Origin of the sequence: Kitasatospora sp. NPDC057595 (assembly GCF_042800875.1) — a bacterium.
Classification (GTDB): domain Bacteria; phylum Actinomycetota; class Actinomycetes; order Streptomycetales; family Streptomycetaceae; genus Kitasatospora.
Window position 1 is genome coordinate 61,249 of sequence record NZ_JBHVGL010000003.1, and the last position, 56,672, is coordinate 117,920.

Annotated in this window: 49 protein-coding genes; 22 read left to right on the forward strand and 27 right to left on the reverse strand. The window is 75.5% G+C overall.

The annotated features are described in order from the left end of the window. Positions 1 to 99 precede the first annotated feature (99 nt). Positions 100 to 276: a hypothetical protein gene (locus ACFU9E_RS06525; RefSeq protein WP_380687651.1), complete on the forward strand. Its 177-nt coding sequence runs from the start codon at positions 100 to 102 to the stop codon at positions 274 to 276. Between the two features lie 203 nt (positions 277 to 479). Here ACFU9E_RS06525 and ACFU9E_RS06530 read toward each other — a convergent pair whose 3' ends face one another. Both ACFU9E_RS06530 and ACFU9E_RS06535 read right to left on the reverse strand, forming a co-directional pair. Next, entirely contained in the window at positions 480 to 1,316 is an 837-nt protein-coding gene (locus ACFU9E_RS06530; RefSeq protein ID WP_380687653.1) for a class I SAM-dependent methyltransferase, read from the reverse strand. Positions 1,317 to 1,439: 123 nt separating this feature from the next. Then, positions 1,440 to 2,333: a spermidine synthase gene (locus tag ACFU9E_RS06535; RefSeq protein WP_380687655.1), complete on the reverse strand. Its 894-nt coding sequence runs from the start codon at positions 2,331 to 2,333 to the stop codon at positions 1,440 to 1,442. A 106-nt stretch (positions 2,334 to 2,439) separates the two neighbouring features. Between ACFU9E_RS06535 and ACFU9E_RS06540 the strand changes: the two genes are divergently transcribed. Together ACFU9E_RS06540 and ACFU9E_RS06545 are read left to right on the forward strand one after the other, a co-directional pair. Next, positions 2,440 to 3,399: an alpha/beta hydrolase gene (locus ACFU9E_RS06540; RefSeq protein ID WP_380687658.1), complete on the forward strand. Its 960-nt coding sequence runs from the start codon at positions 2,440 to 2,442 to the stop codon at positions 3,397 to 3,399. A 150-nt stretch (positions 3,400 to 3,549) separates the two neighbouring features. Beyond that, positions 3,550 to 4,983 (forward strand): selenium-binding protein SBP56-related protein, encoded by a 1,434-nt coding sequence (locus tag ACFU9E_RS06545; protein ID WP_380687660.1) that lies wholly within the window; start codon positions 3,550 to 3,552, stop codon positions 4,981 to 4,983. Between the two features lie 48 nt (positions 4,984 to 5,031). On the opposite strand, the gene ACFU9E_RS06550 is transcribed toward ACFU9E_RS06545, so the two are convergent. From ACFU9E_RS06550 to ACFU9E_RS06565, 4 genes are all read right to left on the reverse strand, one after another. Beyond that, positions 5,032 to 6,345, reverse strand: a complete 1,314-nt coding sequence (locus tag ACFU9E_RS06550) for a globin domain-containing protein (RefSeq protein ID WP_380687662.1) — start codon at positions 6,343 to 6,345, stop codon at positions 5,032 to 5,034. A 364-nt stretch (positions 6,346 to 6,709) separates the two neighbouring features. Then, the gene (locus tag ACFU9E_RS06555; protein ID WP_380689608.1) at positions 6,710 to 7,264 is read right to left on the reverse strand and encodes a DUF6114 domain-containing protein; all 555 of its coding nucleotides are present in this window, start codon (positions 7,262 to 7,264) and stop codon (positions 6,710 to 6,712) included. A 2-nt stretch (positions 7,265 to 7,266) separates the two neighbouring features. Then, complete coding sequence (locus ACFU9E_RS06560) at positions 7,267 to 7,920, reverse strand: DUF6230 family protein (RefSeq protein WP_380689610.1); 654 nt, start codon at positions 7,918 to 7,920, stop codon at positions 7,267 to 7,269. 232 nt (positions 7,921 to 8,152) lie between these two features. Continuing rightward, the gene (locus ACFU9E_RS06565; RefSeq protein WP_380689612.1) at positions 8,153 to 8,863 is read right to left on the reverse strand and encodes a TetR/AcrR family transcriptional regulator; all 711 of its coding nucleotides are present in this window, start codon (positions 8,861 to 8,863) and stop codon (positions 8,153 to 8,155) included. A 476-nt stretch (positions 8,864 to 9,339) separates the two neighbouring features. On the opposite strand from ACFU9E_RS06565, the gene ACFU9E_RS06570 reads away from it, so the two are divergent. From ACFU9E_RS06570 to ACFU9E_RS06590, 5 genes are all read left to right on the forward strand, one after another. Then, positions 9,340 to 10,032: a Tat pathway signal sequence domain protein gene (locus ACFU9E_RS06570; protein WP_380689614.1), complete on the forward strand. Its 693-nt coding sequence runs from the start codon at positions 9,340 to 9,342 to the stop codon at positions 10,030 to 10,032. Between the two features lie 164 nt (positions 10,033 to 10,196). Continuing rightward, positions 10,197 to 11,069, forward strand: a complete 873-nt coding sequence (locus ACFU9E_RS06575; RefSeq protein ID WP_380683737.1) for an AAA family ATPase — start codon at positions 10,197 to 10,199, stop codon at positions 11,067 to 11,069. Further along, complete coding sequence (locus tag ACFU9E_RS06580) at positions 11,066 to 12,634, forward strand: VWA domain-containing protein (protein WP_380683736.1); 1,569 nt, start codon at positions 11,066 to 11,068, stop codon at positions 12,632 to 12,634. The genes ACFU9E_RS06575 and ACFU9E_RS06580 overlap by 4 nt, the downstream gene beginning before the upstream one ends. Positions 12,635 to 12,702: 68 nt before the next feature. After that, on the forward strand, positions 12,703 to 13,185 hold the full coding sequence (locus tag ACFU9E_RS06585; RefSeq protein ID WP_380683735.1) for a hypothetical protein: 483 nt from the start codon (positions 12,703 to 12,705) through the stop codon (positions 13,183 to 13,185). Positions 13,186 to 13,402: 217 nt separating this feature from the next. After that, entirely contained in the window at positions 13,403 to 14,302 is a 900-nt protein-coding gene (locus tag ACFU9E_RS06590) for an aminoglycoside phosphotransferase family protein (RefSeq protein WP_380683734.1), read from the forward strand. A 33-nt stretch (positions 14,303 to 14,335) separates the two neighbouring features. On the opposite strand, the gene ACFU9E_RS06595 is transcribed toward ACFU9E_RS06590, so the two are convergent. The 3 genes from ACFU9E_RS06595 to ACFU9E_RS06605 all read right to left on the reverse strand — a co-directional run bounded on the left by ACFU9E_RS06595 (position 14,336) and on the right by ACFU9E_RS06605 (position 16,960). Next, on the reverse strand, positions 14,336 to 15,331 hold the full coding sequence (locus ACFU9E_RS06595; RefSeq protein WP_380683733.1) for an alpha/beta fold hydrolase: 996 nt from the start codon (positions 15,329 to 15,331) through the stop codon (positions 14,336 to 14,338). Between the two features lie 95 nt (positions 15,332 to 15,426). Next, complete coding sequence (locus tag ACFU9E_RS06600) at positions 15,427 to 15,645, reverse strand: hypothetical protein (protein WP_380683732.1); 219 nt, start codon at positions 15,643 to 15,645, stop codon at positions 15,427 to 15,429. Between the two features lie 10 nt (positions 15,646 to 15,655). Next, positions 15,656 to 16,960 carry an MFS transporter gene (locus ACFU9E_RS06605; RefSeq protein ID WP_380683731.1) on the reverse strand — a complete coding sequence of 435 codons (1,305 nt, stop codon included), beginning with the start codon at positions 16,958 to 16,960 and terminating at the stop codon, positions 15,656 to 15,658. Positions 16,961 to 17,225: 265 nt separating this feature from the next. On the opposite strand from ACFU9E_RS06605, the gene ACFU9E_RS06610 reads away from it, so the two are divergent. The 8 genes from ACFU9E_RS06610 to ACFU9E_RS06645 all read left to right on the forward strand — a co-directional run bounded on the left by ACFU9E_RS06610 (position 17,226) and on the right by ACFU9E_RS06645 (position 28,188). Then, positions 17,226 to 18,710, forward strand: coding sequence for a D-alanyl-D-alanine carboxypeptidase family protein (locus tag ACFU9E_RS06610; protein WP_380683730.1), 1,485 nt, complete (start codon positions 17,226 to 17,228; stop codon positions 18,708 to 18,710). Positions 18,711 to 18,743: 33 nt separating this feature from the next. Then, positions 18,744 to 19,187 carry a PPOX class F420-dependent oxidoreductase gene (locus tag ACFU9E_RS06615; protein ID WP_380683729.1) on the forward strand — a complete coding sequence of 148 codons (444 nt, stop codon included), beginning with the start codon at positions 18,744 to 18,746 and terminating at the stop codon, positions 19,185 to 19,187. Between the two features lie 316 nt (positions 19,188 to 19,503). Beyond that, complete coding sequence (locus ACFU9E_RS06620; RefSeq protein WP_380683728.1) at positions 19,504 to 21,801, forward strand: lamin tail domain-containing protein; 2,298 nt, start codon at positions 19,504 to 19,506, stop codon at positions 21,799 to 21,801. Between the two features lie 201 nt (positions 21,802 to 22,002). Further along, positions 22,003 to 24,087, forward strand: coding sequence for a TerD family protein (locus ACFU9E_RS06625; protein ID WP_380683738.1), 2,085 nt, complete (start codon positions 22,003 to 22,005; stop codon positions 24,085 to 24,087). A gap of 174 nt (positions 24,088 to 24,261) precedes the next feature. Continuing rightward, a complete protein-coding gene (locus ACFU9E_RS06630; RefSeq protein ID WP_380683727.1) occupies positions 24,262 to 24,444 on the forward strand; it encodes a hypothetical protein in 183 nt (60 codons plus the stop codon). After that, positions 24,441 to 26,825: a heavy metal translocating P-type ATPase gene (locus tag ACFU9E_RS06635; protein WP_380714818.1), complete on the forward strand. Its 2,385-nt coding sequence runs from the start codon at positions 24,441 to 24,443 to the stop codon at positions 26,823 to 26,825. The genes ACFU9E_RS06630 and ACFU9E_RS06635 overlap by 4 nt, the downstream gene beginning before the upstream one ends. Beyond that, on the forward strand, positions 26,822 to 27,373 hold the full coding sequence (locus ACFU9E_RS06640) for a copper chaperone PCu(A)C (RefSeq protein WP_380690342.1): 552 nt from the start codon (positions 26,822 to 26,824) through the stop codon (positions 27,371 to 27,373). Before ACFU9E_RS06635 ends, ACFU9E_RS06640 begins: the two co-directional genes overlap by 4 nt. Before the next feature lie 374 nt (positions 27,374 to 27,747). Beyond that, positions 27,748 to 28,188, forward strand: coding sequence for a hypothetical protein (locus ACFU9E_RS06645; RefSeq protein WP_380714820.1), 441 nt, complete (start codon positions 27,748 to 27,750; stop codon positions 28,186 to 28,188). A 115-nt stretch (positions 28,189 to 28,303) separates the two neighbouring features. Here the strand turns inward: ACFU9E_RS06645 and ACFU9E_RS06650 are convergent, their stop codons facing one another. From ACFU9E_RS06650 to ACFU9E_RS06660, 3 genes are all read right to left on the reverse strand, one after another. Further along, complete coding sequence (locus ACFU9E_RS06650) at positions 28,304 to 29,086, reverse strand: VOC family protein (RefSeq protein ID WP_380687859.1); 783 nt, start codon at positions 29,084 to 29,086, stop codon at positions 28,304 to 28,306. Between the two features lie 169 nt (positions 29,087 to 29,255). Then, entirely contained in the window at positions 29,256 to 30,287 is a 1,032-nt protein-coding gene (locus ACFU9E_RS06655; protein WP_380687861.1) for an Acg family FMN-binding oxidoreductase, read from the reverse strand. 829 nt (positions 30,288 to 31,116) lie between these two features. Next, entirely contained in the window at positions 31,117 to 31,989 is an 873-nt protein-coding gene (locus ACFU9E_RS06660) for a universal stress protein (RefSeq protein WP_380687863.1), read from the reverse strand. 557 nt (positions 31,990 to 32,546) lie between these two features. On the opposite strand from ACFU9E_RS06660, the gene ACFU9E_RS06665 reads away from it, so the two are divergent. Next, positions 32,547 to 34,271 carry a GAF domain-containing protein gene (locus ACFU9E_RS06665; protein WP_380687865.1) on the forward strand — a complete coding sequence of 575 codons (1,725 nt, stop codon included), beginning with the start codon at positions 32,547 to 32,549 and terminating at the stop codon, positions 34,269 to 34,271. A 49-nt stretch (positions 34,272 to 34,320) separates the two neighbouring features. On the opposite strand, the gene ACFU9E_RS06670 is transcribed toward ACFU9E_RS06665, so the two are convergent. The 7 genes from ACFU9E_RS06670 to ACFU9E_RS06700 all read right to left on the reverse strand — a co-directional run bounded on the left by ACFU9E_RS06670 (position 34,321) and on the right by ACFU9E_RS06700 (position 40,704). Beyond that, on the reverse strand, positions 34,321 to 34,743 hold the full coding sequence (locus ACFU9E_RS06670) for a pyridoxamine 5'-phosphate oxidase family protein (protein ID WP_380714822.1): 423 nt from the start codon (positions 34,741 to 34,743) through the stop codon (positions 34,321 to 34,323). A gap of 247 nt (positions 34,744 to 34,990) precedes the next feature. Further along, entirely contained in the window at positions 34,991 to 35,725 is a 735-nt protein-coding gene (locus tag ACFU9E_RS06675; protein WP_380714824.1) for a response regulator, read from the reverse strand. Positions 35,726 to 35,839: 114 nt separating this feature from the next. Further along, complete coding sequence (locus tag ACFU9E_RS06680; protein ID WP_380690152.1) at positions 35,840 to 36,304, reverse strand: nuclear transport factor 2 family protein; 465 nt, start codon at positions 36,302 to 36,304, stop codon at positions 35,840 to 35,842. Positions 36,305 to 36,409: 105 nt separating this feature from the next. Beyond that, positions 36,410 to 36,943 carry a hypothetical protein gene (locus tag ACFU9E_RS06685; protein WP_355371756.1) on the reverse strand — a complete coding sequence of 178 codons (534 nt, stop codon included), beginning with the start codon at positions 36,941 to 36,943 and terminating at the stop codon, positions 36,410 to 36,412. A 179-nt stretch (positions 36,944 to 37,122) separates the two neighbouring features. After that, the gene (gene ctaD / locus ACFU9E_RS06690; RefSeq protein WP_380690079.1) at positions 37,123 to 38,793 is read right to left on the reverse strand and encodes a cytochrome c oxidase subunit I; all 1,671 of its coding nucleotides are present in this window, start codon (positions 38,791 to 38,793) and stop codon (positions 37,123 to 37,125) included. Between the two features lie 520 nt (positions 38,794 to 39,313). Beyond that, positions 39,314 to 39,805, reverse strand: a complete 492-nt coding sequence (locus ACFU9E_RS06695) for a pyridoxamine 5'-phosphate oxidase family protein (protein ID WP_380684619.1) — start codon at positions 39,803 to 39,805, stop codon at positions 39,314 to 39,316. Positions 39,806 to 39,849: 44 nt separating this feature from the next. After that, a complete protein-coding gene (locus ACFU9E_RS06700; protein ID WP_380684618.1) occupies positions 39,850 to 40,704 on the reverse strand; it encodes a sigma 54 modulation/S30EA ribosomal C-terminal domain-containing protein in 855 nt (284 codons plus the stop codon). Positions 40,705 to 40,914: 210 nt separating this feature from the next. Between ACFU9E_RS06700 and ACFU9E_RS06705 the strand changes: the two genes are divergently transcribed. From ACFU9E_RS06705 to ACFU9E_RS06720, 4 genes are all read left to right on the forward strand, one after another. Beyond that, positions 40,915 to 41,559, forward strand: a complete 645-nt coding sequence (locus ACFU9E_RS06705) for a class I SAM-dependent methyltransferase (protein ID WP_380684617.1) — start codon at positions 40,915 to 40,917, stop codon at positions 41,557 to 41,559. Between the two features lie 571 nt (positions 41,560 to 42,130). Continuing rightward, positions 42,131 to 45,079: a type 2 lanthipeptide synthetase LanM family protein gene (locus tag ACFU9E_RS06710; RefSeq protein WP_380684616.1), complete on the forward strand. Its 2,949-nt coding sequence runs from the start codon at positions 42,131 to 42,133 to the stop codon at positions 45,077 to 45,079. A 197-nt stretch (positions 45,080 to 45,276) separates the two neighbouring features. Further along, on the forward strand, positions 45,277 to 45,468 hold the full coding sequence (locus ACFU9E_RS06715; protein WP_380684615.1) for a hypothetical protein: 192 nt from the start codon (positions 45,277 to 45,279) through the stop codon (positions 45,466 to 45,468). 249 nt (positions 45,469 to 45,717) lie between these two features. After that, positions 45,718 to 48,732: an AAA family ATPase gene (locus ACFU9E_RS06720; protein WP_380684613.1), complete on the forward strand. Its 3,015-nt coding sequence runs from the start codon at positions 45,718 to 45,720 to the stop codon at positions 48,730 to 48,732. Positions 48,733 to 48,766: 34 nt separating this feature from the next. Here the strand turns inward: ACFU9E_RS06720 and ACFU9E_RS06725 are convergent, their stop codons facing one another. Further along, positions 48,767 to 50,020 (reverse strand): MFS transporter, encoded by a 1,254-nt coding sequence (locus tag ACFU9E_RS06725; protein ID WP_380684612.1) that lies wholly within the window; start codon positions 50,018 to 50,020, stop codon positions 48,767 to 48,769. Between the two features lie 54 nt (positions 50,021 to 50,074). Here ACFU9E_RS06725 and ACFU9E_RS06730 point away from each other — a divergent pair, with 54 nt between their 5' ends. Further along, positions 50,075 to 50,821: an AraC family transcriptional regulator gene (locus ACFU9E_RS06730; RefSeq protein ID WP_380684611.1), complete on the forward strand. Its 747-nt coding sequence runs from the start codon at positions 50,075 to 50,077 to the stop codon at positions 50,819 to 50,821. A gap of 8 nt (positions 50,822 to 50,829) precedes the next feature. On the opposite strand, the gene ACFU9E_RS06735 is transcribed toward ACFU9E_RS06730, so the two are convergent. The 7 genes from ACFU9E_RS06735 to ACFU9E_RS06765 all read right to left on the reverse strand — a co-directional run bounded on the left by ACFU9E_RS06735 (position 50,830) and on the right by ACFU9E_RS06765 (position 56,621). Further along, complete coding sequence (locus ACFU9E_RS06735) at positions 50,830 to 51,702, reverse strand: virginiamycin B lyase (protein ID WP_380714826.1); 873 nt, start codon at positions 51,700 to 51,702, stop codon at positions 50,830 to 50,832. 258 nt (positions 51,703 to 51,960) lie between these two features. Continuing rightward, positions 51,961 to 53,109 carry an AI-2E family transporter gene (locus ACFU9E_RS06740; RefSeq protein WP_380688147.1) on the reverse strand — a complete coding sequence of 383 codons (1,149 nt, stop codon included), beginning with the start codon at positions 53,107 to 53,109 and terminating at the stop codon, positions 51,961 to 51,963. Positions 53,110 to 53,243: 134 nt separating this feature from the next. Then, a complete protein-coding gene (locus tag ACFU9E_RS06745; protein ID WP_380688149.1) occupies positions 53,244 to 53,675 on the reverse strand; it encodes a hypothetical protein in 432 nt (143 codons plus the stop codon). 126 nt (positions 53,676 to 53,801) lie between these two features. Then, entirely contained in the window at positions 53,802 to 54,893 is a 1,092-nt protein-coding gene (locus ACFU9E_RS06750) for a winged helix DNA-binding domain-containing protein (protein WP_380688151.1), read from the reverse strand. 29 nt (positions 54,894 to 54,922) lie between these two features. Continuing rightward, complete coding sequence (locus tag ACFU9E_RS06755) at positions 54,923 to 55,654, reverse strand: glycerophosphodiester phosphodiesterase (protein WP_380688153.1); 732 nt, start codon at positions 55,652 to 55,654, stop codon at positions 54,923 to 54,925. 92 nt (positions 55,655 to 55,746) lie between these two features. Further along, positions 55,747 to 56,181, reverse strand: a complete 435-nt coding sequence (locus ACFU9E_RS06760; protein ID WP_380688155.1) for a hypothetical protein — start codon at positions 56,179 to 56,181, stop codon at positions 55,747 to 55,749. Positions 56,182 to 56,204: 23 nt separating this feature from the next. Further along, positions 56,205 to 56,621 carry a molybdopterin-binding protein gene (locus ACFU9E_RS06765; protein ID WP_380688157.1) on the reverse strand — a complete coding sequence of 139 codons (417 nt, stop codon included), beginning with the start codon at positions 56,619 to 56,621 and terminating at the stop codon, positions 56,205 to 56,207. Between the last annotated feature and the right edge of the window lie 51 nt (positions 56,622 to 56,672).

Sequence of the window (56,672 nt, forward strand, 5' to 3'; positions counted from 1 at the left end):
GCCACCCCCTACCGCCCCCCCCCCCCCCCCCCGCCCGCCCCCCCCGGCCCCCCCCCCCCGCGCGCCCGGCCCGCCCCGTCCACCACAGTGAGGACCGACATGAACCGGTACCGAGCGCTCTCCAACACCTGCTTCGCCACGGCCCTGACCGTGGCCGTCATCGCCGTGGCCGGCTCGTTCCTGTCCGGGCGAGCGTACGGGGCTCCCGGATTCTGGACCGCCACCGGTTTCGCGCTCGTCGCATGGGGCGCCGAGCGCCGTGCGAACCGATCCTGACGGGGTGGCCGGACAGGGAGCGCCTCTGCACCTCGTGGCGTTTCCCGCATCCTGGCGAGAGGCCCATTTTCATGTGACGGCCGGGATTGGCCCGGCCGTTGGTTCCGTGCAGGGCCACCGTCCCAGAGCGAACGTGCACAATCTCCTGAACTCCGGCCGGCCGGAAGCCGCGATGCTCCACCGGGGTGGGGGCTCCTGCTCGTCTATGCCGGTTCGGGGCCTTCGGCGAAGTTCAGGACCGTGACCGAGGGGCGGTGGGCGGCCAGCCAGGGGGCGGTCAGGGCCAGGGGCAGGAGGGCGCCGAGGAGACCGCGTCCGCCCGTCGGTCGGACGTCGCGGACGGCCGTCACCGCCGGGCTCGCGGTGCGGAGCTTGTCGCGTTCGCCGGCGTCCATCGCCCAGGGCATGGCCGGCACCTGGTAGGCGGCGGTACGCATCTTCCCGCTCATGGTGAGCCGTGCGAACCAGCGCGGTACGGCGTCCACGACCATGGAGCCGCCTGGGAACCGGTCCGCGCAGCCCGCGATCAGGGCTTTCACCTGGGCCGGGGGGAGGTACATGCACAGGCCCTGCGTAGTGACCAGGACCGCACGGTCGTGGTCCACCTCGTCGGCCCACCGCAGGTCGGTGGCGTCGGCGGCCAGATAGCGCCGCCGCGGGCCGGGCGGGAGGAGGCGCTCGCGCAGGGCCACCATCTCGGGGAGGTCCACGGTGAGCCAGTGGGCGCGGCCGTTGTCGACGCGCCAGTACTGCGTCTCCAGGCCCTCGCCCAGGCAGACCACCGTGCCGCGTGGCTCCCGGGCCAGGAAGTCCGCCACTTCACGGTCGAAGCAGGCCACCCGCAGCGCCTGGAACTGGGACTGGGAGCCGCTCGTGCCGAACCGCTCGGCGAACGGGTAGTCGATCCGCTCGACCAGGTCCACCGCCTTCGGGTCACGGAGCACGGCATCGGGCCGGCGGGCTTCGACGGCACGCTGCCAGAGCGTCCACAGCGCCGTCTCGGGCACCGCCGACAGCTCCGGCCGCTCCACGCTGCTCATCTCTCGCTCGCTTCCTCGGACGTGGCGGGCGTCCCCCGCGCGGACCCGCCGATTCTGACACCGGGGGCCGTGCGGACGGCGGTGCGCACGGTTCGGCGCGCCGGGACGCCCGGGGCCCGTCGCTCAGCCGACGCTGAAGGCGCCGTCCGGTGGCGGCGGGGAGTCGGTGGCGGTGGCGTCGGTGACCGGCGCGGTACGGGCGGTGAAGGCCGCGAGGTCGGCGCCCTCGGTGAGCCGGGCCGGGAAGACGTCCCCGGCGAGGCGACGGCCGAGGTCCGCGACCGGCAGCGGGGCGGCCGAGCCGACCAGCAGGATGTTGCCGTACCGGCGCCCGCGCAGCACCGGCGCCTCGGCGATCAGGCAGACCTGCGGGAAGACGGCGCGCAGCGTCGCCGCCTGGGCGCGGGCGAAGGCGAGCGGCGGGCCGTCGGCGAGGTTCGCGGCGTAGCAGCCGCCTGGGCGCAGCACGGCCGCCGCCGACCGCAGGAACTCCACCGAGGTGAGGTGTCCGGGGGTGCGCGACCCGTGGAAGACGTCGGCGACGACGAGGTCCAGCGAGCCGGGAGCGGCCTGCGCGGCGGCCGCGAGCGCGGCGCGGGCGTCCCCCACCTCGGCGGTGATGTCGACGCCGGGCCCCTGCCACGGCAGGTGCTGCTCGACCAGGGCGAGCAGCGGGCCGTCCACCTCCACCACGCGCTGGCGCGAGCCGGGCCGGGTGGCGGCCAGGTAGCGGGGCACGGTCAGCGCGCCGCCGCCCAGGTGGAGGGCGTGCAGCGGGCGGCCGGGCTCGGCGAGCACGTCGACGAGGTGGCCGAGGCGCCGGGTGTACTCGAACTCCAGGTGGGTCGGGTCACCGAGGTCGACGTAGGACTGCGGGGTGTCGTCGAGGGTCAGCAGCCAGCCGCCGTCGTGGTCGATGTCGGGGAGGAGCTTCGCCTGCCCGAGGTCGGTGCGCCGCGCCACCGGCAGGGGTTCGCCGGCCGGGGACGGGGTGGGTGGTTCGGGCATCTCGGGCATGTCCGCAGCATAGGCGCCCGGCCCGAGTCGCCGTCACGCCGGAGGCTACCGGCCGGTATCGTCGTGCTACCCCGAGATTCCGAGCAGAGAGTGGGTGCCCGTGGCCATGGAGTTCCGCGAAGACATCCTCGGCGCCCCCTACGAGGCCGCCGAGCTGCCGCTGCGGCCGGACGACGAAGGCGAGGTCTCGGCGACCCTGGTGCGCCGGCTCGTCCCCGGCTCGCAGCAGGCCGTGCTGTACATCCACGGCTACAACGACTACTGGTTCCAGACCCACCTCGCCGACCACTACACCGCGGCCGGCTTCTCCTTCTACGCGCTCGACCTGCGCAAGTACGGGCGCTCGCTGCGCCCGCACCAGTCACCGAACTTCGTGCGCGACCTCGCGACGTACGACGAGGAGCTGGACGAGGCGGTGCGGATCATCCGGCAGCTGGACGGGCACACCCGGCTGCTGGTCAACGGCCACTCCACCGGCGGGCTGATCGCCGCCCTGTGGGCCGGGCGCCGCACCGGGCGGGGCCTGGTCGACGGCCTGTTCCTCAACAGCCCGTTCCTCTCCATGCCGGCCGCACCCGCCGTCCGCACCCTCGGCGCCCCGGCGCTGGACGCGATCGGCCGCCTGGCGCCCACCCGGGTGCTGCCCTCCGCGCTCAACCCGCACTACGTGCACAGCCTGCACCGCGACTTCCGCGGCGAGTGGGACTTCGACCTGAGGCTCAAGCCGGCCGAGGGCGTGCCGCTGTTCGCCGGCTGGCTGGCCGCCGTCCAGCGCGGCCACCGGGAGCTGCGGCGCGGGCTCGGCATCGACGTGCCGGTGCTGCTGATGGCCTCCACCGCGTCCATCTCCACCACCCGCTGGCACGCCGCCCTGCACCACGCGGACGCGGTGCTGCGCGCCGACGACATCGCGGCCGCCGGTCCGCACCTGGGCCGCCATGTGACGATCGTGCGGATCAAGGGCGGCATGCACGACCTCGTGCTGTCCGCGGAGACGGCCCGCACCCGGGTGTTCGCCGAGCTCGACCGCTGGCTCGGGGCGTACTTCCCACTCCCGGTGAGCTGAACCGTCCGCACCGCCGCGGCCGGGCCGGGGGCGCGCCGCCCCCGGCCCCCCACCCGCTCCCCGTGCGCCTGCTGTGCGCCCGCGGGTCTGTGGAAGGCTACCCGGGCCCCTGTCACTTCCCTTGCCGAACAGGCGAGTTGAGGAGCCAGCATGCCGCATGGACACGGCCCGCAGGACGACCGGCACTCCGGCCACAGCGATCCCTCCCTGTACCGCACGCCCGCCGAGGCGATCGCCGCGCCACCGGAGAAGCTCGCCTACGTGGCGGGCTTCGACCGGTCGGCGCAGCGGCCGGACGCGCTGATCACCGTCGACACCGATCCGGAGTCGGCGAGCTACGGGCGTGTACTCAACTTCACCGACATGCCCGGGGTCGGCGACGAGCTGCACCACTTCGGCTGGAACGCCTGTTCCAGCGCGCTCGCGCACGCCGGCCACCACGACGCCGAGCGGCGCTACCTGCTGCTGCCGGGCCTGCGCTCCTCACGGCTGCACGTCCTGGACACCCGGCCGGACCCGGTGCGCCCGGCACTGGTGAAGACGGTGACGCCGGAGGAGCTGGCGGCCAGAGCCGGCTACTCGCGCCCGCACACCCTGCACTGCGGACCGGACGGCGTCTTCCTGTCCTGCCTGGGCGCGGCGGCCGGCGGCGACGGCCCCGGCGGGGTCGCGCTGCTCGACCACACCACCTTCGACGTGCTGCGCCCCTGGGAGACCGAGCGCGGCCCGCAGAACTTCGCCTACGACGTGTGGTGGCACCTGGGCACCAACGTGGGGGTCACCAGTGAGTGGGGCACGCCGTGGATGGTCGAGGACGGCGTGGTGCCGGAGCTGCTGCTGGGCCGCAAGTACGGGCACGCGCTGCACTTCTGGGAGCTGGACTCCGGGCGGCACCTGCAGCGGATCGACCTGGGCGACCAGTACCAGATGGTGCTGGAGCTGCGCCCGGCCCACGACCCGCAGGCCGAGTGGGGGTTCGCGGGGGTGGTCACCAACGTCGAGGACCTCTCGGCCTCGGTCTGGCTCTGGTACCGGGACGGCGAGGCGTTCACCGCGCGCAAGGTGATCGAGATCCCCGCCGAGCCGGCCAAGGCCGAGGACCTGCCGCCGGTCCTGCAGCCGTTCGGCGCGGTGCCGCCGCTGGTCACGGACATCAACCTGTCGGTCGACGACCGCTGGCTGTACGTCTCCGCCTGGGGCACGGGCGAGCTGCTGCAGTACGACGTTTCGGACCCGTTCCATCCACGCCTGACCGCCTCCGTGCGGCTCGGCGGGGTGACCGCCCGCACGCCCCACCCGGCCGAGCCGGACCGCCCGTTGAGCGGCGCGCCACAGATGGTCGAGATCAGCCGGGACGGTCGGCGGGTGTACCTCACCAACTCGCTGTACGGGTCCTGGGACGACCAGTTCTACCCGGACGGCATCGAGCCGTGGATCGTCAAGCTGGACGCCGACCCGGAGCAGGGCGGGCTCACCGTGGATCTGCGGTTCTTCCCGCACGGCGAGGAGTTCCGCGGGCTGCGGGTGCACCAGACGCACCTGGCGGGCGGGGACGCCTCCTCGGACTCCTACTGCTACCGGTAGGTCGCGGCCGCGGCCGGCGGGTTCCGGGGTGTCGGCCCGGCGGCGCACTCAGAGGCGGCTGAGCACCGGGTCGTGGTGGATCCGGGTGGACGGCAGGCCGGAGGCGACCAGCCGGGTGCGGACCTCGTCGACCAGGCCCGCCGGGCCGCTGACGCAGGCCAGGTGCTGGGACCAGTCACCGGCCCGGCTGACCGCCTCGGCCAGCCGGCCGCCCGGGCCCGCGGGGCCGTCGGCGGCGTCGTCGGCGACCGGGACCAGCTCCAACCAGGGCTTGCGGCCGCCGAGTTCGGCGAGGGCCGGCCAGTCGTAGAGGTCGGCCCTGGCCCGGGCCCCGACGAACAGGTGGACCCGGCGACCGCGTGGGCGGTGCTCCACCAGCTCCTCGACGATCGCCTTCATCGGGGCGAGCCCGGTGCCTCCGGCGACCAGCAGGAGGTCCCGGGTGTCGTCCTGCGGCATCAGCGTGCCGCGCGGCGGGCCGAGCCGCAGCCGGTCGCCGACCGCGGTGTGCTCGACCAGCGCCGCGCTCACCCCGCCCGGCCCGGTACGGCGGACGTGGAACTCCAGCTCGTTGTCGGCGCGCGGCGCGTTGCCCATCGAGTACTGCCGCCAGGTGTGCGGCAGCGCCGGGTGCTCGACGCTCCCGTACTGCCCGGCCCGGTACGGGTACGGCTCGCCGGTGCGCACCCGCAGCACGGCGAGGTCGGCGCGGCGGCGCTCATGGCCGACCACCGTGGCGTGCCAGTACGGGGGCTCGGTGAGCGCCGACTCCGCGCCCGCCACCATCGACCGGACGGCGAAGCGCAGCATCCGCACCCAGGCGTCCTCCAGTTCGACGCTCCACCCCGCGCCGGCCCGGTACCGGAGCGCCTCGCAGAGCGCCTCCTCGAAGGCCTCGTAGTGGACCGGACGGACGCCCAGCTTGCGGTGGTCGCGGCCGAGCTGGGCGAGCGTGGCGGAGAGCCGGTCGGGGTCGTGCAGGTGCTCGATCAGGTACTCGAACATCCGCTCCAGATGGACCTGCTGGAACTCCATGGACTCCGGGAACAGCGCGCGCAGGAAGGGGCGGCGGCGGAACATGAACCTGTAGAGGTGGTCGATCAGATCGGCGAACGGGGTGACCAGACCGAGGCTGCCGAGAATCAGCCGCTGGTCGGCCGCGCCGTCCTGGCCCCTGGCGTACCCGTCGGCATCCTGGCCGGCCACGGGACGGGGGCCGCCGTCGGGCGCGCCGCCCGGGCCGGCCGGCGATGCGGCGAAGGACGGCGCCGGCGCCAGGATCTGCCGGCGCAGGCGCATGGCGTGGTGGCGCGCGATCAACCGGTCGTACTCGGTGGTGCCGATGGTGGTGTCCAGGTCCATGGAAGCGAAGCCTAATCACCTGTCAGACACCGTCCCGACGACGGTTGTTCACCGTCCGGACAGCCGACGGCCCGGCTTCGGGCAGGGGGTGGCCAAACCGTGGACAGGCCCAGTAAACGGCCCCGTGCGGCGCTCCGGACAGGGCCGGTGGTCCCTGGTCGACCGGGACCACCGGACCGGGTCGCGCCCCATGAAGAGGACCACCGGCCTGTCGACGAACCGGCAGGTGGCACGGCGCCCCGTCCCCGGCGCTCTCCCATCGCCGGGGACGGGGCCCTCTCTTTCGGATCACGCTGGGCGCGGAAGCGGGCCGGTCGCGGCGGCGCCGGACGCGGGGTCTGCGTCGGCGCCGGCCGCGACCGCCTCAGACGCCGGCCGGGTCTGCGGCCTTCCGACCGCCCTGGCCCCGGCGCAGCAGGCGGCGGCGCGGGGGCTGGTCGGGGAGCCAGCCGAAGGTGAGGCAGCTGCCGATCACGCCGCACAGCATGCCGATCAGGAAGCCCCCCAGGTTGGAGGTGAGCCAGCTGCCGAGCGACGCCAGCACGGCGAGGACCGAGTAGAACAGCCGCTGGGCCGGGTTGAACAGGACCAGCAGGCCGCAGAGGACCATCACCGTCGGAACGAGGTAGCCGGACAGCCCCTGGAGCCCGATGTGCAGGACGACGGGCAGCGGGGCGCGCAGGGTGAAGAGGATCTCCGCGCCGCCGAACAGGATCAGCACTCCGCCCCAGAACGGCCGCCGGCCCCGCCAGCCGCGCCAGGCGGGGCGGGTCCGGGCGGCGGTGGCCGGCGCGGCCTGGCCCTCGCCCGCGGCCCGGGCCAGTGGCTCGGGCCGGCCCTGTGGCTCGGCCTGGGCCAGTGGCTCGGGCACGGGCGTCGACTCGGGCACGGCCGCGGGCGTCGGCTCGGGTTCGGCCACCGTCAGCAGCCCTCGGAGCTGAAGCTCAGCCGCAGGTTGGGCAGTTTGAAGGCGCCGGCGGTGGTGGCGTAGTTGTGCTGCCGCAGGTTCTTGATCTTGACGGTGTCGGCCTGCTGCCCGAAGACGCCGGGCAGGCCCTTGACGCCGGCCTTGGTGAAGGTGCTCGCGTCGCCGCCGATCTCGATGTTGGTGAACTCGGCGTCGCCGGTGAGCAGGTCGGAGTCGGTGGTGAGGTCGGTGGCGGTCACCGGTGTCCCGGCGTCACCGGCCTTGATCAGCAGGTTGATGCCGCCGAGTTCGACGCTCTGGCAGAGCTTGGTCAGCGAGGCCTCCTTGATCGCGGAGACCGCGACCAGCACCTGCCCGCCGGTGTCCCCGGCGTTGGGGCTGTTCTCGATCATGCGGTCCAGGCTGCCGAACTGCTCGAATCCCTTGCCGTCCAGGCTGTCGGCGGTGACGGTGAACGCCATGCCGGAGATCTCGAACTGGGCGGCGAGCACGCCCTGCGCGGTCAGGGTCATCAGCACGGCGCCGGCCGCGACGGCCGGCACGGCCATCAGCGCGGTGCGCTTCAGCCGGACCCGGCCTCTGCGCTGCGCGGGCGCCGCCGCGGTGGTGCTCTCGGTGGTCGGGGCTGCGTCCTCGGACGTGGCCATGTGTGCTCCCTCGGGTGGTGGGGACGGGCAGTCACTGGCACGTTGCCCTGGCGCGGACAGCGTTCTGCGGCACGACCGGGAGGGACCGCCCCTCGGCAGCGGGGCGGACCGGTCGGGCCGCAATGGGTAACTGGGAAGCTACTGCCCGGTATTGAGGAGGTCAATACGGGTGCACGAAGGATCATCGTCCGCTTCTCCCGCCCGGTGGCCCGCCCTCACCGAGAGACCGGCCCTACGGCATGACCTCCAGCTCCAGGCGGCGCGCCGCCTCGGCCGGTCCGAGGAAAGGGGCCAGGCAGAAAAGGCTCAAGGTCGGCAGCAGGTCCGGGAGTTCGGTGGTGCGACCGGCGCCGATGCGGCGCTGCAGGGCGCAGTAGACGCCGCCGACCACCGCGTCGACCATCGCCTCCGCCGCCACCCCGGCCGGGAGTTCGGGCACCTCGGCGAAGAACGCCCGGAACCGGGTGAGGAGTTGATCGCGCTCCCGGCGCCCGGCCGGGCCGACCGCGTCCAACTCGATCACCGCCATGGTCGCGAAGGCCGGCACCCCGGCCAGCAGCCCGAGCATCGCCCGCAGCGACTCGCGGATCCCGGTGCACCAGTCCGGCGCCGCCGCGAAGGCCGCCGCCATCCGCCGGACCACCACCCCGGTGCCGTAGCGGTGGGCGGCCAGGAAGGCGTCCTCCTTGCCGGTGAACAGCTCGTAGAAGACCGGCCTGGTCACCCCGGCCGCGCGGCAGATGTCGCTGACCGTGGCACGCTGGTAGCCGTGTTGCGCCACGGTGAGCACCAGACCGTCGAGCAGCCGCTCGCGCTGGGTCGCGGCGACCACCCCCGGGGGCAACCGGCTCGGGCCGCGCTTGATCGACCGGGCCGGGTCGCGACCGGGGCGCGCGCCGGGCAGCAGGGCGGTTTCGGCGTTCCGACGGGATTCCGGTCTCATCCGCCAACTCCTGTGCTTCTTCTTGACACTGACGCGACGTCCGGTTTACAACACTGGCGGGTTTCCAATTCGCGGCGGACGCCGCCGGAAGCCCGCACGCGTTCCGACTGCTCAGTATGGCGAACGCATGCCCGGCGGTGGCAGCCGCCGACGTGCACCCTGCACCGAACGCACCTTCCCGCCCCACCCTCGCTCCATCCGCGCACCATCCCGCCGTACTCAGCCGTACTCGACCGCGGCCGGCCCAGGCCGGCCGTGAGCGGTCGATCCGGGCCGTGCCGTACCCGCCGCACAGCGTCGTGCCGCCGGTACCGCCGCCCGTACGGGCGGGCCCGTGGCGCCGGGCCCGCCGAGTCGCCGTCCGCGGCTCCCCACCCCGCACCACCCCGTCGCGGTCACGCCGCGGCCGACGCCGCCGCGCGCACCCCCGCCGACCGCACGGCCCCCACCCGAATCGCCCGGAGAGGCACACCCTCATGCGCATCCGCCGTACCCTCGGAACCGCAGCCCTCGCCGCCGCCGCGATGCTGGCCGCCGGCACCGTCGCCCCCGCCCAGGCCGCCCCCGCCCAGGCCGCCGCCGTCGCCGTGCTCACCCACACCGCGCTCGCCGGACCGAACGTCTCCGTCGGCGACGTGCTGACCGCCGACCTGGTGGGCGGCACCACCGCCAACTTCTTCTCCAGCGCCACCGGAACGAGCGGCATCAAGTGCGCCACCTCCTCGTTCTCCGCGACCGTGCTCAGCAACCCGACCGCCCCGGGCACCGCCACCGAGGCGCTCAACACCCAGACCTTCGGCAACTGCACCTCGAACGTGATCGGCGTGACCGGGGTGAAGAGCATCACCGTCAACAACCTCGCCTACACCAACTCGGTCAGCGACGCCGCGGGCTTCCCGGTCTGGCTCAGCACGGGCTCCGGCGGCGGCCCGGTGCAGACCACCGTGGTGCTGAACACCATCCTCGGCCCCATCACCTGCGTCTACCAGAGCGCCGGCGGCCTCAACGGCACCACCAACAACGTCGGCCAGACCATCGGCTTCGCCAGCCAGGCGCTGCCGAAGTCCTCCGGCCCGAGCACCTGCTTCGCGACCGGCTACTTCACCGCCACCTACGGCCCGGTCCGCGACATCTCGGTGCCGGGGAACCCGGTCGTCTTCGTCAACTGACGACCCTGCGGCGCCGGTGACAACACCCGGCCGGCGGCCCCGTGCCGCCGGCCGGGTTCCGGCCGCGCCGGGCACGGCCGCGTCCGAGGACGACCGGGACAGCGAAGTGACCCACCGGTAGGGTGCTGCCCACGGACACCGGACGACGGGGATGTGGGGCACGCATGGGCGCCGAGGGCACGCGGTTCTTCGAGTCGGTGGCCGACACGGCCGCCCGGCTGGCCGAGGCGGGCTACCTCGCCTCCACCGAGCTGGCGACCACCGTCTTCCTCGCCGACCGGCTCGGCAAGCCGCTGCTCGTCGAGGGACCGGCCGGCGTGGGCAAGACCGAACTGGCGAAGGCCGTCGCCGCCACCGGCCGCGCCCGACTCGTCCGGCTCCAGTGCTACGAGGGCATCGACGAGGCCCGCGCCCTCTACGAATGGAACCACGCCAAGCAGTTGCTGCGGATCACCGCCGGACGCGACCAGGGCTGGGACGCGGCCCGCACCGACATCTTCGGCGAGGAGTTCCTGCTCACCCGGCCGCTGCTGACCGCCATCCGCGGCGACGAGCCGACCGTGCTGCTCATCGACGAGATGGACAAGGCCGACGTCGAGGTCGAGGCCCTGTTGCTGGAAGTGCTCAGCGACTTCCAGGTCACCGTGCCCGAGCTGGGCACCATCACGGCGAGCCGCCGCCCGTTCGTCCTGCTCACCTCCAATGCCACCCGGGAGCTGTCCGAGGCGCTGCGCCGTCGCTGCCTGTTCCTCCACCTCGGCTACCCGGAGGCGGAGCTGGAGCGCCGGATCGTCCGGCAGCGGGTCCCCGGCCTGGACGCGGCGCTGGCCGAGTCACTGGTCCGGGTGGTCGGCGCGCTGCGGGCGATGGAGCTGCGCAAGGCCCCCTCGGTGGCCGAAACGGTCGACTGGGCCCGCACGCTGCTCGCCCTCGGCGCCGACACCCTCGACGAGACGGTCGTGCGCGCCACCCTCGGCGTGGTCCTCAAGCACCAGGACGACGTGCTGAAGGCCGCACGGAAGCTCACCCTCGCATGACCGTCCCCGCGCAGGCCGGCGACGGCGCCGCGTCGGCTCCCGACGCGGTCGACCTCGCCGACCCTGCCGACCCCGGCGACCTCGACGCCCCTGCCGACCTCGCCGCCCGGCTGACCGGCTTCGTGCGCGCGCTGCGCACCCACGGCCTGCGGATCGGTCCCGCCGAGACGGTCGACGCCGCCGCCGTCCTGGACGTCCTCGGCCTCGCCGACCGCGAGCAGGTCAGGGCCGGGCTGGCCGCCGCCCTGCTCCGCTCGGACGGGCAGCGCGCGGTCTTCGACCCCGCCTTCGACCTCTTCTTCCCGCTCGGCGTCGGCGATCCGGAGGCCGTCCGCCGGGCCGCCGCCCCGGCCCCGGCCGACCCGACGGCCCCGGTCCCGACGGCCCCGGTCCCGACGGCCCCGGTCCCGGCGTCCCCGGCCCCCGCGACCCCGGACCCCGGCGCGCTGCGCGAGGACCTCAGGGAGCGGATCGCGGCCGCCCTCGCCGCCGACGACCGGGCAGCCCAGGCCCGGCTCGCGGGCGAGGCGGTGGCCGCGTTCGGCCGGTACGGCACCGCCGGCGGCTCCGGCCGGCCCGGCGGTGACGGCTGGTCGGCCCACCAGGCCCTCGGCCGGCTCGCCCCCGAGACCCTGCTGGCGAGGGTGCTGGCGGCGCTGCGCGCGGGTGCCGACGGCACCGGCGGTCTCGACGACCACCTCCTCCCGGACGAGATCCGCCGCCGCATCCAGGACTTCCGCGCCATGGTCGCCACCGAGGCCCGGCGGCGGGCGGCCGAGGTGCGCGGCACCGAGCACGTCGCCGAACGCGCCGTCGCGCCCAGCCTCGACCGGATCGACTTCCTCGCGGCCGGCCGCGACCAGCTCGCCGAACTCAGGCGCACCGTGCACCCGTTGGCCCGGAAGCTGGCCACCCGGCTGGCCGCGCGCCGGCGCCGGGCGGCACGGGGGCACATCGACCTGCGCCGCACCCTGCGCCGCTCGCTGTCCACCGGCGGTGTCCCGCTGCGCCCGGCCCACCGGCTGCGCCGCCCGGCCCGCCCCGAGCTGGTCCTGCTCTGCGACGTGTCCGGCTCGGTGGCGGGCTTCTCCGACTTCACCCTGCTGCTGGTCCAGGCGATGCGCGACCAGTTCAGCAGGATCCGGGTGTTCGCCTTCGTCAACCGCACCGCCGAGGTGACGGACCTGCTCACCCGCGGTGGCGGCGACCCGGCCACCCTGGCCCGGCGGATCCTCACCGAGGCCAAGGTGACGGGCTACCACGGCAACAGCGACTACGGCTCGGCGCTGCGCGAGTTCGCCGACCGCCACCTGGACGCCGTGGGCCCGCGGACCAGCGTGCTGATCCTCGGCGACGCCCGCACCAACCACCGGGATCCCGACCTGCCCGCCCTCGGGCTCATCGCCGCCCGCGCCCACCGGGTCCACTGGCTCAACCCGGAACAGCCCGCGCTCTGGGGCACCGGCGACTCGGCCGCCCCCGCCTACGCCGGGGTGGTCGAGATGCACTGCTGCCGCAACGCCCGCCGGCTGGGCGAGTTCATCGCCCGCCTCCTCCCGGTCTGAGCGCCCGCGTGCCGACCGCAGCCGTCAACCCCTTCGACACGTCCGACGAGTTCGACGAGGGAGCCGCCATGGAGCCCGACGAGGTTCCCGACTGGTTCTGGGCGGCCCTGGAGGCGACCCGACCGCGGCTTTCCGCTCTGGAATCGTGGCTGGAGTCCCGGCCCCGGGAGGTCCTCGAAGCCTTCGCGCTCGCGTTCGAGGCCGCCGCGGACGCGCTGGCCGACTTCGCGGAAGGCGTGCGGGTGGACGGGTTCGGCTGGTCCGAGGACGACACCGAGGACCTGTGCCTGTGGATCGTCGGGCAGGGCCGCGGGCTCTGGGGCTCGGTGCTCACGGGGGAACGGTCGCTGGAGCAGGCCGCGCAGCTGTATCTGGGCCGTGTTCCGCCGCCCGCCGGCCGGCTCGTGCCGTGGGACGAGGAGGTCGCGAACCCGGAGCACCGGGGCTACCAGTCCCCCGGAACCATCGTCCACGGCGTCTACCGCACCCGTTTTGCCGAGGAGCTCGACGAACGGCTCGCCAACGAACCTCCGCGGGTTCACGAAGACTGAAGACGGTTCAGCGTGAGCCCGAGCGCTCGTCGCAGCTGTCTTCAGGGATGGATCCGTGGGTTCAGCGGACATGCCGGCTCGGCTTCCAGAAGCCGGGGCGCGAGGTTCCGTACCGGCTGACGCCGGTGGGAAAATCCGGTCGACAGGCGGGCCCGCGACACACTGTGATGGCCCCGACCGCCCGCCGCACGGGGCGGGCCGAATCCAGGAGCTGCTCTTGGCAACCGAGAGAATCGCGGACACCCGTCCCGCGATCGATGGCGCGCTGGTCAGGCGCCTGGTCGACACGCAGTTCCCGCAGTGGGCCGGGCTGCCCCTGGAGCTGCTCGACCCGGCCGGTTCGGACCATGTGATCCACCGGCTGGGCGAGGAGCTGTCCGTCCGGCTGCCCCGCCATTCCGGGGCCGTCGGGCAGGCCGAGAAGGAGTCCGAGTGGCTGCCCCGGCTCGCCCCGCATCTCCCCCTGGCCGTCCCGGTACCGGTCGGGGTGGGGAAGCCCGACTTCGGCTATCCATGGCCGTGGGCGGTGTCCCGCTGGCTGGACGGCGAGGTGGCGACCGTCGAGGCACTGGCCCATTCGTCCGAGGCCGCCGTCGAACTGGCCGGGTTCCTGATCGCCCTCCAGCAGTTCGAGCCCGAGGAGATCCCGGTCCGGGGCGCCCGCGCGGATCTCACCGTCCGGCCGCTGGTCGCACGGGACCGGGCGACGCGGGCCGCCATCGCGAAGGTCGACGGCGCGTTCGACACCGCGGCCATGACCGAACTGTGGGACGCGGCGCTGAGCGCTCCCAGCTGGGATCGCCCTCCGGTCTGGTTCCACGGTGACTTCCACACCGGCAACCTGCTGACCGTCGACGGCCGCCTGAGCGCGGTCATCGACTTCGGCGGGCTCGGCATCGGCGACCCGGCCTGCGACCTGACGATCGCCTTCACCCTGATGTCGGCCGGGCCCCGGGCCGCCTTCCGCGCCGCGCTCGGCGTGGACGACGCCACCTGGATCCGGGGCCGCGGCTGGGCGCTGGCCACGGCCCTGAACGCCTACACCTCCTACGCCGCCGTCAACCCCCGGGTCGCCGCGCAGACCACCCGCCAGATCACCGAGGCCCTCATCGGCTAGGCAACCGGGACAGCGGCACGCCGCTTCATGGCCTCAGCCGTCCAGGTGCCGCAGGAAGTCCAGCAGCGCGGCGGTGACCTCGGCCGGGCTCTCCTGCTGCGTCCAGTGCCCGACGCCCGGGAGGGTCACGTGCCGGTGCAGCCTGGGCGCCAGGTGCTGCAGCAGCAGGTGCATCGCCTCCTCCGGGATCTGGGAGGTGACCATGTCCCGGTCCCCCTTCACGTAGAGGGCGGGGACCTCCACGGGCAGACCGTGGAGCCCGGCGAGCAGCTCGTTGTTCCGGTCGATGTTGCGGTACCAGTTGAGGCCGCCGGTGAAGGCCCGCTCGCCGTGCTCGGCGTAGTCGGCGACGAAGGCCTCGATGTCCGCCTCGGACAGCCAGTCGGGCAGCTTCTCCGGCTCGACGAGGCCGTCCAGCAGGGTCTGGCCCTCGCCGACCACCCAGGCCTGCGACCCCTCGCCGCGCGGGCCGTCGCCCGAGCCGGTGTGGAACAGCCGGCGGAACGTCGCGTGCGGGTCCCGGAGGAGTTCGGCGTCGGCGACGCCGGGGCGCTGGAAGTAGATCTGGTAGAAGCCGTCGCCGAACCGCTCCCTGGCCTGCTCCAGCGGCGGCAGGCCGAGAGTCGGCAGCGGCGGGACGCTGAGCCCGGCCACCCCGCGCACCAGGTCGGGGCGGAGGGTCGCGGTGGTCCAGGCGACCGGGGCGCCCCAGTCGTGGCCGACCAGCACCGCCCGCTCCTCGCCGAGCGCGCGGATCAGCGCGGTGACGTCGCCGACCAGGTGCAGCAGGGTGTACGCGTCGACCCGCTCGGGCTGCTCGCTGCGGGCGTAGCCGCGCTGGTCGACGGCGACCACCCGGTAGCCGGCCTCGGCGAGCGGCGCGAACTGGTGCCGCCAGGAGTACCAGCTCTCCGGGAAGCCGTGCAGCAGCAGGACCAGCGGCCCCTCCCCCTGCTCGGCGACGTGCAGCCGGACGCCGTTCGCCTCGACGTGACGGTGCGCGATCCGTCCGTACGCCTGTTTGGTCATGCGGGCCTCCTTGTCGACGACTCGTCAACCGTCGAACGGACAACGCCCGACCGTTCGTTCCCTCCCCGGTCCGCCGGGGCCGCCCGGGCCGGGGGTCAGTCGCGGCCGTCGCCCAGACGGTCCAGCAGAGCGGTGCCGAGGGCGAGCAGAACACCCAGCCCGATCATCACGAAGTAGCCCTCCGTCTGGTGGGCGGCGGGAACGAGGTAGCGGACGAAGCCGAACACCCGCAGGCCCCACAGGTGGTCGGCCAGCAGGCCGCTGATCCCGCCGACGACCAGGACGAAGCTCACGAAGCCGAGGAAGTTCTTCATGGCCACGACGTTAGGGAGCCGGGTCCGGGGCGGGATCCGACTTTCGGCGCGACCGGGCTCCACCAAAGTCGCGCGTGCGGAGCGCGGGTACCGACGCCAGCGCCGGGGCGGCGGCGAGGGCGAAGCAGAGCGGCAGCGGCAGGTGGCCGACCAGCAGGCCCACGGTCGCGCCGCCGGCGGCCGACCCGGCGTTGAAGGCGGTGTTCACCCAGGCGCCGGCGCGGGTGCGGGCGTCGGGGGCGACCGCCTCGTCCGCCACCAGGTAGGAGGTGGTGAGGGCGGGTGAGACGAAGAGCCCGGCGAGCGCGACGGCCGCGCCGAGCAGCAGCAGGTTCGGCGCGAGCCCGGCGGCGGCCAGCGCCAGGCCGAGACCGGCCGTGAACAGCGGCAGCCGGACGGCGTTCGGCAGCGGACGGTCCAGCGCTCCGAGCCCGAGGCCGCCGACCGCACTGCCGACCGAGAGCGCGGCCAGCACCCAGCCGACCGCCTCCGGCCGCCCCTGCCGCTCGGCGAAGGCGACCACCATGAGGTCCAGCGCGCCCAGCGCCAGCCCGGTCACGGCCGCCGCGAGCACCGCGCTGCGCAGTGCCCGCCCGCCTCCGAGCCGCCCGGCGCGCCGCCCTCGCCCACCGTCGGTCGCCCCGTCCGCACCGGCCTGCCGGCCCTCCCCGTCGCCGCCCCGGGGGTGCGGCGCCGCGAGCGGCGAGGCGACCAGCAGCAGGGCTCCGGTGAGCAGCAGGGCCGCGCCCGCGACGACGGCGCCGGCGGGGCCGACCAGCGGCAGCAGCAGGCCGACCAGCAGCGGTCCGCTGACGAAGAGCAGTTCCTCGGCGACACCGTCGAGGCTGAAGGCGCGGCGGAGCAGGTCCGGGTCGGGCAGCAGCCGGCGCCAGAGCGTGCGCATCACCGGGCCGAGCGGCGGGGTGCAGGCACCCGCGGCGACGACCAGCGCGGCGAGCGCCGCCGGTGCCGTGCCGGGCCGCGCGGTGGCGGCCACGGCGAGCAGCAGCGCACTGTACAGCGCGGCCATCGGCGGCAGCGCCCGCCGGGGGCCGTAGCGGTCGACCAGTGCGGCCCTGACCGGGGAGAGGAGGACGCTGGCGAGGCCGAACAGGGCCATCGCCGCGCCCGCGGCGGAGTAGGAGCCGGTGGCGTCGCGGACGGCGAGCAGCAGGGCGAGCGGGACCACGCCGTAGGACAGGCGGCCGAGCAGCGCCGCGCCGAAGGTGCGGCCGGCGTGCGGGGCGCGGAGCACGGCGCGGTAGCCGGGGCGTGCGGAGCGGGCGCGCGAAGGCGCGGAGGCGGAGGAGGGCATGGGAACGTTCCTCGGTGAGAACCGGGCGGCGGGCGGGGAACGCCCGGCGGCGCGCCGGAGGTGTGCGGGGACACCGGAGGACCGCGCCGACGGCAGTGCGGTCGGGGCGCGGTCGCGACGGGGTCGGCTACACACAGGGAACGAACATGGCCCGTACCGTACCAGCCCGGTCCGACCGAGCGGGGCCCGAGGACCGGGCGGCGGGCGGGGCCCGGACGGAGCAGCGGGCCGGGCGGGGCGGCGGTCGTCCGGGTACGTTCGCCGTGTGCAGCAGAGGCCACCCCATGTCAGCAGGCGCGCCCTGGCCGGGAGACCGGCGGCGGCCGGTGCGGTCGCGGCGCTGCTCCTCGCGGCCGGCGCACCCGCCGCCGCCACGGCGGCTCCCTCCCCCGCCCCCGCTCCCGCAGGCGTTCCCCGTGCGGCGCGGGACGCGGCGTCGGTGATCGGCGGCGAGCGGCTGGGGCGCCCGACCGTCCAGCTGGCGCCCCGCCCCGGGGCTCCGGAGCTGCCCGCCGGGCTGACCGGACGCTCCTGGCTGGTCGCCGACGCCGCGACCGGCGAGGTGTTGGCTGCGCGCGACGCGCACCTCCCGCTGCCGCCCGCCAGCACACTCAAGATGCTGTTCGCGGACACCGTGATGCCCAAGTTCGACCGCTCGTTGGAGCACCGGGTGACCTCGGCCGAGCTGGCCGGGGTGGGGGCGGGCAGCAGCCTGGTCGGGATCAAGGAGAACCTGTCCTACCGGGTCGAGGACCTCTGGCGCGGGGTCTTCCTCGCCTCCGGCAACGACGCCGTGCACGTCCTCTCGCACATGAACGGCGGGCTGGCGCACACGGTCGCGCAGATGCAGGAGCGGGCGATCGCCCTGCAGGCCCGGGACACCAGGGTGGTCTCCCCGGACGGCTACGACCAGGACGGCCAGGTCTCCTCGGCGTACGACCTGACGCTGTTCGCCCGGGCCGGGCTGCGCAACCCGGACTTCCGCGCCTACTGCGCGACCCGCACCGCGCTGTTCCCCGGCGGGCTCGATCTGACGACCGGGCAGCGGACCGCCTTCGACATCGCCAACACCGACCGGCTGCTGGGCAAGTACCCCGGACTGATCGGGGTGAAGAACGGTTACACCACCAACGCGGGCGCCACCTTCACCGGCGCGGCCGAACGCGGCGGCCGGACGCTGCTGGTGACCGTGATGCACCCGGAGCAGCAGTCCAAGGTGTACGACGAGGCGGCGGCACTGCTGGACTGGGGCTTCGCGGCGGCCGGGAAGGTCGAACCGGTCGGCACCCTGGTGGACGAGGAGCAGGAGGCCGGCGCGTCCGCCCCGGCCGTGGCGCCCGAGGAGCCGGCCACCGCGGTGCTGCCGCAGGCCGTCCGGGCGGCCGATCACGCGCTGGGCCCGGCCGGGTGGACGGCGGCGGTCCTCTGCGGTGCGCTGGCGCTCTGGGCGGCGGCCCGGATCCGCGTCCGCCGGCGGCCGCACGCGCGGACCGCCGGGGCCGTCCGGCCCCCGGTGCCGCTCGGCGCTCCCGTCGTACCCCCGCGCCCGCCGTACGCCCCGCACGTCACCGCCGCCCGGTACGGCACCGCCCCCCGGCGCGGCGCCGCCGACCGGCTCGGTGCCACCGCGGTCGGCGGGTCCACGGCGGTGGGCGTCGGCGGCCGTCGGCGACTGGCCCGCCGGGCCCGGACCCTGGCCCGCTCGGCCCGCGCCCGGCTCACCTCGGGCGGCGCCCGGCGGCCGTCATGAGCGGGCCCCGGCCCGCGCCCTAGAATGCCCGGCATGAGCGCCGCCACCCCTCACCCCGACCCGCACCGGCAGAAGCGGCTCGAACGCCTCGTCAGCCTCTCCGCCGGGAGCTATCTGCTGGTCACCACCTTCAAGAAGGACGGCACCGCCGTACCGACGCCGGTGTGGGTGGTGCGCGACGGCGAGGCGCTCGGCATCTGGACCGTCGCCGACTCCTGGAAGGTCAAGCGGATCCGCAACCGCCCGGACGTCCTGGTCGGCCCCTGCGACGTGCGCGGCAATCCGACCGGCGAGTCCGTCCCGGCCTCCGCCGAGATCCTCGGGCCCGAGCGCACCGCCGCCTACCGGACGCTGCTGCGGCAGAAGTACGGCCTGGTCGGTGTTGTCACCCTGCTCGGCAGCCGGCTGCGGCGCGGCGAGCGCGGCACGGTCGGCGTCCGGCTCACCCTCACCGACGACGGGCCCGCCGAGGGCTGACCCACCGAGAGCCGATCCGCCGGCCACCGAAGGCCGATCCGCCGACCCGTGACGGCCGCGGGCGCCGTTCGCACCCGTCGCTCCGGGCACACTCACCACACCCGCCCCGTCCGGTACATGTCAGTCAAAACGTTCTTCCGTTGTACGCCTGGCCGTCCGCCAGAGCGCGCGGTATGGCAACGGTGACGCTGCTACAACACACAGCGCCCCACCAACATCCGTTCGCGCGTCAGGAGGACGCCCCATGCGGCGAACCGATCGAGTCCGGCTCCGTGCACTGGCGGTGGCATCGGCCGCCGCCGTCGTGGGAGCACTCATGGCCCTGCCGGCCGGCACCGCGAACGCGGTGTCGCCGGACATCGTGATCAGCCAGGTGTACGGCGGCGGCGGCAACTCCGGTGCCCCGTACGCCAATGACTTCATCGAGCTGTACAACCGCGGCACCGCGCCGGTCTCGGTCACCGGCTGGACCGTCCAGTACGCCTCGGCCGCCGGCTCGTCCTGGGCGAAGACCACGCTGTCGGGCACCATAGCCCCCGGCAAGTACTACCTGGTGCAGGAGGCGGCCGGCGCCGGGACCGGGGCCGCGCTGCCGGCGCCCGACGCCACCGGGACGATCGCCATGGGCGCCAACGCCGGCAAGGTCGCGCTGGTCACCAACGCCACCGCGCTGACCTGTTCCACCGGCTGCGCCACCCAGGCCGGGGTGAGGGACTTCGTCGGCTACGGCACGACCGCGAGCTCGGCCGAGGGCTCGCCGACCGGCAACCTCGCCAACGCCACCGCCGCGCTGCGGGTGGGCGGAGGCGCCACCGACACCGACAACAACGCGGCCGACTTCGCCGTCACCGCGCCCACCCCGCGCAACTCCTCCTCCACCGGCGGCGGGACGGGCGGCGGCACCCGCATCCACGACATCCAGGGCGCCGCCCGCACCTCCCCGCTGGCCGGCCAGGCGGTCAGCGCCGTCCCCGGTGTCGTCACGGCGGTCGGCCCGAGCGGCTACTGGTTCCAGGACCCGCAGCCCGACGCCGACCCGGCCACCAGCGAGGCGGTCTACGTCTACACCGCGGGCGCGCCCGGCGTGGCCGTCGGCGACTCGGTCAAGGTCGGCGGCACGGTGAGCGAGTTCCGCCCGGGCGGCACCGGCGGCACCACCAACCTCACCGTCACCGAGCTCACCGCGCCCACCACCAGCGTGCTCGCGCACAACGTCGCGCTGCCCGCCGCCACCGTGGTCGGCGCGGGCGGCCGGATCCCGCCCGCCTCGGTGATCTCCAGCGTCACCACGGGCGACGTCGAGACCGCCGGCGGCTTCCAGCCGGCCACCGACGGCCTGGACTTCTGGGAGTCCCTGGAGGGCATGCGGGTCCAGCTGAACAACGCCGCCGTGGTCGGCCCGACCAGCTCCTTCGGCGAGATCCCGGTCGTCCCGCAGGGCTCGACCACCCGCACCAACCGCGGCGGCATCCTGCTGCAGGCCACCGACGGCAACCCCGAGCGGGTGCTGCTGGACGACGTGCTCGCCCCGACGCCGGCCGCCAACGTGGGCGACACCCTCTCCGGCGCCACCGTCGGCGTGCTCGACTACTCCTTCGGCAACTTCAAGCTGCTGGTCACCGCGACCCCGACGGTCGCCTCCGGCGGCCTGACGGCCGAGACCACCGCCGCCCCGGCCGCCGGCGAGCTCGCCACGGCGACCTTCAACGTCGAGAACCTCGCCCCGAGCGACCCGCAGAGCAAGTTCGACGGCCTCGCCGCGGCCGTCGTCAACAACCTCCGCTCGCCCGACCTGGTCGCCCTGGAGGAGATCCAGGACAACTCCGGCGCGACCGACGACGGCGTGGTCGCCGCCGACCAGACCGTGGCCAAGCTGGTCGCCGCGATCAGCGCGGCCGGCGGCCCGGCCTACTCGTACCGTCAGATCAACCCGGTGAACGACCAGGACGGCGGCCAGCCCGGCGGCAACATCCGCCAGGTCTTCCTCTACCGCACCGATCGCGGCCTGAGCTTCACCGACCGCCCCGGCGCCGGCTCCACCACGGCCGACTCGGTCGTCAACAACGCCGGTACGCCCGCCCTCGCCTACTCCCCCGGCCGGATCGACCCGACCAACTCGGCGTTCAACTCCAGCCGCAAGCCGCTCGCGGGCGAGTTCCGCTGGAACGGCCGCCCGGTCTTCGTGATCGCCAACCACTTCAACTCCAAGGGCGGCGACCAGCCCCTCTTCGGCCGCTACCAGCAGCCGTCCCGCCCCTCCGAGACCCAGCGGCACGCGCAGGCCACCGTGGTGAAGTCCTTCACCGACCAGATCCTCGCCGTCGACCCGAACGCCGCGGTCATCGTCCTCGGTGACCTCAACGACTTCGAGTTCTCCCAGACCGCCGACCTGCTCACCACGGGCGGCTCGCTGGTCGACCTCCCCCGCACCCTCCCCCTCGCCGAGCGCTACACCTACGTCTACGAGGGCAACTCCCAGGTGCTGGACCACATCCTGATCTCGCCCGCCCTCGCGGCGAAGGCGTACAGCTACGACATCGTCCACCTCAACAGCGAGTTCGCCACCCAGCTGAGCGACCACGACCCGCAGGTCGTCCGCGTCCCGCTGCCGTAGCACCTCCCCCGGTTCCACCGCTCCGCTGCCCCGGCGTCAGCTCCCCGACGCCGGGGCAGCGCCGTACCCCGAGGCCGGAACGGTCCGATTGCCTGCGTACAATCTCATCGCAATCCGATCACACCATCAGGTCACCACACATCGCGGCTGCGCCGGCGCCGACGGCACGGCCCGTTCCTCTGGGGGACATTCGTGCAGGAAATGGTCAAGGGCGCCAACGTCGGACTCGCGACGCTGAGCGAGAGCACCGACGCCGTCACGGTGATCCTGGGGTGGAGCAGCCCCGGGGGCGACGGGGACGCGGACGTCTCGGTGCTCCTCCTGACCGCCGACGGCAAGGTCCGGGGCAACGCCGACTTCTTCTTCTACAACAACCCCACCGCCGAGGACGGCAGCGTCGAGCTGCTCGGCCAGAGCCCGACCGAGACCGGTACCGAGGACCGCATCCAGCTGGACCTCACCACCGTCCCCGCCGACATCGAGCGTCTGGTGATCGCAGCGAGCCGGCCCAACCGCGCGCCCTTCGGTCAACTGGACGACCTCCGGCTCGAACTGGCCGACCTCGGCGGCGAGCGGCTGCTCGGCTTCTCCATCACCGACGCCGACACGGAGAGCGCCTTCGTCTTCGGCGAGATCTACCGCCGCAACGAGGAGTGGAAGTTCCGCGCCGTCGGCCAGGGCTACGACACCGGACTCGCCGGGCTGGCCACCGACTTCGGCATCGAGATCGAGGACGACGAAACCGAGGACGTCGACAACGAGGGCATCGGCACCGAGGACGTCGAGGCGGAGGCCGCGGAGGCGGAAGCCGTCGGGACCGCGGCCGCCGGGAACGAGGCCGCCGGGAACGGGAGCGACGACAGCCGGGCCCACGAGGACCGGGCCGCCCCGATGACCAAGCCGCCGCTGGACACCCCGGCCCCCGCGCCCGACACCGCGCCCGCCCCGGCCACCGAGGACGCCCCCGCCCCCAAGCGCCTGCGCACGGCCAAGAAGAAGGTCACCCTCCCCAAGGCCGCCAAGCCCTCGCTCGCCGAGAACGACACCTGGCGCACCGCCCGCCTCTTCCCGGCCACCTCGCTGAAGAGCGACCGCGAGCGCGAGGTCCGCGCCACCTCCGTCCTGCTCTCCGTGATGGCCCAGGTGCCGGAGTTCGGCCGTCGCCTCACCGCCGCGTTCGGCGCGCCCGCCGGCCGCACCGAGACCTTCACCGAGGTCTCGCTCCCGCACGGGGAGACGCCGAAGCGGCCCGACGGCGTGATCCGCGTCGAGCGCGCCGGGCGGCTCTGGACGGCGCTCGTCGAGAGCAAGACCAACGGCAACCCGCTGAAGACCGAGCAGGTCCAGGACTACATGGACATCGCCGCCCGGCGCGGCTACGAGGCCGTCATCACCGTCTCCAACGACGTGGCCCTCGACGGGAGCCCGCTCGTCCAGGTCAAGATCGACGGCCGGCGCAAGCACAAGGTGCTGCTCGGCCACCTCTCCTGGGCCGAGGTCGCCTACCAGGCGAAGATGCTCATCCGGCACGAGGGCGTGGGCAACCCCGCGCACGCCTGGCTGCTCCAGGAGCTGCTGCACTACCTGCAGCACGAGAACTCGGGCTGCCACGGCTTCCAGAACATGGGCCCGGCCTGGGTCCCGGTCCGCAAGGCCATCGACGAGGAGACCCTCACCACCGGGGACGAGCGCGCCACCCAGGTGGTGGAGAGCTGGGAGCGGCTGATCCGCCAGGTCTGCTTCCAGCTCGGCGGCGAACTCGGCGTCAAGGTGCTGCCGGTCCAGCGGGCCCGGCGCGGCGAGGACGCCGGGGCGCGGCGGGCCGCGCTGGCCGACCGGCTCCGCGAGGACGGCCGGCTGAACGCGGAGATCCGGGTCGAGGGTGCCGCCGGCACCATCGCCATCGCGGCCGACCTGCGGGTCGGCAAGCTGCGGACCTCGACCGAGATCCCGGCCCCCGAGCAGGGCTACCCGCTGAGCTGGGTCAAGCGGCTGGTCCGCCAGCTCGGCGAGGCCCCGGCCGACCTGCACGTCGAGACCCTCACCGACGGCGAGGCGGCCGGTCCCCGCGGCACCCTGGAGAAGCTGCGGCCCGAGCCGGGCGACCTGCTGCCGAAGGACTCCTCGCGGATCACCGGCTTCCGGCTCTCGCTGTCCAAGAGCATGGGCAGCACCCGGGGCAACGCCGAGAGCGGGTTCATCCGCAGTGTGGACGCCGCCGTCGAGCGCTTCCACTCGGGTGTCCTGGTCCACCTCGACCAGCGGACCGGCCGACGGGCGCAGTGAGCCGGTAGGCGGAGGTCCTCGACGGGCCGGGCCGGGGCGGGTGCGGGAGACCGTGCCCGCCCCGGCCCTTGCCGTGTCCGCGACGGGCACGGGGTGGGGGTATGTGATTCGGGTCATACAGGGGTGTTCGGGAACTCCACGGGTCGGCGGGACGACTGGTGGGGGGTGAGTGGGATGTCGTCGCCGGGTAGCCGGCCGTTGAGTGTGCTGGCGGGGTTCGCCCTGCTGCTGGTGGTGGTGTTCGTGGTGGCCTTCGCGGTGGGGCGCGGGGCCGGGCCGGTGACGCCCGGGCTGACGCCCGGCGGCGGAGGCGGCGCCAAGCCCGGGATGGGCCACGACATGGGGGCGGGCCGATGACGTCCGTGACGGAGAGTGCGGGGAGCGGGGCGGGCAGCGGGGACACCGGCGCCCTCGTGAGCACCGATCTGGCGGTCGGCGGGATGACCTGCGCCGCCTGTGTCAGCCGGGTGGAGAAACGGCTGGCCCGGATCGATGGCGTGAGCGCCGGGGTGAACCTGGCCACCGGGCGGGCGCGGGTGCTGCACCCGGCCGCGGTGGGCCTGGACGAACTGGTCGCGGCGGTCGAACGGGCCGGGTACACCGCCGAGTTGGCCCCCGACGGGGTGCCGCCGTCCGGCCCGGAGGCGGAGGACGCCGGGGACCGCAGGCGGCTGCTGGTGACGGCCCTGCTGGCCGTGCCGGTCGTGGTGCTGTCGATGGTGCCCTCGCTGCAGTTCCCGGCCTGGCAGTGGGTCTGCTTCGGGCTGGCGCTGCCGGTGGTGAGCTGGGGCTCCGCCCCGTTCCACCGCCGGGCCTGGCAGGGCCTGCGGCACGCCGCGGCGACCATGGACACCCTGGTGAGCCTCGGGGTGGTCGCCTCGTTCGGCTGGTCCGCGTACGCGCTGCTGTTCGGCGGGGCGGGCGAGATCGGCATGCGGATGCCGTTCTCGCTGACCGCGGACGGCGGCGGCACCGCGCACGTCTACCTGGAGGCGGCCGTCGGGGTCCCGCTGTTCGTGCTGGCCGGGCGGCTGCTGGAGGGCCGGGTGCGGCGGCGCAGCGGTTCGGCGCTGCGGGCGCTGGCCGAGCTGGGCGCGAAGGAGGTCTGCGTCCGGGATCCGCGCAGCGGCGAGGAGCGGCTGCTGCCGATCGAACGGCTGCTGCCCGGGCAGGAGTTCGTGGTCCGGCCGGGCGAGCGGGTGGCCACCGACGGGGTGGTCGTGGAGGGCGGCTCGGCGCTGGACCTGAGCCTGCTGACCGGCGAGTCGGTGCCGGTGGAGGTCGGGCCGGGCGACCAGGTCGCGGGCGCCACGGTGAACGTCGGCGGCGCGCTGGTGGTGCGGGCGACGGCGGTCGGCGCGGACACCCAACTGGCCCGGATCACCGCCCTGGTGGCGGACGCCCAGGCCGGCAAGGCGCGGGCGCAGCGGCTCGCGGACACGGTCGCCGGGGTGTTCGTGCCCTGTGTGCTGACGGTGGCGGTCTGCGTGCTGGGCTTCTGGCTGGGCGCGGGCGCCGACCCGCAGGCGGCGGTGACGGCCGCGGTCGCCGTGCTGGTGGTGGCCTGCCCGTGCGCGCTGGGCCTGGCCACGCCGACCGCGCTGCTGGCGGCGACCGGGCGCGGCGCCGAGCTGGGCGTGCTGGTGCGCGGCCCGGAGGTGCTGGAGAGCCTGCGCCGGGTCGACACCGTGGTGCTGGACAAGACCGGCACGCTGACCACCGGCCGGATGGAGCTGGCGGCGGTGGCCGTGGCCGTCGGCGCCGGGGTCGACGAGGACCGGGTGCTGCGGCTCGCGGGAGCCGTCGAGCACCGGTCGGAGCACCCGATCGGGCGAGCCGTCGTGGGGGCGGCCCGGGCCCGGTGCGGCTCCGAGCCCCTCCCGGCGGTGGCCGGTTTCGCGGCCACCGCCGGAGTCGGGGTGTCCGGCGAGGTCGAGGGCCACCAGGTGCGGGTGGTCCGGCCGGACGACGCCGACGGGCCGCTGCCGGAGGAGCTGGAGCGGGCACTGGCGGACGCCTCGGCGGCGGGCCGCACGCCCGTGCTGGTCGAGCTGGACGGGCGGCCGGCGGCCGTCCTGGCCGTCGGCGACACGCTGCGCTCGGGCAGCTGGCGCGCGCTGCACCGGCTGCGCGGCATGGGCCTGGAGCCGGTGCTGCTGACCGGGGACGGCCCCGGCGCGGCGCGGGCGGTGGCGGCGGAGCTGGGCATCGAGCGGGTGCACGCCTCGGCCTCGCCGGAGCGCAAGGCCGAGGTGGTCGCGGAGCTGCGGGCCGCCGGGCGGACCACGGCGGTGGTCGGCGACGGTGTCAACGACGCCGTCGCGCTGGCCTCGGCGGACCTCGGGGTGGCGCTCGCCTCGGGCAGTGACGCGGCGATCGGCGCGGCCGGGCTGACGCTGGTGCGCGGGGACATCGAGGCGGTGGTGGACGCGGTCCGGCTGGCCCGGCGCACCCTGGCCACGATCCGGGTCAACCTGCTCTGGGCGTTCGGGTACAACGTGGTGCTGATCCCGCTGGCGGCGGTGGGGCTGCTGAACCCGATGCTGGCGGCGGTGGCGATGTCGCTGAGTTCACTGCTGGTGGTGGGCAACAGCCTGCGGCTGCGGACGTGGCGGCCCGGGCGGGGTGCCACGGACGGGCGCGGCGGCGGGGCGGGTGACGGCGGTCCCGGCGGCGGCCCGGCGGGCACGGCGCGGCGGCCGGCCCGGGCGCGGCGTTCGGCGGGTGCGGCGTGGTGAGCGGGCGGACGCCGGGGCGGCTGCGGACGTCGGAGCGGCTGCGGGCAGCGGGGCGGTCGGGGACGGCCGAGCGGCTGCGGGTGGTCGGGCCCCCGGTGGCGGCCGCCGTGGTGGCGCTCGCGCTGCTCTCGGGCTGGACGGCGATCGGCGGGGCCGGCACGGCCCGCCCGGTCGAGGTGGAGCCGGGCTGGCTGCTGCTGCCCTCGGCGGGCGGGGCACCGGCCACCGCCGCCTTCTTCACGGTCCGCAACCCCGGCGACATACCCGACGAACTCACCGCGGCGAGCTGGGAGTTCGGCGGCAAGGTGACGATGAAGCGGCATCTGCACCAGGGCGCCTCGGGCCGCTGGGCGCCGGCCGCGACCCTGCCGGTGCCGGAGCGCGGAGAGCTGGCGATGTCCCCGGAGGACGCCGATCTGATGATCACCAACCCACCCCCGCTGAAGGTCGGGCAGTGGGTGGAGTTCACCCTCAGCTTCCGCAACAGCCCGCAGCTGCGGGTCAAGGCGGAGGTCCTGCCGCCCGGCGGGCGACGCGGCAGCCGCTGAGCCGCCCGCCGGGCCGGCGGCCCGGGCGGGGCGCCGGTCACTGCTCGACCGGCGCCCCGCCCCGGAACCCGTCGACGGACCACCAGGGGCCCTGACGGACTGTCGGCCAGGTCGGACAGTTTGTCCCGTCCTGAGGAGGGCGCCAGGGAACCGGCGCCCAGCCGAAGGAGCTGACCGCCGGCGGCGCCCTGACCGAGGAGCAGGTCCGGCTCTACAACAAGCTGGGCATGAGCTACCAGGACATCAAGGGCCTCGCCGCCTTGGGTTCCTGACCCGCTTCCGGCTGAACCCGCCGACGCCGGGCGCCCGTGTCCTCAACGGAGGGGCCGCCCGGTCGGCGGGCGGCCCCGGTCAGGACCGACCGAGGAGTGTCCGTGAAGAAGATCAAAACGACGGTGGCCGCCGCCGTTCTCGCCGGTGCCGCGCTGACGGCGGCCCCCGGTGCCACGACCGCGGCGCACGCCGCGGCGGCGGTGGAGCCGATGCACTGCGTCAGCCCGTCCTGGGGCGGCGAGTACCTCTGCGGCGGCGTGTACGGCTCGCCCGGCATCGTGGAGTACGCCTACCGGGACGGCCGCCGGCAGGTGTTCGTCATCGGCACCGACCACGCCGTGTGGACCCGGTCGAGCAGCGCATCCGGCAAGAAGAGCGCCTGGACGTCCCTGGGCGGCAACCTGATCGGCGGCGTCGGCATCGTCGCCTCCGACACCGGCCTCGGCCGGTTCCAGATCGCCGCCACGGGCACCGACGGCCGCCTCTGGGCGCGGACCCACGCCCCGGACGGCAGCTGGAGCGCCTGGGCCCGGATCTCCTAGCGCCGACGTGCTCCGGGCGGTCGCGCGCCTTGCCGCGACCGCCCGGAGCACGCTGCTGCGCCGTGGCCGTGGCCGGACGCGATCGGCGCCGGCCCTCCACGGGCCGCCGGACGGGCTACCCAGCGGCCTTGATCACCGCGAAGACGGCGCCCTGCGGGTCCTGGACGATGGCGATCCGGCCTGCGGCGTGGTCGAACGGCGGGACGAGCACGGTGCCGTGCGCCTTCACCAGCGCGTCCACCGTGCTGTCGGTGTCGTCCACCGCGAAGTAGGTGAGCCAGTGCGAGGGCACCCCGGGCGGAGCGCCCTCCAGGGTGGTCATGCCGCCGACCGGGCGATCGGCGACGCTGAGCACGTAGTAGTTGTCCGTGCCCTCCATCGGGGCGGAGCCGACGCCCAGGGCCTGCTGGTAGAAGCGAGCGGCCTCCGGGATGTCCGAGGTGTGCAGCTCGTTCCAGGTCAGCGCGCCGGGCTCGTTGACCACCTGGGCGCCGTAGAAGTCGACCGGCTGCCAGACTCCGAAGACACCGCCGGTCGGGTCCGCCGCCACCAGCATCCGGCCGACGGTCAGCACGTCCATCACCGGGAACATCACCGTGCCCCCGGCCGCCGTGATCGCGGCCTGGGTGGCGTCCGCGCCGGCACTGGCCAGGTAGGTGGTCCACACCGTGGGCGGGGTCGGGTCCCCCTCCTTCATCGGCTGGGCCGCCATGATCCCGGCCACCGCCTTGCCGTTCAGGGTGCACATCGCGTACCCGCCGGTCTCGGGCGGGCCGATCTCGCCCTGCCAGCCGAACAGGTCCTTGTAGAAGTCGATGGCGGCCTGCTGGTCAGGGGCCATCAGATCGACCCAGCACGGCGTACCGGGCTGGTAGTGCTCAGCGGTCACATCAGGCATCTGCGGTCTCTCCCGTGCGGTACCGCCCCGGCTGCCCGGGGCGTGCGGTGGGCCCCCAAGGACTCACCATCACCGCCCCGGGCGGAGCCCGCCACCCGAACGGTCCCGGGTAGCGTACGGGCTCCGCAGGGTCACGCAGCGTCACCCGCGTCGTGCTCTCCCCGGCTCCTCAGGGACCGGCCGGGCCGGAGGGCGCCGACAGGTCCAGGACGTCCGCCGGCGGCCGGCGCGGAGTGGCGGCACCGGGCGGGCCGTAGCCCACCCGCAGCACCAGCTGGACGTGACCGGGCCCCTCGGCGGGGTCACGCAGGCGCCAGCGCAGATCGGGCCACTCGACCGCCTGGTGCAGCACCGTCAGCCGCAGCCCGTGCACGGTCGCCAGCAGCCAGACCCGCTCCAGCGCCTGACCGGTGCGCAGCCAGTCGGCCGGGCCGTCGCCGGTGGTCGCGAGCGTGCACAGCTGGGGCAGCGCCTCGAAGCGTTGGGACGGCTGCGGCGGGCCCTCGTGGAGCGGCGGGCGCCCGGCGAACTCGCGCATCGGCACCCGGGCGTCGTGGTCCTGCGGGCCTAGCACGGCGTACGGCAGACCGTCCGAGGCCTCGCCGTCGTCCGGCCGCAGCCAGGAGCGGGTCTCGACCTGCCGGGCGGGGTCGTGGGCGATCCGGTCCTCGGCCTCGGCGGTCACCTCCATCACCCGGCGCACGCCCTCCTCCTCCAGCACCGCGAGCGCCACGCCCTCGTCCCGCGCGGCCTCGATCAGCTCCGCGGCGACCGCCTCGGGGACGTCCCGGTTGGTGAACGGCAGGCGGCTGGAATGGCGCTCGGCGATCGCCGGGTAGAGGTCCCGTCCGAACGGACCGGGCCCCGGGGGCAGGGGCGCGGCGGCGGGGCTCGCGAGGTCGAGGACGGCGAGCAGGTGCGGGTCGGCCGGGTCGGGGAGCAGCCGGACGGAACCCTCCCGCCCCAACCTGGCGGCCGCGACCCGGAGGTTGAACAGGGCGGCGCCCGCCGCGATGTGCAGCGCGGCACCGTTGGCGTCCGCCAGCGGCACGGACCGCTCCGGGTCGGCCAGTACCTCCAGCCCGCCCCCGTCCGGGGTCGGGCGGAACCGCCAGGGTTGGCTGTTGTGCAGCGAGGGCGCCGCACCGCCGGCGGCGGCGAGCAGCCGCAGGTCGGCCGGTGTGAGGGCTGACTGGGACATGGTGATCCTCTCCTTGCCTCGACGCCCGGCACCGGTCACCCCGCCCGGCACGGCCGCGACTCCCGGTACTCCTGGTACTCCCGAGGGTGCGCCGGGCCTGCGGCCGGCGACAGGGTCCAACGACCCGGATGCCACGGGCGATCGGTCCCGCCCCGCCGCGCTGCCCGCGGCCGGCCGTCGGCGCCCGCGGCAGGCCGCCCCGGCCCGTGTCGTGCGGCACCTCGGCCGCGCGGCGCAGCCGTCCTCGGTGGGAAGTCGAACCACGCACGGCCGGCCCACCCGGCGAAGCCGCACCAGCGCGCGCACAGGATCATCACGAGCACGCCCCGGGTACGGCGAATTCCAGCCACCCGCCAACCGGCCGGGCCGCAACCGGGGACGGACGGGCGCAAGGCCCCGGGCATCGCGGCGGACGATCCGCCCCCGGCAGCACCACCACCCGCACCCCCCATGTGGCACGAGGGCCGGCCTGGCAGCGGCACAGGGCCGCGCCAGGGCTCGGGGCAACATCAGCACCCGCACGCCCGACGCGGCGCGGCCCGGCCGTGCGGCGACGACCGACACCACCGCGCCGGGAGACACAACCGCACCCACGGCACGGCGTGATCCACTCAGCCGTGCGGAGCGACCGCCACCGGGGCCCGGGCATGGTGAAGGACGGCGCGCGCAGTGCGGCCGCGCCGGGAGGCGCTACCGCACGCCCGGCGCGGCGAGGCCCCGTCAGCCGTGCGGGACAACCACCACCGGGGCGTGAGCGTCGTGAAGGGCCACGCGGGTGACACCGCCGCGCCGGGAGGCGTCACCGCACCCCGGACGCGGCAAGACCCGGTCAGTCGTGCGGGACGACCGCCACCGGGGCCTGGGCGTGGTGGAGGACGGCGTGGGCGACGCGGCCCAGGCGGGGGCCGAGGTCGCGCGGGCGGCGCCGGCGGCCGACCACGACCAGGGCGGCGCCGGCGGAGTCCTCGACCAGGGTGCGGGCGGCGCCGAGGCGGACCCGCTCGACGACCTCGGTCTCCGGGTGGCGCTCGCGGTGGGCGGCGAGGGCGGCGGCCAGCGACTTCTCCTCCGCCGCCTGGAGCTGGGCCATCTCGACACCGGACGGCAGGAAGCCGACGACCGCGAAGGCGGGCGGCAGGTCCCAGCCGTGGACGGCGCGGACCCGGGCTCCGCGCAGGGCGGCCTCCTGGAAGGCGAAGTCGAGCACCGCGTCGTCGGGCGCGGTGGCGTCGACGCCGACCAGCACCTCCGGAACCTCCGGCTCGTCCGCCGGCCCGGCGTCCGCTTCCGTCGGCCGGACGACCACCACGGGCACGGCCGCGCGCCCGGCGACCGCCATGCTCACCGAGCCGACCAGCAGCCCGGTGAAGCCGCCCAGGCCGCGCGAGCCGAGCACCAGCAGGCCGGCGTCCTCGGCGGCGGCGACCATGCCGTCCACGGCGGCGTCCAGCACGACGTCGGTCCGGACGGTCAGGTCGGGGTACCGGGTCCGGACGTCCTCGGCGGCGGCGGCCAGCATCCGCTGGGCGGCGACCGGCAGCTCCTCGGGGTCGGCGTAGGCGGCGCGGCCGTCGGTGAGCCACGGCCAGGCGTGCAGCAGCCGCAGCGGGGCCCCGCGCCGCAGTGCCTCCTCGGCGGCCCAGTGGGCGGCGGCGGTGCTCTCGGGCGATCCGTCGACTCCGGCCAGGACTGCGGGCGTCATGGGAGGTTTCCTTCCGCTGCGGGTCCGCCGGTACGGGGCGGGCCTCGGTGGCTGCCGGTGGGAGGCGGCCGGTCCGCGCTGACGCGCCGTCGGCCCCCTGACACCACCCTGGTCCCACGGCGGTCGGGCGGCCAGAGGCCGCAGGGCCCCTCGGGTGAGGGCCGTAGGTCCCGCGAACCGTCGAGTCGAATCGTCCGCGGGGGCGGCGCATCCGGCGCGCGAAAGGCGCGCGAGTGGCCGATTGCACCCCGTCCGGCGCGTTCATGACCGACCCCGGCGTTCCGCGCACATGCCCGCGGCACTAACGTGAATCCGACAATCCGACCGGTCGGACGACCGAGCTCGGGCCGGACCAGCAGCACGGAAACACAAGGAGGACGCCGGTGGGCGGCGCGGAGAACACGCGGGCGGACACCGACGGAGACCAGCGCGGACAGGCGGACGGCACCCCGCCGCCCGGCTGCCCGGCCCACACCGGAGCGGCACCGGCCGCGACGGCACCGAGCACGACGGCACCGAGCACGACGCTCCCGGCCGCCGCCCCGCGCGCCCGGGTCGTGAACGCCGCCCCCGGTGGGCCGCGGCTGCCGCAGCTGCGCCTGGACGAGCTGCTGGAGGAGCTCCAGTGGCGGATCGACGCGGCGCGCGGCACCCGTGACCGGGTGCACAGTCTGCTGGAGGCGGTGCTGGCGGTCGGCCGCGAGCTGGACCTCTCCCAGGCCCTGCACCGCATCGTCGAGGCCGCCGCCGACCTGGTCGACGCCCGCTACGCGGCGCTCGGCGTGATCGGCGCGGACGGCTACTCGCTGTCGCAGTTCCTGACCGTCGGGCTCAGCCAGGAGGAGATCGACGCGATCGGCCCGCCGCCGACCGGACAGGGCATCCTCGGCGAGCTGATCCGCGACCCGCAGCCGCTGCGCTGCCCGGTGCTCTCCGAGCACCCGGCCTCGGTGGGCTTCCCGCCGAACCACCCCCCGATGCACACCTTCCTCGGGGTGCCGGTGCGGGTGCGCGGCGAGGTGTTCGGCAACCTCTACCTGACCGACAAGCGCGGCGGCCTGGACTTCGACGCGGACGACGAGGCGGTCATCTCGACGCTGGCGGTCGCCGCCGGGGTCGCGATCGACAACGCCCGGCTGTACGAGGAGGCGCAGCGCCAGCACCGGTGGCTGCGGGCGAGCGCCGAGATCACCCGCAGCCTGCTGTCGGGCGCGCCGCGGCTGGAGGTCGTGGAGCTGATCGCGCGCCGGGCGCGGGAGATCGCCGGCGCCGAGCTGGCCGACGTGTCCGTGGTGCTGTCCGATCCGGGCGAGCGGGCCGCCGAGCTGACCGTGGAGGTGGCGCTCGGCGGCCGGCCGGAGGGCCGCCTCGGGGTGACGGTGCCGGTGGACGGCACGCTCTCCGGTGCCGCGTACGCCTCGGGCTCGCCGGTGACCAGTGACGAGCTGGAGGGCGACGAGCGGTTCCCGGCCGGGCCGCCCGGGCGGTTCACGGGGCTGGGACCGGCCGTGGCGGTGCCGCTGGCCACCGGCGAGGGGTTCGGGCGCGGTGTGCTGCTGCTGGCCCGGGAGGTCGGACGCCCGCCATTCACGGCCGAGGAGACGGGCCCGCTGCTGGGCTTCGCCGACCAGGCCGCGCTCGCCCTGGAGCTGGCCGAGCGGCGGCGGGACGCCGAGCAGCTGACCCTCCTGGAGGACCGCGACCGGATCGCCCGAGATCTGCACGATCTGGCCATCCAGCGGCTGTTCGCGACCGGTATGACGCTGCAGAGCGCGGGCCGGCTGATCGAGAGCCAGAGCGCGGCCGACCGGGTGAGCCGGGCGGTCGCCGACCTGGACGAGACCATCAAGATCATCCGCTCGACCATCTTCGGCCTGCGCGCGCACAGCGAGCCGGACCGGGGGCTGCGGGCCCGCGCGACCAGGGTCGTCGGCGAGGCGCAGGCCACCCTCGGCTTCGCGCCGCGGCTCAGCATGGAGGGTCTGCTGGACACCGACGTACCGCAGGAGCTGGCCGAGCACGTGATGGCGGTGCTCGGCGAGGCGCTCAGCAACGCGGCGCGGCACGCCAAGGCGAGCCGCGTCGAGGTGGCGCTGCGCGCGGCCGGCGGGAACGTGACGCTCACCGTGACCGACGACGGCGTGGGCGTGCCCTCCGGCGGGCGCCGCAGCGGCCTGCGCAACCTCGCCGAACGCGCCGACCGGGCGGGCGGGAGCTTCGAGCTGCTCGCGGCCGACGGCGGCGGCACCCGGCTGGTCTGGCAGGCCCCGCTCGGCGTGTGACCTTCGCGGCAGCCGGGCCGTCGTGCGCCCGGCTGCCGCGAAGGGCGGCTCAGCAGGAGTCGGGTGCCAGGTGGCGTCCGACGACCAGCTCGGGGGCTATCCGGATCTCCACCCGGCTGCCGGGCGTCTGGGGCGGGTGGCGCAGTTCGGCGTGGCCGAGGACGGTGACGCACCAGCCGGTGCCGTCGGTGTCGTCGACCTCGTCGGCCTCGAAGGCGATCACCGCGCCGGCCACGGCCCGCGCCAGTTCGGATTCGGCCGCCGTGGAGAGCAGGACGCCACCGAGCGCGTCCAGCCGGAAGCGGATGGGGAGGACGGCGGGCAGGGCGCCCACGGTGTAGACCACGCGGCCCACCCCGGTGCGGCCCAGCAGCTCCAGCGCCCGGGTCTCGTCGAGTTCCCGCGTGTGGCGGTGCTGCGGCCGGACCCGTGGCTCGACCTGCACGGACGCGGCTTCAGGATCGGCGTTCATACCAGCGATGGTCGCCCCTGGGGCCGGGACGGGACGAGGGCCGATGGTCCCGCCGAGAGTCCCGCCCGGCCCATGGCGGACCCCGGCGAACGTCCCGAGGCCCGGCGCCCGGCCGAGCCGACGCACGGCCGAGCCGACGCACGACCGGATCGAGAACCGGCGGGAAGGGGGCCGTCCGGGCCCGGACGGCCGACGGCCCCGGTCACCGCGGGCGGGCGACCGGGGCCGGGTACGGGGGCCTGCGGCGTCAGCCGCGCGGGCCGTGGCCGAGCACGCGCGGCTGGTGGGCCGAGCGGTCGGCGGCGGCCGACTGGCGCAGCTCGGTGGCGATCAGCGCCGCCTGCACCCGCCGCTCGACGCCGAGCTTGGCGAGCAGCCGGGAGACGTGGTTCTTGACCGTCTTCTCGGCGAGGAAGAGCCGCTCGCCGATCTGCCGGTTGGTCAGCCCCTCGCCGATCAGCGCGAGCACCTCCTGCTCCCGCGCGGTCAGCTCCGGGCCGCCGCCGGTCGGCTGCGCCGGCTCGGCCTCGCTGCGCAGCCGGTTGAGCAGGCGGGTCGCGGCGCCGGGGTCGAGCATCGAACGCCCGGAGGCGACGGTGCGCACGGCGGCGATCAGGTCGGTGCCGCTGATCTGCTTGAGCACGTAGCCGGCGGCGCCCGCCATCACGGCGTCCAGCAGCGCCTCCTCGTCGTCGAAGGAGGTGAGCATCAGGCAGGCCAGGTCCGGCATCCGGGAGCGCAGTTCGCGGCAGACGGCCACGCCGTCGCCGTCACCGAGGCGCACGTCCAGGACGGCGACGTCCGGGCGCAGCGCGGGGATGCGCACCAGCGCCTGCTCGGCGGTGCCGGCCTCGCCGACCACCTCCAGGTCGGGCTCGCCGTCCAGCAGGTCGTGCACGCCGCGGCGCACCACCTCGTGGTCGTCCAGCAGGAACACCCGGACCGGTGCCGGCGTCTCGGTCCCGGTCGTCTCGCTCGCCATGTCGTGGCTCCACCTTCTCCTCGCCCGGCACACCACACACCGGGTCCACCGCATCATGCCGTACCAACGGCGCCGCGCCCAGGGTCGAACGGCCCCATTCCGGCCACATCCGGGTCACGCCGGTGGCTGCCGCGCCTCCGCGTTCCCGGTGAGGGAGGAGAGCACCCGCTCGACGGCGCCGAAGGCGACCGCGCTGTCCAGCGGGTTGGAGTAGGTGCGCGACCAGGTGATCAGTCCGCCGCGGACCCGCGCGAACACCACCATGTCGAGGGTGAAGCGCTTGCCTGTGGCCAGCACCTCGCCGTGCAGCCGGTACTCGGCGACGGCGAGTTCGGGGTCGCTGGTGCCGTGCACGCTGACCCGGTCCACCGCGTCGAAGCGCTGCATCACCGCACCTCGCCGCAGGTGTTCCACGAAGGCCTCCCGGCCGGGCCGCTGCGGGGGCACGCCGGGGAGCAGGTAGGGCAGTTCGAAGGCGGCGTCGGCGGTGACCAGGTCGGCCACCGCCTCGTCGGGGCCCTCGCCCATCAGCTGGACGAACTGCCGGAGCACATCGCTCGGCGTGGCGGTGGCGGTCATCGGACGCTCCTCTCGACGGTCCGGGGCGGTGCCCCGGGTCGCCTGATTGATATCCGGACCGGCCGCGGCTCAGCAAGGGTTCCACGGAAGAACGGTGACGATCGATCAGATCCGGTGTCGACGGGCGTTGCCGAGACCGATGAGCAGGAAGGCGGTGGAGACCGCGACGGCGCTGCCCGCGGCGGCGGCCAGGCGCGGGGCGAGCGGGCCGCCGCCGGAGAGCAGGATGGAGGCGGCGCCGAGCGAGGCGACGGCCAGGCCGACGAGCAGCCAGCCGAGCAGGGCCCGCGGCGAGGGCCGCACCGGAAGGGGCGCGGGGTTCGGGTCGAGCAGGGCCCAGCGCACGGTGTCCTCGCGCTGTTCGGTCCGGCTCTGGAGGTGGGCGCGGATCCGCAGCAGGACGCCGGCGACCAGGCCGGCGAGCGCGATCTGGGCGGCGGGCTGCCAGGCGGGGACGGCCAGCAGCAGACCGCCGGCCAGGGCCAGGCAGGCCCACCAGGTCACGCAGGCGGCCGCGGCGGTGCGGGCCGAGCGGGGGCGGTCCTCGCCGGCCTGGAGGTCGGCGATGGCGGGCAGGTACCAGACGCAGCCGGACGCGGTGATCGCGGCGGTGCCGATGGCCAGGACGATGTGGGACACGGTGCCGTGCACTCCTCAGGTCTCGGGCGGTTCGGAGGGGGGCCGCTCCCGCCCGCCCGGGGCGACGCGCGGGCGGGAGCGGCGTTGGTGGGGCCGGGCCGTCAGGGCCCGGGACCGGCGGCCGTCAGCCGACGGTCGTCACACGGCGGTGGTCCGCCGGCGGTGGTCAGCCGGCGGTGTCAGCCGTCGCCGTCCGGCCGGCCGGAGGGGGCGCCGCCGTCGAGCGCGCGGGCGCGGCGCGGCCTGGGCACGTCGTACTCGGCGGGGATGACCCCGGCCAGGTGCTTGGCGCGCTCGCCGCTGTGCTCCAGGTAGTCGCGAGCGGCGATCTCCGGGTGGTGCAGGTCGAACGCCGGGGACTCGGTGCGGATCCGCGGCAGCTTGGTGAAGTTGTGCCGCGGCGGCGGGCAGGAGGTGGCCCACTCCAGGGAGCGGCCCCAGCCCCACGGGTCGTCGGAGGTGACCTTCTCGCCGTACTTGGCGGTCTTCCACACGTTGTAGAGGAACGGCAGGATCGACAGGCCCAGCAGGAAGGAGCCGATGGTGGACACCGTGTTGAGCGTGGTGAAGCCGTCGGAGGCCAGGTAGTCGGCGTAGCGGCGGGGCATGCCCTCGGCGCCGAGCCAGTGCTGCACCAGGAAGGTGGTGTGGAAGCCGATGGTGAGCGTCCAGAAGCAGATCCGGCCGAGCCGCTCGTCGAGCATCTTGCCGGTCATCTTGGGCCACCAGAAGTGGAAGCCGGCGAACATCGCGTACACCACGGTGCCGAACAGCGTGTAGTGGAAGTGCGCGACGACGAAGTACGAGTCGGAGACGTGGAAGTCCAGCGGCGGGGCGGCCAGCAGCACGCCGGTCAGGCCGCCGAAGAGGAAGGTGACCAGGAAGCCGACCGTCCACAGCATCGGTGTCTCGAAGCTCAGTGAGCCCTTCCACATGGTGCCGACCCAGTTGAAGAACTTCACGCCGGTGGGCACCGCGATCAGGAAGGTCATGAAGGAGAAGAACGGCAGCAGCACTTGTCCGGTGACGTACATGTGGTGCGCCCACACCGTGACCGAGAGGCCGGCGATGGCCACGGTCGCCGCGATCAGGCCGCCGTAGCCGAACATCGGCTTGCGGCTGAACACCGGGATGACCTCGGAGACGATGCCGAAGAACGGTAGCGCCAGGATGTACACCTCGGGATGGCCGAAGAACCAGAACAGGTGTTGCCAGAGCATCGCCCCGCCGTTGGCCGGGTCGAAGACGTGCGAGCCGAACTTGCGGTCGCACTCCAGGGCCAGCAGCGCGGCGGCCAGCACCGGGAAGACCAGCAGCACCAGGACCGAGGTGAGCAGCACGTTCCAGCAGAAGATGGACATCCGGAACATGGTGAGGCCGGGGGCCCGCATGCAGATGATCGTGGTGATGAAGTTGACCGCGCCGAGGATGGAGCCGAAGCCGGAGAGCGTCACACCCATGATCCACATGTCGGCGCCGACGCCGGGCGAGTGGATCGCGTCGGACAGCGGCGCGTAGAGGAACCAGCCGAAGTCGGCGGCGCCCTGCGGGGTCGCGAAGCCGGCGGCGGCGATCAGCGAACCGAACATGAACAGCCAGTAGGCCAGCATGTTCAGGCGCGGGAAGGCGACGTCCGGGGCACCGATCTGCAGCGGCATGATCCAGTTGGCGAAGCCGGTGAACAGGGGCATCGCGAAGAGCAGCAGCATCACCGAACCGTGCATGGTGAACGCCTGGTTGAACTGCTCGTTGGAGAGGATCTGCGTCCCCGGCCGGGCGAGTTCGGCGCGCATGACCAGGGCGAGGATGCCCCCGATCAGGAAGAACCCGAACGACGACACCAGGTACATGGTGCCGATCGTCTTGTGGTCTGTGGTCGTCAGCAGCCGGACCACGGACGACCCGGGTCGCTTGACCCGTGCCTGTCCCGGTCGGGCGGCGGACGGCGGCGGCGCGCTGTCGCCCTGTGCCTCGATGGCGCTCAAGGACGCACTCCTTCGAAACTTTCTGCGGATGGATGGCGATCCATGATCGGAACGCGCCACCCGTGCGCCCTAGGGCCGTTGGACCCAGCGGCCCGGGGCCGGTGGGCCTCTGATCAGGGCCTCCGGGCGGGACCACTGTCCGCCCGGCCGTCCGGCACCGCGGGCCCGTCCCGGGTACGACGAAAGACCGGCGCGGCCGGGAGAGTTGACGTTCTCCCGGCCGCGCCGGACGGGCGCGGAGCCGTTCCTCCGCGCCGGGGTCCCGGTGGACCGCACGCCCCGTCCGGGAAGGGGGGCGCACGGGGACCGGGACCCCCGGTAGGGGCCCGCGTCGGGGCGGATCGCGGGCCCGGGGCTCAGGTGTCCAGTCGTCCGCGAGCGGGCTCTACGAGGCGGCGGCGGTGCCCGCGATGAGCCGGTAGCCCGCCACCAGGTCGGGCTGGATGGCCACCGTGTGGTCCATCGAGGCGTTCACCCAGGGACTCAACAGGGCGCGGTAGCGTGCCAGTCGGGCGGGGTCGGTGACCGGCCGGGCGAAGCCGGTGACCACCACGCTCCAGCCGAGCCGGGTCACCGGGTCGATCGCGTCCGCCTCGTAGGCGACCACCACACCGGTGTCCTCGCTGCCCGCCGCGGCGGCGGTCAGCGCGGCGCCGTCGTGCGTGCGGATCACGATGGTGTCGTCGACCAGCAGGTGGTTGACCGGGCGGATCGCGGGCAGCGCGCGGACCGTGAACACGATCCGGCCGAACGGCGCGCCGCCCAGCAGCCGCAGGGCCTCGGCCCGTTCGAGCGGCACCAGTTCGCGCGGCGGCGCCTCGGCGGGCGGTCGGGGCCGCACCACCGAACCGGCTCGGCGGGCCGGCTGCCGCGGCACGGCGGAGCGGCGCCGCTCGCGCAGCCGGCGGCGGAAGTCCTCGCTCACGAGGCGGCCGCGATCAGGCCGAGGCCGCCGTCGAAGCGCCGGTAGAGCACCCGGCCGCGTCCCGAACCGGGATGGGCGAAGAACAGGTAGGGCAGTTCGGCGGCGGTCAGCCGCTCGACGGCCTGGTCCTCCGTCAGCTCCGGTGCGCCGCACGGACTGAGGGTCAGCGGCACGGCCGGGTGACTGGGTGGTCCGGCGGCCACCGTCCGGGCCAGCCGGTAGCCGGTCGGACCGACCCGGTAGACCACCGCGTCGGTCTCGGTGGCCGGGTCGGTGAACAGGTGGATGTCGTAGTCCATCGCGTCCATGGTGCGGGCGGCGGCGTCCGGCGAGCACCACACCAGCTGGGCCTGCTTGCGCCGGACGATGGGCTGCGGCCCGACCGGGTGCGGGAGCGCGGCGCGCGTGGCGCCGGCGACCGGGCCGACGGCGTGCGGGAGAGCGACGGCGCGCGCGGCGGCCACGGTGGCCGGGGCCGCGGACGCGGCGGCGGTCAGCGGCATCCGTGCGCGGATCCGGCGCGGCCACGGCCTGGGCGTCCAGCCCGAGGCGACGGCGGCCATCCGGACGCGAAGCCCCTCGGTGATCCGGTCCAGCGCCTCGCCGAGGTCGGCGGCGGCCTCCTGGACGCGGATCCGCCGGCCGTCCACCTCGGCGTTGACCTGGGTCAGCACGCCCGCCGGGTCCGCCCCGCCCGGGGAGGCCGCCGCGCCGATCGTCCCGACCCGCACCCGCAGCGACTCCACCAGGGCGTCCGCCCCGCCCACCACGGCCGCGATCCGGGCCCTCGCATCGGCCGCGAAGCCCCGCGAAATCCCCTCGCACAACCGCACCGTGACCAACTCGCCCACCTCAGGCCTCTTCCCGTTCCGCCACACTCTGGTCCTGCCGCGCCGACCCGCCCCCGGCGGCCCCGCACTGCGGCGCGGCGATCACCATCCCTCCCCGGCACCCCGCTCACAAGGGCCGAACGGCCCCATCGGCCCGCGCCCACCGGCCCCGCCGCCGCCCGCCGCACCCCCGGGCGCACCACACCCGTTCACCCGTGGCATCATCGGCCCATGACGGCCCCTGACGACCAGTCCGCGTACTGGAACTCGACCGGAACCACCAAGACCTTCGGCCATCCCCCGCACCCGGACTGGACGGCCCGCCTCGACCAGGACGCCGTCCTGCTCGACTACGGCTGCGGCTACGGGCGGCTCGCGGGCGAGCTCGCCGCGCTGGGCTTCAGCCACGTCGAGGGCGTGGACGTGGCGCCCGAACTCGTCGCCCGCGCCCGCGCCGAGCAGCCCGCCGCCCGCTTCTCGGTCCTGACCGACCCGCCGCGGATCGAGCGCCCGGACGGCGCCTACGACGCGGCCTTCCTGTTCGCCGTGCTCACCTGCGTCCCGGACGACGCGGCGCAGGAGGCGCTGGTCGCCGAACTGCACCGGGTGCTGCGCCCCGGCGGCCTGCTGCTGGTCAGCGACTACCTGCTCCAGCCGGACGAGCGCAACCAGGAGCGCTACCGCCGGTCCGAGGCCGGCTACGGCCGCTTCGGGGTGTTCAGGACGAGCGACGGCGCGGTCTGCCGCCACCACACCCGGGAGCGGTTGGACGGGCTGTTTACGGCGTTCGAAACGGTCGAGGAGCGCGAACTCCCGGTGCTCACCATGAACGGCCGGCCGGCGGTGGCCACCCAGCTGCTGCTCGCCCGCCCCTAGAGCCGGCCCCTGGCCACAAGTCGGGGTCCCGCCCCCTCCGAAAGTAGGGGGTGCGGAGGATCGTGCGGGCGCCCCGTCACAAAGATGGGGGCCGGTCCCCCATGCCCCGACGGCCACCGCAACGACAGGATCAGCAACGAGGGCAGCGCCTTCGACGGCAGCGCGGCCCTCTCCCGGCATCGGAGGTGCGGTGGTGGCAGAGGTGGACGCCGTGCGCAGCACGCGCCTCGACGGGGGCGCCGGACCGGTTCAGGGCCCGGTCGCAACGGCGGTCCCCTCGGCCACACCGTTCCCGCACACTCCGATGCCCGGCGACTTCCCCGTACCACCGACAGCGGCACCGACCGCAGCAACACCCGCACCGCCCGCGGGATCCGCCCGCCCCGGACCGCCCGGTCCGCCGTCGGCCCCGCCCCCGATCCGTCCCGCCCTCCCCCAGACTCCCCGCTCCCACCCCGGTCGGCTCCGGTCCCCCCGTGCCGGCGGCCCCTCGTGGTGGGAGCGGGGCCTGACGCCGGGCCGGCCGGTCCCCGCCGCCCGCCCGGACTGGGCCGCCTTCACCGAGGCGGCCGTGGCCGCCGCACCGGTGCGCCCGGTGGTGCCGCGCGCCGCCTACCCGGGCCTGAGCGGCTTCGCGCTCGTCCTGCAGCCCTTCGCCGACCGCGCGCAGGTGCGGCTGCTGACCGCGCTCTCCCCCGCCGTGCGCGCCGCCGACCAGCAGGGCCGGATCGACCTGCCCGCGCTGCGCGCCGAGTTCACCGCGCGGCTCACCGAGCGGCTGGCCCGGATCGCCGCGCGCACCCTGGTCCTGGAGCTGCACACCGCGCGCGCCGCCGGGCGGCTGGCCGGCGGCACCCCGCAGGAGCGGTTCCGCTCGTTCCTCGCGCTCACCGCCCGCCGGGAGGGCCTGGCCGCGCTGCTGCGCGACTACCCCGTGCTGGCCCGGCTGCTCGCCCGCGCCTGCCTGGACGCCGCCGACGCGCACGCCGAGCTGCTCGACCGGTTCGCCGCCGACCGGGCCCCGCTGGTGACCGGTCTGCTGCGCGGCCGCGACCCGGGCGCGCTGGTCGCCGTCGAGGCCGACGCGGGCGACCGCCACCGGCACGGCCGGGCCGTCGCCGTGCTGCACTTCGCCAACGGCGCCGCCGTCGTCCACCGGCCCCGGCCGCCCGCCGCGCACCGGCACTTCAACACGCTGCTCGGCTGGTACGGCGGACGGCCCGGCGTCCCCCGGCTGCGCGCGCTGGGCCTGCTCGACCGGGGGTCCCACGGCTGGACCGAGTACGCCGAGGCCCGCCCCTGCCTGACCCGCTACGACGTCGAGCGCTTCTACCGCCGCCAGGGCGCGCTGCTCGCCCTGCTGCACGTGCTGGACGGCACCGACCTGCACTTCGAGAACCTGATCGCCTGCGGGGACCAGCCGGTGCTGGTGGACGTCGAGACGCTGTTCCACCCGCCGGCGGGCGGCCCGGCCCCCGAACCCGGCCTCGCCGGGGACCCGGCGGCCCGCGCCCTCGCCGAGTCCGTCCACCGGGTCGGCCTGCTGCCGCAGCTGCTGATCGGCGACGACGGCGCCGTGGACGTCTCCGGCATCGGCGGCGGCTGCACGGGGCGGCGGCTGTCCCCGGTCGACGGCGTGGACTGGGCGGGCGCCGGCACCGACGAGATGCGCCTGGTGCGCCGCCCCCGGCCGTTCGGCGAGGCCCACAACCGGCCCCGCCTGGGCGGCGCGCCCGTCGAACCCGCCGAGCACACCGAGGCGCTGCTGGCCGGCTTCCGCGCCGGCTACACCGCGCTCGCCGACGGCCGGGACGAACTCACCGGCCCGCGCGGGCTGCTGCGCTGCTTCGCGGACGCCGAGGTGCGGGTGGTGCCCCGGGCCACCCGGGTCTACGCCCGGCTGCTCGACGAGTCCACCCACCCGGACGTGCTGCGCGAGGCCGGCGCCCGGCAGGCCGTGCTCGACCTGCTGCGCACCGACGCGGTCGACGACCCGGGCCGCCCCGGGCTGGCCGACCACGAGATCGCCGACCTGTGGACCGGCGACGTCCCGTTCTTCACCACCCGGCCCGGCTCGCGCGACCTGTGGACCAGCGACGGGCGCCGACTGGTCGGCGAGCTGGCCGAGTCGGGGCTGGCCCGGGTCGAGGTCAAGCTCGCCACGCTCGGCGCCGTCGACCGCAAGGACCAGGAGTGGATCGTCCGCGCGGCCATGGCGGGTGCCGCCGACACCCCCGCGCACCGGCCCGGCCGGCCGGGACCGGAGAACGTCTGGGCGACCGCCCCCGAACCCGAACGGCTGCTGGCCGCCGCCCGGGGCCTCGGCGACCAGCTCGTCGCCGCCGCCTACCAGGGCCGCTCACGCACCAACTGGCTGGGGCTGGAACTGCTCGCCGACCGCTACTGGCGGGTGCGCCCGCTCGGCGCCGACCTGGCCGGCGGCTACACCGGCACGGCGCTGTTCCTCGCCCAGCTCGCCGCGCTCACCGGGACCGACCGCTACGCCGAGGTCGCCCGCCGGGCCCTCGCGCCCGTCCCGGGGCTGCTCGACTCGCTCGCCGCCCACCCCGACCACCCGGCGGCCGTCGGTTCCGGCGCCTTCGCCGGTCTCGGCGGCATCGCCTACGCGCTCACCGAACTCGCCCGGCTGCTGGGCGATCCGCTGGTCGGGGCGTGGAGCGGCCCGGCCGTGGCACTCACCGCGGCCGCCGCCGAGCGCGAGGACGACCCCGGTGTGCACAGCGGCACCGCCGGCGGGCTCGCCGCGCTGCTCGCCGTGCACGCGGCGGGCGGCGGCGGACCGGCCGGGGCCGGGGCCGGAACAGCGGGCGCCGGACCGGGGGGCGCCGTCGATCCGGTCGCCTCCGCCGCGCTGGCCGCCGCCGGCCGCAGCGCCGAGCGGCTGGCCGGCCGTCCCCTCCCCGCCGGCACCGGCTTCGCCCACGGCTCGGCCGGTGTCGGCTGGGCCCTGCTGCGCTACGCCGAGGCGGTCGGCGAACCCCCCGACGGCCCGCGCCACCGGGCCGGGCTGGCCGCCCTGCACGCCGCCACCGCGGTCCGCTCGCGCGAGGGCTCCTGGTGCCGGGGCCGCCCCGGCGTCGCGCTCGCCGTCGTGGACAGCCCGCTCGCGCTCGCCGACCGCCGGCTCGCCGAATGGGCCCAGCGCGCCGTGCGGAACACCGCCCGCGCCGCGCCACTCGGCGACCACAGCCTCTGCCACGGCGAGTTGGGCGTGCTGGAACTGCTCGGCCGGCACGGTCCCTCCGCCGGGCGCACCCCGTGGGTCCGGCGGGCCGGAGCGCTGCTGGCCGCCGTCGACCAGGACGGCGCGCGCTCGGGCACCCCCGACCAGGTCGCGCACCCCGGGCTGCTCACCGGCCTGGCCGGGATCGGGCACGGTCTGCTGCGGCTCGGCTTCCCGGACCAGGTGCCGCCCGCCCTGCTGCTGCGTCCCCGGGTCCCGGCGACCGGGGCCGACCAGCGCGCGAACACCGGTCCGCGCGCCGCCGTTCGCGCCTAGCGCCCCCATGCGCGCGCGTTCGCACCATCGCGCGCGAACGTGCGTTCCGCACCACCCGCACCACCGGCCCCTGCCGTCCGACCGAACCGGCGCGACCCGTGCGACGTCCTCTCCACCGGGCATCGTCCCGACCCGACGTCCGTACCGTCCACACCATCAGAACCGTCCATCCGCAACCACGAACGGAGCTCCGGACCATGACCAACCACGACGAGCGTCTGACCCCGCCTCAGTCCGCCGTCCGCCCCGGCGAGACGGCCGAGCACCCGGCCGGCGAGATCCGGTTGCGCCCGGGCCACGGCCTGGGCCTGCGCTCCCGGCTGCTCGCCGGAACCGGCGGCGCCATCCCGCCGATCGTCGAGTTCCCGACCATGACCACGCCCTTCTGAGAACCGCCCGTGCCACCGCACCACCCCCGGTCCTGAGCGACCGGACCGTCCGCCGCCGGGGAACGGGCAGCCCCCCGGCGGCGGACCCGCGCGGACTCACGCCGACCCGTGCGAGTCCACGGCACCGGCCGCGCGGGCACCGCGCTCCGCATGTGGTCGTACGGTAACCACCCGGTGGTGCCGCCGTGTCCGCTCCGTGACCGACCCACCACTCTTCAGAACCGATACCCCGTCAAGTAGCCTGCGGCCATGCGGACCACGTCGTCGATCACCGTCGGCCGCGCGACCGAGCTGGCGATGCTCGGCGACGCGCTGGCCACCGCCCGCCAACAGGGCGGCGGAGCGGTCTTCCTGCTCGGCGAGGCCGGCATCGGCAAATCCCGGCTGGCCGGCGAATGCGCCTACCAGGCGTACGGGCTGGGCCTGCCGGTGCTGCGCGGGCGGGGCAGCTCGACCGGCACGGTGACACCGTTCCGGCCGCTGATCGAGGCGCTCTCCTCCCGCTTCCGGGCCGCCGGACCGCCCACCGACCCCGAACTCGCGCCCTACCGGCCCGCGCTGGCCCGGCTGGTCCCGGAGTGGCGGGACCCTGCGGCGGCCGGCGCGGGCGTCTATCCGGAGAGCGTGGTCGAGCTGGCCGAGGCGCTGCTGCGACTGCTCGCGGTGCTCGGCCGCGACCAGGGCTGCGTCCTGCTGCTGGAGGACCTGCACGACACCGACGCGGAGACCGTCGCCGTCCTGGAGTACCTGGTCGACAACCTGGCCGGCCTGCCGGTCCTGCTGCTCGCCACGCTGCGCGCCGAACCCGGCCCCGCCCTGGAGCTGGTGCGCGCCGCCGAGCGCCGCCGCGCCGCCACCGTCACCGAACTGCGGCCACTGCCGCCCGCCGAGGTGGCCGCGCTGGCCGCCGCGATCCTGGAGGGCGAGAGCGCCGACCTGCCGGAGGCGCTGATCGGGCACCTCACCGCGCGCGCCGACGGCTGCCCCTACCTGGTCGAGGAGTTGCTGGCCGATCTGCTGGACTCCGGCACGCTGTGCCGGGCCGAGAACGGCCGCTGGGCCTTCGCCGACGGGTCGCGCCCCGGCGTGCCCAGCACCATTGTCCGCAGCTGGGGCCACCGGATCGACCAACTCGACCCGCAGGTAAGGGACCTGCTGCTGACCGCGGCCACCCTCGGCAGCCGCTTCTCGGTGACCACCGTGCAGCTGATCACCGGGTACGACGACCGCACCCTGTTCAGCCACCTGCGCTCGGCCTGCGAGGCCAACGTGATCGTGCCGGACGGCGCCGCCCCGGACCGCTACGCCTTCCGGCACGCGCTGACCGCCGACGCGGTGACGGCCGCCCTGGCTCCCGCCGAACGCGCCGCACTGGCCCGCCGGGCGGCCCGTGCGATCCTCCGCGCCGACCCGGAACTCGTCGAGGAACGACGCCAGTTGGTCGCCTCACTGCTGCTCGCCGGCGGGGACCGGGCCGGTGCGGCGGTGCACTTCGCGGAGGCCGGCCGACGGGTTCTGGAGGCGGGCGCGGCCGGGTCCGCGGTGGTCCTGCTGGAGCGCGCGCACGAGCTCGCCGGGGACGCCGAACGGGCCGGCGTCACCGAGCGGCTGCTGCCGGCGCTGGCCGAGGCCGGACAGTTGGACCGGGCCTTCGAGCTGGTCCGGACCCTGCCGCCGGTCCCGCCCGCGCCACCCGCCGGCGCCGTCCCGGCCGTCGAGCGCCGGATCGACCTGCACACCCGGCTCGCCTGGGCGGCCGTGATGGCCGAACGCGGCGCCGACGCCCTCGACCAGGTGGCCGCCGCACGCACCCTCACCGCGGGGCGGCCCCGCCCCGAGCAGGACGCCGCGCTGGCCGTCGTCGAGGGCCACCTCGCGCTGCTGCCGGACGGCGGGTCGCCGGGCCCGGACGGCGCCCCCGGTGGCGCCCCGGACGAGCCGCCGAGCACCCCGTCCCAGGCCCCGGACGCGGCGGACCGACTCGCCGAGGCCGAGTCGCGCGCCCGCCGCGCCGCCGAGGTGGCCGAGCGCTCCGGCCTGCCGGTGGTCGCCTGCCAGGCCTGGCAGCTTCTCGCCCTGCTCGCCCGCGAACGCGGCTTCGACGCCGCCGACGCCTGCCTGGAGCGGATGCTGACCGTCGCCGAGGCGCACGCCCTGCCCGTCTGGCGGGTCGAGGCGATGCTGCGGCTGGGCGCCAACGCCTTCATGCGCACCGGCGACGGCACCCGGCTGGAGCGCGCCCGGGAGGCCGCCGCCGGGCTCGGCGCGATCGTGCTGACCCAGACCCTGGACGGCCTGCTCGCGATGAACGCCGTGATGCGCGGCGAGTGGAGCACCGCCCGCGCCACCGTCGACCGCTGCCTGGACGCCACCGCCCGCCTGCACAACCTCGCCGCCCACCGCTACCTGCTGCTCTCCTCCGCCACCCTGGCGGCCCACCTCGGCCGGACCCGGGAGATGGAGAGCGAACTGGCCCGGTTCCGGCAGGCCGGCGGCGACGAGTCCTTCCTGACCCCGCTGCGCTACGGGCTCTGCCGCGCGGTCGGCGCGCTGCTCGCCGAGGACCGCGCGGGGGCGCGCGCCGAACTGGACGCCGGGCGCGCCTGGGAGGAGCGCCACCCCAGCGTCTTCTACCTGGCCGGACGGCACGGCCTGCACCCGCTGCTGGAGGTGGCCGAGGGCCGCTGGGGCCGCGCCGAACTCGACCTGGCCGCCGCCGCGCCCGCCGCAGAACTCGCCTGGAACCGCCAGTTCCTGCGCTTCGCCGACGCGGTGGTGCTGGGCCGCGAGGGCCGGCCCGAGCAGGCCGCCCGCGCCCTCGCCGAGGCCCGGCCGACCGCCGCGGCCTTCCCGCTCGCGCACCACCTGGCACTGCGGATCGCCGCCGAGGCCGCGCTCGCCGACGGCTGGGGCGAGCCGGTGGCCTGGCTGCGCACCGCCGAGGAGTACTTCCACCAGTTGGAGATCCAGCCGGTGGCCGCCGCCTGCCGCACCCTGCTGCGGCGGGCGGGGGCGAGCGTCGCCCAGCACCGCGGCGGGCGCGACGCCGTGCCGGCGGACCTGCGCACCTGTGGGGTGACGGTCCGCGAGTACGAGGTGCTGGTGCTGCTCGCCGACCGGCCCGGCAACCAGGAGCTGGCCCGCAAACTGTCCATCTCCCCGCGCACGGTGGAGAAGCACCTGGCCAACCTGATCGCCAAGACCGGCCGCCGCGACCGCGCCGCGCTCTGCGCGCTCGCCACCGAGCTCCGCACCGCCCCCTGAGCGCCCGCCGCCCTTGGCACACCGCCGGTCGGGCTCAGGGCCGCCCCGCCCGCCCGGCGTTCCCGGCCTCCGGCCACGGCACGGCCTTCGGCGGCTGCGGCGCGGCCGGCTCGCGCGGGGCTCCGTCCGGCTCGGGCAGCCGGCGGGCGAGCGCCCAGGCCAGCGCGCACAGCACGGCCAGCGGCGCGAGCGCGGTGCGCAGCCCGGTGTGGTCGGCGAGCAGGCCGATGGCCGGGCCGGCGAGGCCTCCGACGCTGACGGCGAGGCCGAGGGTCACCCCGCTGGCGGTGCCGATCCGGCTCGGCAGGTAGTCCTGACCGAGCGTCACCTGGAGCGAGAACGGCACGTACAGGGCCAGCGAGATCAGCGCGGCGAAGCCGTACAGGGCGACCGGTCCGGGCACCAGCAGCAGTCCGGCGACCGCCGGGACGGCGGCCGCGTAGGAGAGTCGGACCGTGCGCACCCGGCCCCAGCGGGCGGCGCACCAGCCGCCGAGCACCGTACCGACCGCGCCGCCGGCGAACAGCGTGAAGAGCGCCACGGTCCCCGTCCCGGAGTCGCCCCGGCCGAGCCGCTGCTGGGCGTAGAGGGCCACGAAGGAACTCAGCCCGACGAAGACCACCGATCGGCAGCCGATCACCCCCGAGAGCCACAGGAACGCGGGCCGGTCGTCACGCCGGGCGTCGCCGGTGCCGCCGGCAGCGGGCCCGGCGGCACGGGCGGCCAGGGTGCGGACCACCGGTGCGGTGAGCAGCGCCGCGGCCAGCGCGGGCACCGCCAGCCAGGGGGTCGCGCCGAGGCCGCCGGCCGCCAGGACCGGGCCGACCATCAGCGGGGCGAGCGCGAAGCCGATGTTGCCGCCGAGCGAGAACCAGCCCATCCGGGTGTGGCTGTCGCCGCTCGCGGCGCGGGCCAGCCGCGCGGACTCGGGGTGGTAGGCGGCGACCCCGACGCCGGAGAGCGCGACCGCCGCACAGAGCAGCGCGTAGGGGCCGAACAGCCCGGCCAGGCCGACGCCGATCCCGGCGGCCGCGGTGGCGGCCGGGATCAGCCAGGGCATCGCCCAGCGGTCGGTGAGCGCGCCGAACAGCGGCTGCACGATCGAGGAGAGCAGGGTCGCCGCCAGCACGACCCCGGCGGCGGAACCGTAGTCGAGGCCGCGCTCGGCGACCAGGAAGGGGACGAGGGCGGGCACCACGCCCTGGTAGAGGTCGACGGCGGCATGGCCCGCCGCCAGGACCGCGATCGGGGCGGCGCCGGACGGGACACGGGATCGGAGAGTGGTCACGGAGCGATCCTCGGCCCGGCACGTGGTGGCGGACTTCCGATAAAGTGCCGGACGATGCCGAATTCCCGCCAACCCGACGATTCATCCGATCTGACGGTCACCCGACCGCTGGCCGCCGGCTCGACCGTCTCCGAGCACCGGCACGAGGTGCACCAGATCGTCTACGCGGGCCGGGGCGTGCTCGCGGTGACCACCGCCGCGGGCACCTGGGTCGCCCCGGCGACCCGGGCGCTGTGGATCCCCGCCGGGACCGGCCACCGGCACCGCGCCTACGGACCCACCGTGCTCCACACCGTGGGCCTGCCGCTGGGCCACAATCCACTGCGGCTGACCCGCCCGGCGGTGCTGGCGGTGGGCCCGCTGCTGCGCGAACTGCTGATCGCCTACAGCAGTCCGGGCACCGAGGGCACTCCCGAGGGACGCCGGATGCTGGCCGTCCTGCTGGACCAGCTGCGCCGCGCCCCCGAGCAGCCGCTGCACCTGCCGGTGCCGCGCGACCCGCGGCTCGCGGCGGTCGCCGCCCTGCTCGACGCCGATCCGGCCGACGGCCGCGCCCTCGGCGAACTCGGCCGGGCGGCCGGGGCCGGTGAGCGCACGCTGAGCCGGCTCTGCCGCGAGGAACTGGGCATGACCTTCCCGCAGTGGCGCACCCAGCTGCGGCTGCACCACGCCCTGCGCCTGCTGGCCGAGGACGTCCCGGTCACCGCGGTGGCGCACCGCTGCGGCTGGGCCTCGGCCAGCGCGTTCATCGACGTCTTCCGCCGCACCTTCGGCCACACCCCGGCCGCCCACCACCGCTGACGGACGCCCTACGGTGCCAGCCGGACGATCTCCCCGATCTCCAGGGCCGCGTGGACGGCGCCGTCCGGGGTGACGGCTATGCCGTGCGGCTCGGCGCCCTCGACCGGCAGCGGGTGGCCCGCGTAGCGGCCGTCGGGGGTGAGGGAGCCGATCCGGCCGGCTCCCCACTCGGTGAACCAGAGCCGACCGTCCGGCCCTGCGGCGATGGCGTGCGGGCGGGCGGCGCGGTCGGGCAGCGGATGCTCCGTCACCTCGCCCGCCACGGTGATCCGGCCGATCCGGCCGGCGCCGATCTCGACGAACCAGAGCGCGTCGCCGCCCCGGGCGATGCCGACCGGGGCGGCGCCCTCGGTGGGCAGCGGGTGCAGGGTGACCTCGCCGTCCACGGTGATCCGGCCGACGGCCCCGCCCTGGTTGAGGGTGAACCAGAGGGCGCCGTCCGGCCCGGCCGTGATCATCGACGGGTAGCCGCCGGAGACCGGCAGCGGATGCTCCGTCACCTCGCCGTCCACGGTGATCCGCCCGATCCGGTCGGCGTTCAGCTCGGTGAACCAGAGCGCCCCGTCGGGACCGGCCGCGATCCCGTACGGACCGCCCTCGGCGGGCAGCGGGTAGCTGCGGGTCTGGCCGTCGACGGTGATCCGGCCGATCCGGTGGTCGCCCGTCCGGGTGAACCAGAGTGCCCCGTCGGGGCCCGCCGTGATCACCGCGGGCGCGCAGCCGGGCGCGTCCAGCCCGTAGCGGGTGACGGTCCCGTCGGCCGCCAGCCGCCCGACCTCCCCGGCGTGCACCAGGGTGAACCACAGCGCGCCGTCCGGCCCGACGGTGAGCCCGTACGGTCCGGCCGCCCCGTCCGACACCACGATCCGTTCCACCGTCATCTCCCCCACCGTCATCCTCCGACCAGCGCCTCTCCTCGGCCGTCCGGCGATTCTCCGCCCCGGCCACGGCACTCTGCCCCACCCGTCCGGCACCGGCAACCGGAATTCCGCGGCGGCGGGCCACCGGTCCGACCGGCGGGCGCGGGCCGCGGCCGCCGGCTCCCCGGGTCCGCGGACGGCGGACCCGGACATCGTCCTCCACGCGGCGCTCTTCGTGCGCGCCGCCGAGTAGACGCTGCGGCGCGGCCGTCCGCTCGCCTACTCCCGAGGCTCCTGAACCGGGCCCGCGAGGGGTTCGGTCCCTCCGCCGTTCCGCTCCCCGCGCCGTCTGCGGCCGGGGTCGCCGCGCAGGACGGAGACGACCCCGAGCCCGGCGGCGCAGACCGGGACGGCCAGCAGGGCGCCGATGATGCCCGCGATCCCGGAGCCCGCCACCACGGCGACCATGATGGTGGCCGGGTGCAGCTCCACCGTCCGGCTCTGGATCAGCGGCTGGAGGACGTTGCCCTCGACGACCTGGACGGCGAGCACCACGCCGAGTGCCCAGAGCGCCGTGCCCACGCCACCGTCGGCGAGGGCGACCAGCACCGCCACCGTGCCGGAGAGGAAGGCGCCGACAAACGGGATGTAGGCGCCCATGAAGACCAGCGCGCCGAGGCCGGGCGCGCCGGGGACTCCGAGGACGAGCAGTCCGACGGTGATGAAGAAGGCGTCGATGAGGGCGATCAGAGTGGTGCCGCGCATGAAGCCGGCCATCGCCTCGAAGGCCCGCTCACCGCAGGCCACCACCGTCTCGGCGGTGCGGTCGGGCAGGTAGGCGCGGATGGTCTCACCGGTGCGGTGGCCGTCGCGCAGGAAGAAGAAGACCAGGGCGAGCGCGAGCACGCCACCGGTGGCGACCTGGGTGGCGAGGCCGAGGCCGGTGAGCACGCTGTCGGTCAGGGTCGTGACGAGCGTGCTGGTCTCACCCTTGGCGTTGTCCAGCACGTGCCGGATCTTCTCGCCGAAGGGGCCGAGCCATTCGGCGAGCCGGTCGCCGGCCTCCTGGAGGGCGGTGGCGATCTGCGGGGCGCTGTGCACCAGGGAGTTGACCAGCAGGGCGATGACCGTGCTGACGGCGGCCACCAGCACGGCGCAGGTGAGTCCGGCGGCGAGCGAGCGGCTGACGCCGCGTCGGACCATCCACGGCATCACCGGCTGGAGCAGCGAGGTGCCGAGCAGCGCCAGGATCACCGGCACGGTGGCGGCGCGCAGTTCGACGAGGGCGAAGACGACGAGCGAGGCGACGGTGATCAGCAGCACCAGCGCCGCGGACCAGGCGGCGGCCGCCCGGACCGGGGCCGGCAGCATCAGATAGGGGCGCCGGTGGTCGGCGGGTGGCCGTTCGGACGGAGTCTGCCCCGGCATCCGTTCCTCCGTCCGGTCGATCGGTCCAGGTCTGCCCCATCTCAGCAGATGATCCGATCATGCGCCTGTTTTATCCCTTTTGGACGGCGCCCGCCCCGGCGGTCACCTCACGACCGGGGCGGGCGCGCCGGCGCTCAGTCGCGGGACTCGAACAGCCAGGCCTGCCGCTGCTCCTGGACCTCCAGCGGCCGCAGTGCGGTGCGCGGCGGGAAGATGTCCAGCACGCTCAGGTCCAGCGCCAGCTCCTGGCCGTCGACCGGACCTCCGGGGACGACGACGTGGAAGGAGGACCGCTCGGCGGCCTGGTAGAGCGCCCATTCGAACGCCTCCTCGGTGCCCCGGACCTGCTGGTTCACCTCCGGCGGACCGTCCAGGCCGACGTAGTCGCCGTGCCGGAGGTTCCTGATGACGATGTTTCCGTTGTCGAGGCCGGCCACCTCCCACTCCTGCTCCCCGGGCTCACCGGTCGAATTCAGGACGACCACGAACTCCTTGGAGGCCTGGAGGGTGAGCAGTTGCTCGGTGAGCTTGGCGATCGCGTAGACGCCATTGTGCACAGGGGCCACGGCCGACTCCACTTCGGTAGGGGTGGGTCGATTCAAGCCAGTCGAACCGGTACGGACACGGAGCACCGCCGCCGACCCACTCCAATGAGTCACGGCGCCCGCACCTGCGTGCGACCATCGAACGCGCTAGCCGGCCTCCTCGAAGCGCACCGGACCGTCGCCGCCCGCGAAGGCGAGCACCCGTTCGGCCTCGGCCAGTGCCGCGTCGCGGTCGGCCCGGCCGAGCGGCGTGAACGGGCGGACCGTCACCGACCGGGCCCCGGCGCCCTCCTCCGACAGCTGCCAGCTCCCGGCAACCAGGCCGTCCACCAGCAGGGTGCCGAGCACGATGCCGTTCTGGGTCATCACCCGCGGCCGGTACTCCTCGGGCAGCACCCGGGTGCGGTCGGCGTGCGAGAGCAGCAGGTTGTCGAACGGAGCGACCAGCCGGACCGCGGCGGGGGTGTCCGGATCGGGACGGGGCGCCTCGGGCAGGTCGTACAGCAGCCGGCCCTGCTCGTCGCGGAAGGTGACCAGGCCCGGGGCGAGCCGCTTCAGCACCGGGGCGAACCGGCTGAGGCCGCACCACTTCTGCAGGTCGGCGGCGGTGGCCGGGCCGAAGGCGGCGAGGTAGCGCAGCGCGAGGGCGTCCGGCGGGGGCACCGGGTCGAGCGGCCGGCCGAGCCAGGCCTCGGCGGTGGTGTGCGCGGCGGGACCGCCACGACCCCACAGACCGCGCGGCGGGACCTGCACCAGCGGCAGCAGGCAGCGCGCGGCCTGGGCGAGCGCGGCCGGATCGCGGTCGGGGCGGGTGGCGGCCAGTTCGGTGCCCAGCCGCAGGAAAGTGCGGGGCTCCGTCTCGACCAGGGCGCGCGCCTCGACGGCCAGCGCGTCGAGGTCGAGGCCGGTCAGCCGCTTGCCGTAGGTGGTGCGCAACTGCTGTTCCAGCAGCGGCTGCAGCAGGGGCCGCAGGGTCAGGCAGTCCTCGGCGGTGACCAGGTGGATGGTGCCGCGCTGGAGGGCGATCCGCACGACCCGTCGGGTCTCGATCAGCCCGGTCAGCGCCTCGGGGGTGAAGCCGTCGAGGCGGGCGAGCAGACCGAGGTAGGGCGGCTGCGGGGCGGCCTGGGCCTGGAGGCCGCCGAGGTGTTCGATCATGTCCGCCGGGGTGGCGGCGCTGCGCTCCAGCAGGTGCTGACGGGCCAGCAGCGCGCGGCCGAGCGCCCGCGGGCCCAGCACCCCACCGTCGTCCCCCCGCGGACCCCCGGTCACCGGCGGCCGTCCAGGACGGAGCGCAGCAGGGCGATCCGGTTGCTGGTGATCGAGTCCACGCCGGCCTCGGTCAGCTTGCGCATGGTGCGGCGCAGGTCGGCGGTCCAGGTGGAGACGGCCAGGCCGGCCTGGTGGGCGGCGGCGGTGAAGGCGGGGGTGGCCAGGCCGAACGGCGGGTTGACGTACCGCGGGCGCAGGTCGTCGAGCAGGGCGCGCACGGGCAGCCGGGGCTGCTTCCAGGTGAGCGCGATCTCGGCGTCGGGGGCGAGCGCCCGGACGGCCAGCATCGCGGCGGTGGGGCCGCAGAAGCCGACCCGCTGCTCGGCGCCGAGGTCGGTGACGACCTCCCAGGTGGCGGCGGCCGGGCCCGCGTCGTCGAGGTCGATGAGGAGCTTGGCGCCGGGCGCGGCGGCGGCGGTGGCCTTGAGCGCCTCGGCGAGGGCGGGCACGCGGTACCGGCCGTCGTCGAAGGCGTCGAGCTGTTCGGCGGTGAGCCGGGCGAGCGGGCGCGGGTCGCCCCAGAGGCGTTCGAGGGTGACGTCGTGCAGCAGGACCGGGACCCGGTCGCGGGTCAGCCGGACGTCCACTTCGACGGCGTCGGCTCCGGCGGCGAACGCGGACTCGACGGAGGGCAGGGTGTTCTCGCGGTGGCGGTACGGGTCGCCGCGGTGGGCGACGGCGAGGACGGGGCGGCGGCGGGCGGCGGAGGCGGTCATCGGTCCGTTCATCGATCCGTTCTTCGGTCCGGTCATCGGTCGAGCGGCGGTCTCGGCGGTCGGCGGGCGGCGGTCTCGGCGAGTGGGCCGGGCGGCGGCCGGGGTCAGCGGAGCTTGCGCGCCAGCCACGGGGTCAGGGTGTACAGGGTGACGGCCTCACGGTAGCTCCGCTCGCCCGGCACGGTGACGATCATGGTGCAGGAGGGCGGGAAGACCCGTTGCTTGAGGTGGACCAGGCCGGTCCAGACCGAGTTCAGGAAGGCCGGGACGCCGTCCCGCGGCACGTCGAAGGCGATGGTGTCGACGGTGACCACGGCCTCGTCGTGGACGAAGAGGCGGACGGTCACCTCGGGCGGTCCGGTGATCTCGACCAGCGCCTCGTGCGGGATCCCGCCCGGTTCGTCGGCGCCGACCAGGCCGGCGAAGGTCTGGTCGCGGCCGATGTCATGGCTGGTCCGCACCGAGTGGCCGTGCCGGGCGGCCATCGCCTCGATGGCGAAGACCGCGCTCTGGGTGGACGGCAGCGCTTCGTGGGGCATCGGTGGTCCCTTCCTCTGGGCGCTCAGCGTCGTTCGATCATCACATTGGTGGACTTGATGACTGCCGTGGCCGCCGCTCCCGGCACCAGCTCCAGCTCCTCCGCCGACTCCCGGCTGATCAGCGACACCACCCGGAACGGCCCGGCCTGGATCTCCACCTGGGCGGCGACGTCGCCGAGCACCACGTCGGTGACGATGCCCGGGAAGCGGTTGCGGGCCGAGGAGGGCCGGCCCTCCTCGGCGGCCGTCTCCGGGCGGGCCAGTTCCCGGGCGAAGGCGGCCAGCTCGGCGCCGGCGATGATGCGGTGGCCGTGCCCGTCGCGCTCGGCGGAAATCCGGCCGGCGTCCACCCAGCGGCGCATGGTGTCGGCGCTCACGCCGAGCAGCGCGGCGGCCTCGCCGATGCGGTACGGGTTGGCCGGTGCCCCGGGCTGGCCCATGGTTGCGACTCCTGACGGTGGTGCGGACGGTCGGCCGGCAAGCGGGAGTCC

Coding starts and splice junctions, on each gene's coding strand:
- ACFU9E_RS06525 (WP_380687651.1), top strand. CDS start 100: ATGAACCGGTACCGAGCGCTCTCCAACACCTGCTTCGCCACGGCCCTG.
- ACFU9E_RS06530 (WP_380687653.1), bottom strand. CDS start 1,316: ATGAGCAGCGTGGAGCGGCCGGAGCTGTCGGCGGTGCCCGAGACGGCG.
- ACFU9E_RS06535 (WP_380687655.1), bottom strand. CDS start 2,333: ATGCCCGAGATGCCCGAACCACCCACCCCGTCCCCGGCCGGCGAACCC.
- ACFU9E_RS06540 (WP_380687658.1), top strand. CDS start 2,440: ATGGAGTTCCGCGAAGACATCCTCGGCGCCCCCTACGAGGCCGCCGAG.
- ACFU9E_RS06545 (WP_380687660.1), top strand. CDS start 3,550: ATGCCGCATGGACACGGCCCGCAGGACGACCGGCACTCCGGCCACAGC.
- ACFU9E_RS06550 (WP_380687662.1), bottom strand. CDS start 6,345: ATGGACCTGGACACCACCATCGGCACCACCGAGTACGACCGGTTGATC.
- ACFU9E_RS06560 (WP_380689610.1), bottom strand. CDS start 7,920: ATGGCCACGTCCGAGGACGCAGCCCCGACCACCGAGAGCACCACCGCG.
- ACFU9E_RS06565 (WP_380689612.1), bottom strand. CDS start 8,863: ATGAGACCGGAATCCCGTCGGAACGCCGAAACCGCCCTGCTGCCCGGC.
- ACFU9E_RS06570 (WP_380689614.1), top strand. CDS start 9,340: ATGCGCATCCGCCGTACCCTCGGAACCGCAGCCCTCGCCGCCGCCGCG.
- ACFU9E_RS06575 (WP_380683737.1), top strand. CDS start 10,197: ATGGGCGCCGAGGGCACGCGGTTCTTCGAGTCGGTGGCCGACACGGCC.
- ACFU9E_RS06580 (WP_380683736.1), top strand. CDS start 11,066: ATGACCGTCCCCGCGCAGGCCGGCGACGGCGCCGCGTCGGCTCCCGAC.
- ACFU9E_RS06585 (WP_380683735.1), top strand. CDS start 12,703: ATGGAGCCCGACGAGGTTCCCGACTGGTTCTGGGCGGCCCTGGAGGCG.
- ACFU9E_RS06595 (WP_380683733.1), bottom strand. CDS start 15,331: ATGACCAAACAGGCGTACGGACGGATCGCGCACCGTCACGTCGAGGCG.
- ACFU9E_RS06600 (WP_380683732.1), bottom strand. CDS start 15,645: ATGAAGAACTTCCTCGGCTTCGTGAGCTTCGTCCTGGTCGTCGGCGGG.
- ACFU9E_RS06605 (WP_380683731.1), bottom strand. CDS start 16,960: ATGCCCTCCTCCGCCTCCGCGCCTTCGCGCGCCCGCTCCGCACGCCCC.
- ACFU9E_RS06615 (WP_380683729.1), top strand. CDS start 18,744: ATGAGCGCCGCCACCCCTCACCCCGACCCGCACCGGCAGAAGCGGCTC.
- ACFU9E_RS06620 (WP_380683728.1), top strand. CDS start 19,504: ATGGCCCTGCCGGCCGGCACCGCGAACGCGGTGTCGCCGGACATCGTG.
- ACFU9E_RS06625 (WP_380683738.1), top strand. CDS start 22,003: ATGGTCAAGGGCGCCAACGTCGGACTCGCGACGCTGAGCGAGAGCACC.
- ACFU9E_RS06630 (WP_380683727.1), top strand. CDS start 24,262: ATGTCGTCGCCGGGTAGCCGGCCGTTGAGTGTGCTGGCGGGGTTCGCC.
- ACFU9E_RS06635 (WP_380714818.1), top strand. CDS start 24,441: ATGACGTCCGTGACGGAGAGTGCGGGGAGCGGGGCGGGCAGCGGGGAC.
- ACFU9E_RS06650 (WP_380687859.1), bottom strand. CDS start 29,086: ATGCCTGATGTGACCGCTGAGCACTACCAGCCCGGTACGCCGTGCTGG.
- ACFU9E_RS06655 (WP_380687861.1), bottom strand. CDS start 30,287: ATGTCCCAGTCAGCCCTCACACCGGCCGACCTGCGGCTGCTCGCCGCC.
- ACFU9E_RS06660 (WP_380687863.1), bottom strand. CDS start 31,989: ATGACGCCCGCAGTCCTGGCCGGAGTCGACGGATCGCCCGAGAGCACC.
- ACFU9E_RS06670 (WP_380714822.1), bottom strand. CDS start 34,743: ATGAACGCCGATCCTGAAGCCGCGTCCGTGCAGGTCGAGCCACGGGTC.
- ACFU9E_RS06675 (WP_380714824.1), bottom strand. CDS start 35,725: ATGGCGAGCGAGACGACCGGGACCGAGACGCCGGCACCGGTCCGGGTG.
- ACFU9E_RS06680 (WP_380690152.1), bottom strand. CDS start 36,304: ATGACCGCCACCGCCACGCCGAGCGATGTGCTCCGGCAGTTCGTCCAG.
- ctaD (WP_380690079.1), bottom strand. CDS start 38,793: ATGTACCTGGTGTCGTCGTTCGGGTTCTTCCTGATCGGGGGCATCCTC.
- ACFU9E_RS06705 (WP_380684617.1), top strand. CDS start 40,915: ATGACGGCCCCTGACGACCAGTCCGCGTACTGGAACTCGACCGGAACC.
- ACFU9E_RS06715 (WP_380684615.1), top strand. CDS start 45,277: ATGACCAACCACGACGAGCGTCTGACCCCGCCTCAGTCCGCCGTCCGC.
- ACFU9E_RS06720 (WP_380684613.1), top strand. CDS start 45,718: ATGCGGACCACGTCGTCGATCACCGTCGGCCGCGCGACCGAGCTGGCG.
- ACFU9E_RS06730 (WP_380684611.1), top strand. CDS start 50,075: ATGCCGAATTCCCGCCAACCCGACGATTCATCCGATCTGACGGTCACC.
- ACFU9E_RS06735 (WP_380714826.1), bottom strand. CDS start 51,702: ATGACGGTGGAACGGATCGTGGTGTCGGACGGGGCGGCCGGACCGTAC.
- ACFU9E_RS06740 (WP_380688147.1), bottom strand. CDS start 53,109: ATGCCGGGGCAGACTCCGTCCGAACGGCCACCCGCCGACCACCGGCGC.
- ACFU9E_RS06755 (WP_380688153.1), bottom strand. CDS start 55,654: ATGAACGGACCGATGACCGCCTCCGCCGCCCGCCGCCGCCCCGTCCTC.
- ACFU9E_RS06760 (WP_380688155.1), bottom strand. CDS start 56,181: ATGCCCCACGAAGCGCTGCCGTCCACCCAGAGCGCGGTCTTCGCCATC.
- ACFU9E_RS06765 (WP_380688157.1), bottom strand. CDS start 56,621: ATGGGCCAGCCCGGGGCACCGGCCAACCCGTACCGCATCGGCGAGGCC.